We start from the raw sequence: 57671 nt of genomic DNA, 5'->3' as shown, positions 1-57671 counted from the left end.
CGGCGGCGTATGCTCCTGCCACTCGAGCCGGAACCAGCGCTCGATGGCGGGGGTGGCTTCGAGGATTTTCTTTTCCAGGTCGAGCAAAGGACCGGTCTGGGCGGTGGCGAGGTGCGGAACCATGTATGTGGCTTTCCCTGTTATGCGCGACTTCTTGCGCCGTTTGTTATTTGTTAAGTTGGATCTGTCATATGGGGTGTACCTGGCCTTTTTAAAGAGGTTGCCAAGAAAGCAAAAAAGGCGCCCGCAGGCGCCTTTCAGACTGACATCCTTGTCGGATATCAGTAACGGTACGCCGATTCGCCGTGGCTGGTGATGTCCAGGCCTTCGCGCTCTTCGTCTTCAGGTACGCGCAGGCCGATCACGATGTCGACCAGCTTGAAGGCGATGAAGGCGACGATGCCCGACCAGACGATGGTCACGACCACGCCGTGCGCCTGCACCAGCACCTGGCTGCCGATCGAGTAGCCGGTGGCCATGGCATTGGTGGTGTAGTCCCACACGCCCTGGCCGCCCAGCGACGGCGCCGCGAATACGCCAGTCAGCAGCGCGCCCAGGATGCCGCCCACGCCGTGCACGCCGAACACGTCGAGCGAATCGTCGGCGCGCAGCATGCGCTTCAGGCCGGTCACGCCCCACAGGCAGATGATACCAGCCAGCAGGCCCATGACCAAGGCGCCCATCGGACCGACGAAACCGGCGCCCGGGGTGATCGCCACCAGGCCCGAGATAGCGCCCGAGGCGGCGCCCAGCATCGATGGCTTGCGCTTGAAGAGCCATTCGCCGGCTGCCCACGCCACGGTAGCGGCGGCAGTCGCCAGCAGGGTGTTGATGAAGGCCAGCGCCGCGATGTCGCCCGCTTCGAGCGCCGAACCGGCGTTGAAGCCGAACCAGCCGACCCACAGCAGCGAGGCGCCGACCATGGTCATCGGCAGCGAGTGCGGGGCCATCGATTCCTTGCCGTAGCCGACACGCTTGCCGATCACGTAGGCGCCGACTAGGCCGGCAACCGCGGAGTTGATGTGCACCACGGTGCCGCCCGCGAAGTCGAGCGCGCCCTGCTGCCACAGGTAGCCGGCGCCGGCGCTGACGGTAGCCAGCGAAGCGGCGTCGGTGATCGCGTCAGGACCGGCCCAGAACCAGACCATGTGCGCCATCGGCAGGTAGGCGAAGGTGAACCAGATCACCACGAAGGCCAGCACCGCCGCGAAGCGCGCGCGCTCTGCGAACGAGCCGACGATCAGCGCGCAGGTGATGGCGGCGAAGGTGCCCTGGAAGGCAACGAAGATGAACTCGGGGATCATCACCTCTTTGGTGAAGGTGGCGCCCATCGAGAAGGTGCCGGCGACCGGGTCCCAGATGCCTTGCAGGAAGGCGCGGTCGAAGCCGCCGATGAAGGCGTTACCCGAGGTGAAAGCCAGCGAGTAGCCGTACAGGCACCACAGCACGATGATCAGCGAAAACACCATCATGACCTGCATCAGCACCGACAGCATGTTCTTGGCGCGCACCATGCCGCCGTAGAACAGCGCCAGGCCCGGGATCACCATCATGATGACCAGCAGGGTGGCAACGAACATCCAGGCGGTATCCCCTTTGTTGATGGACGGCGCCGCCATGGCCGGGAGGGCCAGGCCCAGGCCCAGCATGGCGGTCAGGATTTTTGTCGTTATATGCTTCATGAACACTTTCCTTCTTACAGTGCGTCGTTGCCGGTCTCGCCGGTACGGATACGGATGACCTGGGTCAGGTCGGCCACGAAGATCTTGCCGTCACCGATCTTGCCGGTGCGGGCGGCGCCCTGGATCGCATCGATCACCTGGTCGACGATGGCATCGTCAACGGCGGCTTCGATCTTGATCTTGGGCAGGAAATCGACAACGTACTCGGCGCCACGGTACAGCTCTGTGTGACCCTTCTGGCGACCGAAACCCTTCACTTCGGTCACCGTCATGCCTTGCACGTTGATTTCCGACAGCGCTTCACGCACTTCGTCGAGCTTGAAGGGCTTGATGATGGCGGTAATCATTTTCATGGTATTGCCTCTTTTGCTATCAAAAAGTTTTTGACACGGACAGCACGGCGGCTGACTTGCCCAGGTTCTTTCCTTCCGGACTCAGGTAGGCGTCGGTATTCGCCTTGTGCCAGGCCAGGGCCACGGTGGCGACCCCAAAGTCCTTCGTCACGCCGATCTTGTAGTGCGTGTAGGACGCCGGGCTGTTGTTCTTCACGCGCTGGCGGCCGACTTGCAGGTTCAGCAGGAAGCCGTTGGTGACGTCGATATCGGCGCCCAGGTCCAGGTAACCGCTGCGCTTGCTGTCGGCGGTGCCGAACAGATTGGTCGTCGAGTGCGAATACTTGATATACGCAGGACCGAAGCCGAGCTTGCCGTAGAGTTCAAAAGTATTTGCATTCGGATCCAGGCTGTTATCCGGATACCAGTAATACAGGCCGCCAACGTCGTAGCTGACTTCGTCGGTCAACTGGCCACGCTTGCCGGCATACACATCCCATTCAATATTGCCGTCGCCACCCAGATCCTTCGTCCACTTGATGGTGGAGAGCCAGGTGCCTACGTAAAAGCCGGTTGGGCTGTGTACGTAGTCGACGCCACCGGACAGGGCGGGGTCGGAATCGGTTTGCGACAGGCCGCGGTAACGGTAGTCGCTGGTGAGTGCCACGTTATAGCTCACCTGGTGTTCGGCGGGTTGTTCCTGTGCCATGGCCGGGATGCTGGTGAAAGCCAGAATCGCCAGGCTAATTGCGTTGATTTTTGCATTGCACTTCATGACAAACCCCCTTGGACAGTTACTGCGTTTGGAATCCTTTTTTCGTGCGTTATCTCCCCCTTCATTTAGCAGGATGTGTGCCAGCTCATAAAAGCGATGAAAATGGCCTTGTTTTTTTTGTAAACGTGCCCCAGATACGACTTGCTTCAATACAATCGATAGCGAACGGCGTCCGTCGTGTTGCGCGACGCACCAAATCAGGCTGTATTGCACCTCCTTGGTGCATGCAACCCCGGCAGAAAGGGATAGGGACCATGAACAACAGCAACTTCTTCAGCGATTTGCAAGGCAAGATCAACCAGGCACTGGAAAGTGGCCCGGCCAAGGACATCGAGCGCAACGTCAAGGCGGCGATGACTTCTGGTTTCGCCAAGCTCGACCTGGTCACGCGCGAGGAATTCGACATCCAGGCCCAGGTGCTGGCCAAGACCCGCGCCAAGCTGGAAGCGCTCGAGCTGCGCGTGATCGAACTCGAAGCCCGCCTGGCCTCCGGCGCCTCCGCCACTGTCACCGCATCGGCCACCCCGCCAACGGGCGCGGCGCCGTCGGCCACCGCGCCGTTCCCGGCCCAGCCCGAAGATCCGACCATCGTGCTGCCGCCGAGTCTCGACAAATCGGGCGACACGCCGATCAACAAACCGTAACAGCGGGTGCATTCATGGACAGGGCAACCGGCATGAATGCACAAGAAGCACCGACCGGCGCCCTGCCCGCGCAGGAAGTGTCGCTGGACGTGCTGCGCGAAAAATACGCGCGCGGCGACGAGCGCACGATCGGGGACGTGCAGCGGCGCGTCGCACGCGCCCTGGCCGCCCTCGAGCCCCCGCCGCCGCGCGCCGAATGGGAGCGCCGCTTCCTGGAGGCCCAGCAACAGGGCTTCGTTCCCGCCGGCCGCATCGCATCCGCCGCCGGCCTCGGCCTCTCGGCCACCCTCATCAACTGTTTCGTCCAGCCGGTCGGCGACTCGATCTCCGGCACCAGCGACGGCCTGCCCGGCATCTATACCGCGCTCAGCGAAGCCGCCGAGACCATGCGCCGCGGCGGCGGGGTCGGCTACGATTTTTCCGCGATCCGCCCGCTGGGCAGCAAGGTCGCCGGCACCGCCTCGCGCGCTTCCGGTCCGGTGTCGTACATGGAAGTGTTCGATGCCTCCTGCCGCACGGTGGAATCGGCCGGCGCCCGGCGCGGCGCCCAGATGGGCGTGCTGCGCATCGACCATCCCGACATCGAACGCTTCATCGCGGCCAAGGACACGGGCCGTCTCACCAATTTCAATATCTCGGTCGGCGTGACCGATGGCTTCATGCGCGCCGTCGAGGCCGACGACGCCTTCGCGCTGGTGCACGCGGCCGAGCCGGGCGACGAGGACCAGGCCGCCGGCGGCCACCGCAGGGAAGACGGCCTATGGGTCTACCGCAGCGTGCGCGCGCGCGACCTGTGGGAGCGCATCATGGTCTCGACCTACGACCATGCCGAGCCGGGCGTGCTGTTCATCGACCGCATGAATGCCGAGAACAACCTCTGGTATGCCGAAGAGCTGCGCGCCACCAATCCCTGCGGCGAGCAGCCGCTGCCGCCGTATGGCTGCTGCGACCTCGGCTCGCTCAACCTCACCGCCTTCGTCGATGCGCCGTTCACCCCCGATGCGCGGCTGGACTTGGAACGCCTGCGCGCGGTGGCCACGGTAGCGGTGCGCATGCTCGACCTGGTGCTGGACGCCACCCGATGGCCGCTGCCGCAGCAGGCCGAAGAGGCGCGCGCCAAGCGCCGCATCGGGCTGGGCTTTTTGGGCCTGGGCAGCGCGCTGGCGATGCTGGGCCTGCGCTACGACGCCGACGAAGGCCGGGCCATGGCGGCGCGCATCGCGACCGGGCTGCGCGACGCGGCCTACGCGGCCTCGATCGAACTGGCGCGCGAAAAAGGCGCCTTTCCGCTGTTCGACGCCGACAAATACCTGCGCGGGCAGTTCGTCGAACGCCTGCCGCAGGCGCTGCGCGACGGTATCCGCGCCCACGGCATCCGCAACTCGCACCTGCTGTCGATCGCGCCGACCGGCACCATCTCGCTGGCCTTCGCCGACAATGCCTCGAACGGCATCGAGCCGCCCTATTCCTGGACCTACCAGCGAAAAAAGCGCACGGCCGACGGCGGCACGCGCAGCTACGAGGTGTGCGACCACGCCTGGCGCCTGTACCGCCAGCTGCATGGCGACGCTCCCTTACCGCCAGCCTTCGTCAGCGCGCTCGAGATGCGCGCGCTGGACCACCTGCGCATGGTGGAAGCGGTCCAGCCCTTCATCGACACCGCGATCTCGAAGACCGTCAACGTGCCCGAGGATTATCCCTACGACGATTTCCGCGACTTGTACCTGGAAGCCTGGCGCGCCGGCCTGAAGGGGCTGGCGACCTATCGGCCGAACGCGGTGCTGGGGAGTGTGTTGTCGGCTGCGCCAGTGGCAGACTCCGCGCCGGCTGCAACGCAGCCCCCATCGGAAGACGACCCGCTGCGCAGGCGCTTCGAGCACCGTCCGCTGGGCGAGCTGGAATCGGTGACCTCGAAGATCGAGTATTCGACCCATGAAGGCCGCAAGACCGTCTACCTGACGGTGAGCTTCCTGCGCGCTGAAGGAGCATGGGATGGCCGCCGGGTCACGATCGAGCGCCCTTTCGAGTTCTTCATGCCGGCCAACCAGCGCACCGGCGGCCACCAGTGGATCACGGCCTCGATGCGGTTGCTGTCGATGGTGGCGCGGGCCGGCGGCCCGATCGCGCGGGCATTGGCCGACATGCGCGAAGTGGTGTGGGAAAAAGGCCCGGTGCGCTGCGGCCACATCGTGCGCGACGATGGCGTGCAGGTGCCGGTGTACCACGACTCCGAAGTGGCGGCGATCGCCTTCATGCTGCAGCGGATGCTGATCCGGCGCGGCTTCCTCGACGAGCAGGGCAACCAGGTGCCGGTGGACGCGCTCGCGCGCGGCTTCGAACGGCGCATGCACGACGCCGCGCCGGGGCCGCAGTTGCAGGCGGAGACGCCGGCCGAGCCCCTGTCCGTCCTGAACGGCGCCAAATGTCCGGAATGCGGCGCGCTGGCGCTGCGCAAGGTCGATGGCTGTTCGCGCTGCGCGTCGTGCCACTACGTCGGCGAGTGCGGCTGACCGGGCCTTTGAAAAGAGGCGCCCGCGGGGCCGGCTCAGGCATACTGCCGGAGTCGCAACCAATCCCGCCCCGACGATGAGTTACTACGCCCTCAAGCACATCCACATGACCTTTGCCGTGTTGAGCGGCGCCCTGTTCCTCGTCCGCGGCCTGTGGATGCTGGCCGATTCGCGGCGCCTGGAGCAGCGCTGGGTCAGGATCGCGCCGCACGCGATCGACACCCTGCTGCTGGCCAGCGCCGTCGGCCTGGCGGCATGGAGCAGCCAGTACCCGGGCCAGGCGCCGTGGCTGACGGCCAAGCTGGTGGCCCTGGTCGCCTACATCGGCCTGGGCACGGTGGCGCTCAAGCGCGGCCGCACGCGCCAGGTGCGCGCGCTGGCCTTCGTCGGCGCACTGGCCTGCTTCGCCTACATCCTGGCGGTGGCGGTCACCAAGAATCCGCTGATCGCCGTGTAAATCTCCTCGTGGGTTGCCATCCCCCGACCAGGCATCAACGCCGCTTCAGCTGCGCCAGCTGCGCCGTCACCTGCTTGCGCTCGCGCCTCGCGAGCGGCGGGACGCCCCCCAGCGCCGCCTGGTAGGCCGCGATCGCGCGCGGCCGGTCGTGGCGCGCTTCATGGACTTCGCCCAGCGTCTTGTAGACGTAAGGCTTGGGGGCGATCGCCGCCGCCCTCTCCAGCTGCAGCGCGGCTTCGGCCAGGCGTCCCTGGGCGCGCGCCACCTGCGCCAGTCCGTAGGGCCCATGCTCGCTGGACGGCAGCCGGCGGCTCAGTTCCTCGAACAGCCGGCCGCTCTGCGCATAGCGGCCGGCGTCGAGGTGGGCACTGGCCAGGGTCAGCAGCAACTCCCGCTGGCTGCCCTGCACCAGTTCGTACTGCGTGAGGTCGGCCGCCAGGATGTTCTGCTCGGCCTCGTCGAGTTTTCCCTCGGCGAAAGCGCACATGGCGCGCATCAGGCTGGTCAGGTCGGGATCGAGCCGCCGTGCTTCGGCGGCCAGTTCGCGCGCGCGCACCTCGCTGCCGCCCAGGAAGAACGGCGCGTCGAGATAAAAGCCCATCAGCGTCACGCGGGCGCGGTAATTCATCGGATCGAAGCGGATCGCGCGCTCCAGGGTATCGCGCGTGGCATGCGCATTGCGCACGAACGCAAGCAGGCCGCCTGCGCGCGACTGCGCCAGCAAAACGTTCCCCAGCGCCTCGGCGCAGGCACTGCTGTCCGGATTGGCCTGGACGCAGCGTTCGGCCATGGCGCGCGCCTGCGGCAAGTCGTCCGGCTCGCCCTGGGCGATGCGCACGTCGACCGATGCGGCCAGTGCCGTCGGATCGGTGGCATTGCGTGCCAACCTGGCCTCGATCGCACTGCTCGCCTCTCCATAGCGCGTCTGGTGCACCAGCTGTGCAATCGGGTCGGTATGGACAGCCTGTGCGGCGCCATTCCATACGCCCAATAGCAACACCGGCATCCACCATGCCAAGCTCTTAGCCAGCATTGCATTCCCTCTCGTCGGGACCCGGCCTTTTCCGTGACGGCCGGCCCCGCTTCCGCGGTCAGATATTGTTGTTATTTAATATAGAGCAAATCCTCACACGGAAGCCATGCACGAGTCAATGCAGAGGGAATACCTACGACGGAACGGGCAAGCTGATGCGCGAATTCAGCGGGATGGACGCGCGCGCCGGTAGTTCGCCAGCTCGGCCTTGAGCCAGGCGGCGCTGGCGACCGGCGCGTTGCCGCCGCAGCGGACCTGGTATGGCTTGCCGCTGAGGCTGCTTTCGGTGGCGGCGCGCGCGATGAAATCCTCGCCCGAGGCAACCAGGTCGCGCTTCTGCAGGTAGTCGTACTTGCGCTGGAGGTGTTTGGCCGCTTGCGCGGCGTCGTGCCAGCTGCCGTTGCGCTGGAAGCTGCAGCCGGATGCGGTCAGGTAGCCGATCAGGTGGGCGATTTCCTGGCGCGCGGCGGGGGCCGGCGCAGCCAGGGACAGCAGCGGCAGGATGGCGAGCACGGAGGCAGCGACAGCAAGTTTCATCATGAGCGGCGAAGGACGAAGAATCGCCAGTATGCCGCGTTTGGCGCCTGCGTGTCGCCCCACCCCGCCATGCCCGCCGCGGATCATTCGAAAGCGACCTCCTTGCGGTTGTCGCGCGACACGCGGTCGATCATCTTGTTGTAGGGATCGACGCCCACCTCGAACGGCTGCTCCTTCACCGTGACCGTCACCGCCGGATTGTCGCCGGACAGCACCCGCTTTTCCAGGAGCAGCACTTTTTCATCGGCTTCCCCGGCCCCCTTGGCGCGGGCGAACACCCCGATCTCCACCGGCTCGTCGTAGGCGCGCGCGGTTTCCTTGCCCTTGCCGTCGGCTTCCATCTTGGCCAGGTGCAGCGTCATCGTCACGTCCCACTGGCCGTCCGGACGCTTCTTCGCCGACGCCAGCGTCACGCGGTTATCGTAGAACACGATTTTCTCGAACATGTCCGAGATCAGGGCGTGCTTGTCGACCGGCGACTCCGCGCGGATATAGTCGAGCAGTTCCTTCGAGGTGGTGAACGGCGACTCCTGGTAGCCCTTGTCTTCGAGGAAGCGCTTGAGCGCGCGGTTCAGCGCCTGTTCGCCGATCTCGTCGCGCAAGCGATAGAAGATCAGGCTGCCCTTGCGGTAGTGGATGTAATCCTGGTTCTCCACGCGATTCAAAGGCAGCTCTTCGATCGCCTCGCCACCACGCGAACGCAGGTAGCGATCGAGCTCGTAGCGCAGGAAGCGGCGCATCTGGTGGCGACCGTACTCCTTCTCCATCACCATCAGCGCCGAGTACTGCGACAGCGATTCGATCAGCATGCTCGCGCCCTGCACATTGGCGGCGGTGACCTGGTGTCCCCACCACTGGTGCGCCATCTCATGGGCCGTCACGTAGAACACGTAGTCGATGTCTTCCTTGTCGCGCAGGTCGGCGATGAAGCCGATCGACTCCGAGAACGGGATGGTATTGGCGAACGACTGGGCGAAGGTCTCGTAGTTCGGAAACTCCAGGATGCGCACCTGCTTGTGCTGGTAAGGCGTGAACTCGGTGGTGAAGTAGTCCAGCGACTTGCGGGTGGCCTCGATCATCCGGTCCACGTTGTAGCCGTGCTTGGCGTCGTAATAGATCTCGATCGGGATGCCGTTCCAGTCGCCCTTCTTGACTTGCCAGCGGGCCGACAGGTAGGCGAAGAACGGCATCATCTTCTGGTCCATCTTGTAATGGTAGTAGTTGCGGCCGTTCTCCTTCCACGACCGTTGCAGGTAGCCCGGCGCCAGCGCGATCTGGTCGCCGCTGGTCGACACCGTGGTCTCGAAGCCGATCCAGTCCGCACCGCCCCCGAACATCGAATCGGCGCGCGCCGCCTCGTTCTCGAGCTTGGCCATGCGCTCCGGCTCGCCCAGCCCGCGCTTGCGGCGCTCGTTGCGGTCCTTCAGCTCGTAGTCGGCCTGGTAGCCGAGCAGCGGGAAGAACTCGTGGTTGTTGAAGAAGGTGCCGTTCAGGTTGAAGGTGTCGGCCTCGCCAGAATTCGAGAAGCCCTGGCGATGCGCATCGATCGTGAAGTCGAGCGGCAGGCGCGCGCCCGGCGCCAGGGGCGCGGCCAGTTTCAGGATCCTGAAACCGGTGTCCGTATCGTCCAGCACCACCTGGTGCGGCGGCAGCTTGCCCAGGGTGGTGACGACGTGGGTATTGAACTGCAGGCGCAGGGTGTCGAGCGGCTTGCCGGTCTTGTTCTCCAGGACATAGCTGCCCTTGACCGTCACTCGGCGCTGCTCCGGATAGATGTCGACCGCGGCGCGCACGTCGATGACCTTCGGATGCGGCAGATCCTTGTACTGGCGGTAGTCCTTCTCGTACCGGGCCTGCCTGTCCATGCTGACGTTCTTGGCTTCGTAGCGGCCCAGGGTCACGGTGTTATGGAAGATCCAGCCGCCGACCAGGGCGAAGGCGATCGTGCACAGCGCCAGCGCCACGCCCGCGCTGCCCCGCAGGCGGCGGCCCGCTTCGCGCACGCGCGCACGCCACTCGACCGACAGGCCGCGCACCCAGAAGGCCTGGGCCACGATCAGCGCCGCCAGGCAGAACAGGGTCCAGTACAGCGCGAACCAGGACCAGCCCGTGACGAAGTGGCCGAAGCCGTTCATGTCCGAATACGGCGTCTCGGGCAGCAGCGCGATGTTGTACAGGTTGTGATCGAAGTGCATCACCGATAGGACGATCTGCGCGATCATCAGGACGATCACCAGCAGGTAGCCGATGAACTTATTGTTGGTGACGACCTGCAGCACGATGGCGATCAGCGCCATGAGCACGAACGGCAGGCCGGCCATGAACACGCCCTCGACGTACACGCCGAATTCGACCGGCGCCCCGCCCCGGAACAACTGGATGGCGATCGCGGTCAGGATCCCGGCGAACAGGAAGACCAGCACCACGCCCACCAGCGCCAGGCTCTTGGCGACCAGCGGCGCCCAGTTCGGCATCGGCATGGCGTCGCTCACGTCGGCGATCCTGGACTGGCGTTCCTTGAAGATCAACTCGCCCGCGTAGAAGGTGACGATGATAATCAGGAGGAAGTTGAACGAGCCTTTCAGCAGGTCGATCATCAGGTGCGTGCGCGGGTAGACGTCGGTGCCGAACATTTCGTCCAGCACGCTCGCACTGCCGACCATGTTCAGCACGCCGAACAGCAGCATGACGAGAAATGGCACGCTCTTGAATACCGCGACGGCATCGAAGGCGAAGATGTGCCAGCACTGGGCCCAGCGCGTGGCGCCCGTGAAGCGTGGCGCGACGCGCGGCAGCGCGACCGCTACCGGCATGAAGGCCGGCGCGGCCTGCGCCTTGGCCTTGCCGAACAGGCGCTTGCCGGTGCCGGCGCGCTGCGGCTTGAACAGGGCCAGGGTCAGGCCGACCAGCACCAGGGCGATGGCGCTCCATAGCAGGCGGTTGGCCAGCATATAGCCCTTGAAGTCAGGCAGGCCGGCATTCGCTTCGGCGGTCGAGAAGTAGCGCGTGGCGCGGCCAAGGGCGCGCAGGCCGAAGGGATCGGCCAGCACGGCGATCCATTCATTGTCGATGTTCGAAGTAAAGCTGCCGGCGACGATCCACAGCACGAAGAAGGCCATCACGCCGACGTACACCATCATGATCGAGCGCGTGGTGGCGGCCAGCAGCATCAGCAAGGCGCCGATGAAGAACAGGTTGGGCACCACCAGCACGCCCAGCGCCCACAGGTAGGCCGTGCCGGGGAAAGGACCCACGCGCTGGGCATCGACCCAGGGCATCACGGGACCGAGCATCGTGCCGAGCACGATCATGGCGAAGATGAGGAGGCAAGCCACCAGGCCGGCGGCAAAGCGGCCGATCAGGTAGTCGTGCTTTTTCATCGGCGTGGCAAACAGCATGTCGGAAATGCCCACTTCGCCGTCGCGCAGCACGCCGCCGGCGATGAAGATGGTGACGACGAACATCGACATCAGGCTGAAGATGCCGAGCATCTGCGCGACCACGGTCGGCGCATTGCGGTTGACGTTGCCGATGCTGCCGCCGACCTGGATCGCATCGCTGGTGGTGGCGCCGAAGGCCAGCGCGCCGAAGATCAGCGCGCACACCCACAGCAGGGGCTGGCGCAGCTGGAAGTCCAGCTCGAACTTGAAGAATTCTCTCAGCATGCCGCCCTCCTTACGCCGTCACCGGCGCAGCCTGGGCGGACGCCGCCTGGCCGGCCGCGCGGCCGGCATTGCGGATCTGCAGGAAGTAGACGTCTTCCAGGTCCGGCTCGACGCTGACGAAACCATCGTCCGGCTGCGACTCGGCATACACGTTGATCTGCGGCCGGCCCGCCACCAGGCGGGTGGACAGCACGTTGAAGCGCTCCTGGTATCCCGGCAGGGCTTCCTGGCTGACGGTGCGGCGCCACACGCGGCTTTTCAGGGTGTCGATCGCAGCCTGCGGCTCGCCCTGCAGCAGCACCGTGCCCTTGGCGATCATGGCCATGCGCGGGCACAGGTCGGTCACATCCTCGACGATGTGGGTCGACAGGATGACCACCACCTGCTCGCCGATCTTGGCCAGCAGGTTCAGGAAGCGATTGCGCTCGTCGGGATCGAGGCCGGCGGTCGGCTCGTCGACGATCACCAGGCGCGGCGCGCCGAGCAGCGCCTGGGCGATGCCGAAGCGCTGGCGCATGCCGCCCGAATAAGTGCCCAGGCCGCGCTTGCGCGCCTCCCACAGATTGGTCTGGTGCAGCAGGGCTTCGACGATCTCCTTGCGCTCGCCCTTGGCGGTCAGGCCTTTGAGGACGGCGAAGTGGTTCAGCAGCTTTTCGGCGCTGACCTTCGGATAGACGCCGAAGTCCTGCGGCAGATAGCCGAGCTGGCGGCGCAGGCCCTCTTTATCGTCAAGGACGTCGAGGCCGTGGAAGTGGATGCTGCCGCTGTCGGGGTCCTGCAGGGTTGCGATGGTGCGCATCAAGGAGGACTTGCCGGCGCCGTTCGGCCCGAGCAGGCCGAACATGCCGTTCGGGATCTCGAGGCTGACATCGTTGATGGCTTTGACACCATTGGCATACGTCTTGTTGAGCTGCTTGATCGATAGCATCGGCTGTAACTCCTGGTCTGTGAATGGTGGCAGATATTTCCTTGCAGATAATGTAGCGTTAGTAGATTCCACTGTCAGGTTTTTGTGACAGGCGGTAGAAAACCCGGAATGGACGACGAATTCGGGGGCATGTGCGTACGCCATGCAGTTCGAATACGCAGGCCTGTCCGCACGCAACAGATGGCGCCGCACGCGCCGTACGATAGGGCCTTCCCAGCGTTCATGCAGAAGGAACACTATGAGTCTGGCCGTCCTGAGAAGCCGCGCCCTGGCCGGCATGGAAGCGCCCGCCGTCAACGTCGAAGTCCACCTGGCCAACGGTCTCCCTGGCATCGCGATCGTGGGCCTTCCCGATACCGAAGTGCGCGAAGCGAAAGACCGCGTGCGCGCGGCGCTGCAGAATTCCGGCTTCGACCTCCCGGCGCGCCGCATCACGATCAACCTGGCGCCGGCCGACCTGCCGAAAGAGTCCGGCCGCTTCGACCTGCCGATCGCGCTGGGGATCCTGGCCGCCTCGCGCCAGATCCGCGACGATGCGCTGCACCGTTATGAATTTGCAGGCGAGCTGTCGCTGTCGGGTGAGTTGCGGCCGGTGCGCGGCGCGCTGGCGATGGCGTTCGCGATGGCCCGCGACGGTGATGATGAAACGCGCGCCTTCATCCTGCCGCTAGCCAATGCCGACGAAGCGGCGCTGGTCGAGGCGGCCGCGATCCTTCCGGCGCGTACCCTGCTCGAGGTCTGCGCCCACTTCGCCAACACGCCCGATGCGCCGAAGCTGGCGCGCCACCATGGCCCCGGCATGGCGCATGCTCCGCGTTATCCTGACTTCGCCGAGGTCAAGGGCCAGCAGCACGCCAAGCGTGCGCTCGAGGTGGCGGCGGCCGGGGCGCACTCCGTCCTGCTGGTCGGCCCGCCGGGCGCGGGCAAGAGCATGCTGGCGGCGCGCCTGCCAGGCTTGCTGCCGCCGATGAGCGAAGCCGAGGCGCTCGAATCGGCCGCCGTGCAATCGCTGGCCGGGGGCTTTTCGCCCGAACGCTGGCGCCAGCGGCCGTTTCGCAGTCCGCATCACACGACGTCCGGTGTGGCCCTGGTCGGCGGCGGCAGCCTGCCGCGGCCGGGCGAAGTATCGCTGGCCCACCACGGGGTGCTGTTTCTCGACGAGCTTGTCGTTATGTGAGCTTTACTTGTCTGCCCAACTTTAGGAGCTATGTGTGTATCGCTACAGTCCGACTTGGCCCAGGAACTGAGCCGGTCGCAGAAACTCCCCTAATTCACACTAGTTGGACTCCACCAACGCCGGCGCAGCTCAGTGCTGCAGGGGAAACTCGGTGCACACTACAAAGGTTGCTTGTGCGGCAAAGTCCAGACCACTGAGACGTGACGGTTCGCCCATCATGACGTTTATGATCGTAAGCGGCGAGAACGATGAGCAAGCATCAGAGCGAGAGTGGATCTGGAAGATGAGAGACAGCATCGCAGATGGCCTGCAAGAGGCACGTATCTTGATATGACCCATCCTGCTGAGTGGGCAGCCGTCCAGAGCGAGAGCAATGCCGGCCGCACGTTTTAATATGAGAAGAAACCATAGGGATTTTTGTCTGGGACATCATCAATTCCTGGCCACGGCGCATGCGTCGATGGATCGAGCCAATCCGCCAGTTTTGTAAGAAGCTTAAGCTCCTCACAAAGGTCTGCCCGGAGGCTACCACACGCATCGAGCTTCGCTTTCAGCCTGCGCAAGGATTCTGCTCGATCCAGGTTTCTCGCCATCTCTTCAAGGCGAGCGAGGGTTTGCAGTAGCTTGTCCTTGGCTTCCTTTTGCGCCCGCCACTCATTCGACCGGCGCTCCCGCTCACGTGCCCGCTCGGCCTGGATGTCATCATCAACTTTACGTCGTAGCGCCGCCTCCTCCAAGCGGATTACGAGCGCTGCTAGTTTTGCTTCGATCCGTGATGACGGCGTATCCTCGGTTTTCTGGCATTCGTGATAGGACACGACACTGACCACGGACAGCATGATTCTACTGGTTGGGAGATAGCGATACTGAGGCCGCAACGCGTCAAAATCCGCCTCCCATGTAGATCGTCTTGCTCGACTCGCGCTACGCGGCGGTTGTGGAATTAACTCCTCCGTAATACGTTCCTTGATTCGTAAGACATACTGTTGGCCGCGCAGGACAAAGCAATTGCGTTTATCGAAGCGATCGCGCGAGGGTAGGCGTGACCTCGCCGGAAGCGCGGCGCATGTGTCTACGAATGTCGCCCCGACCGCTGTAACGGCATGAGCGAACTGGTTGATGAGCTGACATGCCCGATCGATTTCGCCTGGCGAGATGGAAACGTCTGCCCAAGTCGTGCCGTATAAGGTCACAGCGCCGTCGACCGCCTTGCCTTTACGTAGCTGGTTCACACTTGCTTTCGCCTGCGGATGAGGACTACCTGGGTCGTCCGGCGCCGCTGCGTCTGCTCCAGAACCTCGTCCCGTTTGCGCGCGCTCTTGGGCAACGCGTTGTTCAACCGTTGGGTCGCGTTTTATTACCGAGTGCGTCCTGATGTAGGTCGGCTTGACCTTGGAAGGCGGCAGCAAAGGCCGTGGCGGCGCTTTGCCATGCGCAAGCTTGGCCCAATATCCCCGAGGCGGAATAGGCACTTCAAGCGCAACACAGATTTTCCGCAAGCCGACGTCGGAAATCGAATACTGCTTAGCCAACTTGGTGATTGGTTCCTTCCAAACAGCTTCGTATAGCGCATCGCGTTCAAAACTCTGCTGTTTCCATGCCATAGTGCCTCCAGTCATCCAGCATTGTGAGCACGGCCCTTGCCTTCGCAATTGTTCAGCAAGGACATCCATCTTGTTATGATGTCGCTTTCACATTTTGAGTCAATATGAAAGCTGAAGAACTCTATACGCATCTGAAACAAGCCTTTGGCTCCGACCTCAAGCCGAGCGATATCGATAAAGGGCAGGCTTTTTAGAAAGAGAAGAGGACTAGCCCAACCTCAACGCGCGTCTTGCCAGTCCATCAAAATGCCGCTGGCAGTATTACGGAGATTAAACTACTTGTCACATCGTTTCGCACTCGAATAGAAACTACCCTTCTATTATCCGTCACATTCGACGAGGTAACCGCTGCCGTCCAGCGCGAGATTGACCTGTTAGAAAGCTGACTAGGAAGCGCTAAGCGGCATCGTGCATTCGTTTTCGATGCCTCAGCAGATTTTTGGATGACACTCCGCAGCACACCAAAGACACGATATTCACCAACGGGTTTGCTAGACACAACGGGATTTCATCTCCGCATCGGTGGAACGTTGAAAGATCGGTGGACGAAGTTTTGTCTACAAGATTAAGCAGAAGTCGTCTGACAGCAACAAACCTCGTACACTGAGCTGACGTCCGCTACCGGCCAAGGCTGTGTAAAAACGCAAGCCGAGGTACGAGGTCGTCACGTCCGACCTTCCAAAACGGGCTACACGGCGTATTCTCAGGGGGGAATGGTAAAAAGACCCTGAAAACATGCTAAACGCGCGTTTTTACACAGCCTGGGCCGAAAGCGGACGGTCGGAATGCTTCAGTGTACGAGTTCGTTGCTCTCAGAGCAAGTACGAGGTTTTGTTAGGCGTTCTTAACTAGCTTGAGCTTGCTTCTCGACTGGATATCCCTGGAACTTGTGCACTCCTTGCTTTTTCTGCTCCACCACGTAATAGCTCAGACCAAGCGCAAGCTCTAGCCCATCCGGAACTGAACCACTTTTCAAATAAGCGATTAGCTCTGAATTTTCTAGCGGCACCAAACCAGAAAATTCGCTAAATAACTCAGGAGACTTGGTGGTGGCAGGATTGATCACGGCGAAGTTGAAAGCTTTACTAAGATTCCAATGATCGGAGATTTTCGACTTTCGCTTTAAGTCGCAGTGTCTATGATAAAGGTTGGCCAAGACGACCATATCAACGTTACTGTATTTCTTCTGCTGCTCAAAAGAATCCGTTGTGAACAGGCCTTGGGGACCTTCAAGATACGCAATCCACTTTGTCATATCCATCTGATCATCGACACAAACGAAAAGAACGTTCAAGCTTTCTGGCTCCAGGGTAGTGCCAAACTTCCCTTGTGCACTCAGAAGGTAATCCTTCATTTTCAGGTCCATATGGTGAGCAGGACTGAGGAATAGCCTATCATCTGTGTCTCCGAGCAAACTCTGCAGCCGCGCGACGGTTGGGTTGTAATCGTCTAATCGCCCCAGGCCATGAATAACCAACTCGGAACCAGCAACGATACTTTTTTGCTTTTGATAATTAGCGCACTTTACCTCAATATTGAACTTATGCCCTCCATAAAGAATAGAGCAGTCAACATCCTTGGGTTGTGCGATCACGGGCTCGTATTCAAACTTTGCACCCGCTTGACTGGCGACATTGGCAAACCAAGCACATACGGTTAGCTCGCAGGCGGACTGAACGTATTTAGCTTCGTCCGCGGCCTGCTGCTCTAACATCAGCTTCTTGTATACTAAATCTTCCTTCTCTCTACTATTAAGATAAGGGAGAATTTTGCAGAGAGCAGTCTGCAGTCCAACTCGATAAGCTCCGGAAAGCACGAAAGGATTTGCAACCGTAATAGTTTTTTGTGAGTCTGTCATTTCCTGTGACGTTCGGTTTCAAGCACAACAGAGGTAGTATGGAATGAAACTTCATGAAAGTAAGAATACAGTCGCGACGTTTACTTTGAAGGATCGTTTATCACGCCGCTCCCCCGACGGCGAGAGCGACTCCTGGATCGTCGGCGCAACTGTGGACGGGCGGTAATTGTCGAATCCCGGAAACGATTGTCGATTTCATTGAGCATCTGACGCGCCTGATATGCATCAATTTCAACCAATTGCTCAAATAGACGGAGCCCCAACTCACGGGTTGCTGGCCCTAAGCGGTGTAGCGTAGTGGCTAGATCGATCAAATGCGGCGACGCAATCGCTGTCGAAGTTCTTATGTCTGCGAGTTGAGTTTGCCACATTTTGACCAAACCGCCAGCTATCTGCCCCACAAGTTCGGCCTCATGAGGTAGTAGGGTTCCAAGTCGCTCGACCACAAAGGTCCCACTGAGTAACGGAGCCGTATCGATTTGCTGCGCGATTGCTTTTAGCAAAACGATCGTATGGCCATCGGGCGATAGTTCGTCAACTAAACGGAATAAATCAAAAACCGCAGCCCATACTCCCTTCTCACCTGAAGCCAAAAGCCTGACGAGCAGGTCAGTTGCGGCAGCGCGATGCTTCATATCGACCCAAAGGTTGATAGCAGAAACGGCTGCGCCAGCCCTAGCATCGACAAGCGACTTGTCCACCACTATCTCATCCAACCATTGATGCGCCCAGTCCAATTGCGGTTGGAGAATGGCTACTAGCGCCGTCAGCTCGCCAAAACCTTGGCGGCCTGATCTTTCCGGCAAAGTTCGCCATTGTGCCAGATCTGCAGCTACAACTTCTGGAGCATACCATTGCACCTGCGACAGCAGATAAGCTGATGCTTTGGTACCCGCAAGTCGCGGTCTTTCGCTAAGAATCTTGTGAATAAACGGCCCACGACGATCAATAGCTTCTGGCTGCAGATAGACCAGGAAACGCAAAAGGTATTCCCAGATACTGGCGCCCTGAGTTCGTGTCAAATAGGTTGTAAGCATATCGATGATCTTGCCGGACTCATTGCGCGCCAGTCGTGCTCGAATAAGAGCCTCAAGTACCGGGTAATCACCACCAGGCAAAAATGAGATTTGCCCACTCCCCCAGAGGAGACTCACACCGACGACATCCTCGATTTCGGTTTTTTCTTGAGATACTTTATCGCCTAGGCTATCACTTTCATTTTCCGTGCCAAGTTCAATTTCTTCCACATCGCCAGACTCCAAAAGCAGCCAGCCTTCCAGCGTCGCAATAACGTCATCTGCGATTGAAACTTTACGATCAATCAGCCTCTCGATCGCTCGAGCTGCCGAGCCTCTGAACTCTTGACCTCGAAAGCCCCTCTTAGACAGGTCTATGAAAAGGTCTACAACTAAAATTGGATCGGCCGCTTCAGCGAGCGAGTCCAACGCATACCCGGCGGCCCGCTCACTGGTCTCCGGTGCAAACCGAGAGATTAACCGAGCAGCACGGAGCGGGTCCGTCTTTGCAAAGTTGGCAAATTCTCTTGCCAACTGAATGTTTCCACCCTTGTCCCAATATTTAGGATGATTCCAGTCAGTCGAATCTGGAAGTGAGTGGAAGGCATTTATCACATCATTGTCGGATGCGTCTTTCATAGCGGTCGCATCCATAATTGGGCCGATGCATATGCCTTCGCTTCGGTGCAGTCGCGCCTCCGGAAACACTCGCGCACCCTCTTCGACGTGACGCTGGATTAAAACACTCCTACTACGGGCTGGAAGCGCGCGTAGCAGCTCGACTTGAGCGCGTCTTATCATTCGCATCCAAGATCGTCGCTGCGCTGGTTCACGCAGATGAGGAGGCGCAGAGGGTTTGTGCGCCAACACAACGCTTTCAAAGCGTTGTACATCTTCGGGTGACCAAAAGGGCGCACAAGCAGTTACGAGCGTCTTTGTCGAACTCTGTAAGTCTTCATACGAGCCTAAATGCAATCGCCGTGCATCTGAAAGGATGAAGTCGAGCGCGGCTTGTGCAAGCCCAGCGGCATCATAAGCAAGGCCATGCGCAATCAAACGCTGGACCGGAGCCAATTCAATGGCCATCCCCGCTGTAGCCCATGACAGGAATCTTTTAGGATCAGTCTTGACAGACTGCTCGACCGCACTCACAAGCGCCGCCAGCAGCGCTGGAGGTGTGTGGTGGAAGCTAGTTTCTCCATCGAATTTGTAGTCAACCGCATAGAGTAACGGGAAACCGAGTGCTGGTTCTTTGTCATCTGAAAGCGCTCGTAGAGCTCCGAACATCGACACAAACCAAGGCCAAAGCGTATCAAGGAAAGCGAACGGCGTACTTTCCGCTAAGGTAGGGAGGCTATCCCAGTGTTGAGCATCTAATAGCAGATTCTTGAGTGGTCGCTTCGGTTCACTTTGGATTTCCCATGCGACCTCCGCATCGATGGAATCGAAACGCGGACGGGGTGCCGCCTTCAATTCCGCAGCCTTAACAGATGCTCGTTCAAGCATCCCATCAAGATACGTGCGAAGGAGCTCCAAAGCCATCTGTGGCTGAGAGACTCCTAGTGTAGCGATAACAGAATCAATGTAGATAGGTGAAATTTCTGACCGTAACACCACCTGTTTAGCAAGCCGCAACGTCGAGTCTAGCCATACTGGTGCATTTTGCAAAACAAGCCAGATTCGTCGGTCGTTCGCCTCAACCATAGCCCAACGATCATTCAATAAGCGCGTCACTAACTCTGGTGAAAATGGCCAAGCCAAGGTTAAGACGTTAATCATTAGGTCCGCCATCTCGACTTCGACCATGGCTTCAGCAATGAAGCTTTCTGCAAAGCGAGTGAACCATCCTGGGCTACCAGCAAGAGCCTTGAAGGCTAGAGCGCGTTCAGCGGGATTACGTAGAGCTTGCTCCAAAAGAAGAGCTTCGCGATCACTTGGTGCAATTTGCTGACCCAGGAAATCAATTAGGAGAAATCGCAAGTGTTTGCGTAACCCCTCTGTCGCCCAGATCGTCGCCAATTCCGAATCATAGGTTGCAGGTTGCGCAGTCCGAAGATAGTTGAGCGCAGCCCACAACTTTGGCCTGACAAACAACGATTGCTGACGCTCTATGACATAGCTAGATAGACGCCCCGATTCCAGCGCAAAGCTCCTAGCAAGTGCATATTCGAACAACGTCTGATGCGCAAATCCCAGACTGCTGTCTGTGCCGTATGATGTGAGAATCCCGGCCGCGAGTAATGCTTGGACGTCCTCTGCTTGTCCGTCGAAGCGCGCCCGCGCTAGCCAAAGGCACTCTTCCTCAGCCATCAGGTTAGCTACTTCGTACACAAGTCGCGCTCGCCCTGGTCCTGCCTCACCGTGGAGGACCCTCTCATTCCAAAGCCCGTCAAGCATCCCCTGATACGTGCTAAATGGTTCGGACTTTCCTCGCGCTTTGAGCTTCAGGTATATGCTTAACGCTTGAGGGGATCTCATCACTTCTTGCGCGTCAACGGGCCACCCGGCAGCGTTGACTCCATTTACTTCCAAAATCTTCTCAACGTCAGACCAAAGTGGCGCCTCTAACGCGAGGCTTTGTGCGTCGATGGCCCTCAAGCGCACATCGTGGTTGAACTCGAATGTCCGTGAAGACAAGACGATATGAATGTTATTAATTCGGCCTACTCTACGAACGAGATTTAGCAACGCGCTCAGTCGGCCGGTGTTCATGTCGAGGTAGCTAGCCAACGCATCAAGCTGGTCCACAAGAAGCATCACCGGACCATCTAAAGCGATCCGCTGCAGCATCACGCTCGGCTTTTCAGGGAGATCAAGTCGCGCTTGAAGGTCCGCTTCGGTTACGACCCCGCTGTCGAGAAGGTCGGCCTTGATTGCGAGAATCGACCAGCCGCACTCGTCTTGAAAGTGTTTACCCAGCACAGCCATTAGTGCCGACTTTCCGGAGCCAGGTTGCCCGAGAAGTGCCGTTGTGCTGAAATCGGAGTCGTCAATCCTGTGCACGATCTGATCGTACTCAGGGCGAGGAATCCACTCATTATTGGGAAGCGTAGTTGGCCAAGCAAGCAGGTCCTGCGAAGTCCGCTTCAACTCAGCTCGCCAGCCAGACTTGACGACGGCGTCAAAGCTGTCCTCTGGCACTTTTTTCGCTCCAAGCGGGGATATTGCTTCCACCTTTTCATTTAGAGCTACCAGTAAGTCCCGCGAATCTTTTCCTGTTACTTGAACTAAAGCTGCAACGCCGGGATCTCGAACGGCGCCAAGAATGCTTGCCTTAAGTACAGCGACCGCGAGCGAAATTACCGATTCGGCATGATTGCGATCTTCGTACGAGTGAGAAATGTAACTCTGGACAAGCTGCTCATAATCGTCTTGATAAACTGCCGCGCCAGTAAGCCTAGCCTTGGCTGTAACCTTGAGAAGCCGCTTAACAAAAGGCTGCGTAAGCCATTCCTGAACGTGTGGCTTCTTGAACCAGTCTGGTCGCACTGCAGCTGCGCCTAACTCCACGAGCGCAGATTTCCACCACGGATGATCAAGATCAACGGCGCCCAGCCTGGCTAATGCCTCATCAAGTATTTCCTCCGCGTGATCCACTGGTGCTGCGTCAGGAAATTTTCCAGCAGAGCGCTCTGCATAGATTTGTTTTCCTTTTGGAAACAAAGCTCCAGCGACTGAACCGATGAGCCGAAGAAAAATTGCGCTAATACCCATAAAAGGTTGATCTCACAGAGAGCTTGAGCTAGTGCCTCTAGCAGCGGATTATAAAAAAGAGTAGCTCGTTTAAATTTACCTTTAGACAATAAAAGCCGAAATCCTCAGTTCTTATAACATTTTATTGTCTCGCCGATATTACTAATGAAACAGCGGCACGTCGATTGTTAGCAGCGCTTCCATTTTCATCGCATCCAAAGCAGGATCGAGCATGCTGCGAGCAGTGAGGTCAGCTTGCAAAGCACAATGGCTGACCATTTCGGAAATAATTCGTTCCTCCCGTGCGTTCGGCCCATCAAGTATGCCTGGCTTACGTCCAATAACGCGTCCGTCGTTGTCTACGATCGTAACTTCGAACATGGCTGCGAGTCCTGATCCGTTCTTAGCAGCCTGAGTTCGGAAACGCTTTTTCTGCGGAAACGGAACCAAGCCGCAGAAGGAGAGAAGGGCTTCTAGTGGCGGGTATCTAAACAATGTTTCTGGAAGGGTTTTGCTTTATTTTCGGTCATAGAGGAGCCTATGAAGCGTTAAGCAACAAAGAGGTTTTCGCTCTGCCTCAGCCGTACCGTTACACTGGTGGGTCCGAAAAGCTAGTACTAAAAATCCGTTCTAGCTAGGTTTTCACTCCGTGTGTGCATAGTTCGGCGTACCTATACGGCTGAAGAAGGCCCCCAATCGCTCCACTAATGACGGAAGAAATTCTGCGGTGATCGATGCAAGACGGTTTTCTCGAATATGTTTGATAGCGCCCTCGTCCGCCCGAGACAACGAGACAATATCGTCGAATTGCACCAGAAATGGGCCGATTCGCGTGCCATCATTAAGCTTCACAGACGGCAAGAAATGCGTGCTGGCTTTCGGGTTTCGGGTGAATTTTGCAACTTCGTCTCGGGCACGTTTCAATTTTTTGCTTGCAGCATCGATCGCTTGCTCACCTTGGGCGTTATTTAGCGCTTCGGCGGCCTTGCGCACAGGCTCGCATAGTTCATTCCACTGGTCATTTGCATCCTCACACCTTGCCAACTGAATATGGCCTACTTTTCCGTCATTCGCCAAGTCGCATCGCGGAGTGATTACGACCGCGATGCTTCCATTTGCTGTTCTTACGAGATCGCCAGTACGAATGCCATCACGAATCGGGGGAATGAAATACCATTCCTCTGGATGGGCCGCTTGCCCGCCGCCTTCCAGCATGACTGCATGAATGTGCGAAGCGAGGTGACGGGTCAGCGCGAGTTCAAGATTTGGATCAGACTTATCTTTGTTTGCATCGGTCCATTCGCTCCACCTAGGCCATATTGATCGGGTAAATAGCTGGACCATTTCATGTCGAATACTCGCAGCCGCTCGCCTAATCGAGCGGACCATCGGCATTTGCTTGATCAACCAGTCCATCACTGCGGCACTGCCGGAGTGTTCGTCGTCGTCAGCACCTTTCTGGAAGGTCCGCACGAAAGGTTTCGCCCATTCCGGGGTATCGACCTGCGGCGCTTCCCCAGTGAATACGGCAACCACAGCCAATTCACTATCTAGCAGATTTTTCACAACACTGTTGCCATCTGCGTTCGGGGCGCTGCCTTCGCCACGTTGAAGGTTGATGTCAACAACTGCAGCATCATAGTCATGTATTGAAATCAAGCCGAAAGCCTTTTCCTGGGATTCGGCGTACTCAGCGATAATTTCAAAGCCGAACCACTCTGACTGAGCGTTGTGAACCTCAATGATGTTTTCCCAGGATTCACGTTCCGTCTGGGTATCTTCGACAATGAGCAACCGGACAGTGAAGTCCTTATCGGTTTGGACGTTATTGTTTTCCATTATTGTTCGGAAATTGAATTATGAAACAGGTCTCGGGAGCACCTTCGAGAAAAATCAGATCACCTTTACTAGCGCGACAGGCTTCACGTGCAATCGAAAGACCAAGACCGGTGCCTTCGGTCTTAAGGCTGAATCCAGGCTGAAAGAGCCGTGGAACGTAATCGTCATCGATAAGTGGGCCATTGTTGGTTATGGCAATCCGCAACTGCTCATCAAAATTCTGTGATAGCAAACGAATGGTCCTGGGTTCAGTTCGGGAAGTCGACAGCCAATGGACAGCATTTTCTATTACATTGAGCGCAGCTGCCTGCAGATCTTCGACGTAGCCATAGGCTTGGTGAGCATGCAGACCGTCTATTTCCACGTTTATGCGGTTCGACTGAATCGAATCACTGAAAAGGTCAAGCGCCGCCTTTATTGGCTCATCGATCATGAATGTCATGGGTTGGCCACGGCGTCGGCCTGAAACCGGATTGAGACGCTTGAATAACCGGCTCATGCTCCGCGCCCCTTCTTGAACGGTTAACGCATGTTTCGGAAAATGACTCCGGAATACTTCGCCGCGCTTGCTCGATTCGAGTATCCACTCGCGCTGGTCGTATAGCGCTTTAGCCGCAGATGCCATGGGGTTCAGGATCCGTCTGCCCTCATGTATGACTTGAGCCACTACTAAACCCAACGAAGCTCGTGATTGAAGAAGTTTTTGGTATTCATCCATTTCCTCCAGCGATGCCATCAGTGCACTGACATCCTTCTCGATGGCTTTTCGAAAAGGTTCCTGAAACTGCGTAGGGAGGCTAGTCAGGGCTTGGCTCGTCGCTGGCATGGTGGCGATTGCCTTCACACTTTCGACACTTGCCGTACGCCGACGACTGAGTCCTGCCTTTTCACGGAAATCCAAACGTCGTTGTTCGACATGTGTCAGCAGATTCCTGATCAATTTTTTCAAGCGATCGAATGCACCGTTGTGCTCCAGGCCTTCTCGGCTGCTACGCTCAATCAGGCATGAGGAATCTTCCGTACCAATTGATACCCTGCCTGATACTTGGGACAAGCCAAGCTTACGCGACGGATCCTGCACGCGCATTCGCTCAAGCTCGAGCCAGTCATTTTCCGGTTCACCATACGGCCGGATTCGGAATCCGTTACGGAAAATCGCGATGCCAGCATTATCAGTGAGTATCTGACGTGCGGCTCGAATGCCGATCTTATCGAACGGCAGATTCATTCTTTTGAAAAGTTCTGCCACCGACTCGGCTTCCCTATCAAAAACATTCAGCTCAAGGCTTAACGGACCACAATCCAATTCATCGTCACCATATTCTGGTGCAGCTATCGTAATCGGGTGTTCGACGCCATCGCCCTTCTTCACGACGAAAACGCCCGTGAACTTGCCGGCGGAGTCGAAGCTTCCCTTCAAGCGGTAATCGCCATGATCCTGCAGCCTGAAAGGAACGATAACCTGGCTCAGTCTGTCGTCCGTCGCATCGTTTTGCTCAGGCAAATCCGATGTTCCAACATCGATGTTCAACTGCTGAAGCAAAGTGCGACCGTCGAAGCCGGTGTTTTCCACCGTAAAATCAGACAGGTCGAGGCGTATCTCGAAAGCGTTTCCAGCCTCGTTTGGCGCAAGCACCCTCCGTAATTCACGAATGAGGTTACTTAGCTGCTTCTTTGACCACGTATCGCGTAAATCTGTTATCGCGAGACTCACGCCTGACAAAGACTGGGAATCTGCGGCCATCTGTTTGATTGGCACATCGATATCCTCCAGATATCTATCAGCCGCAAACTCGTTCCAATCGATCTGCACCAAGTTTGCCTCCCGGTCAAACTGCTCGGTCTCTTCAGTTACCGACTGAAGGACGGTTTTTGTTCCGAGTCGGGAGGCTGCGAATCGCCCGATACCCTTGGCGCCCAGCATCCGCCGCCCCTTCGGACTGTAAGGCTGCTTCAGTTTGTAATCGGTCGCAGGCTCAAACCATTTGTTGAGAATGTCATCACCTGACATGCCGTGACCTTGATCCTTGACGAACAAGGCACCGACAGGACAGCTTGGGCCCGGCGGTGTAATCTTGATATCGAAGGTGGGTGAGTCGGCATCATATGCATTCTTGACCAGCTCGATCAACGCGGCTTCTGGCCCACTGATGAGCTGATCGCCGATGGTTCGCACTATACGTGCGCGAGGTCTTAGCTTTGCCATATCGGTAATTTTTTAAGACATATTGAACATCTCAACCGCTCTGTGGAACACCACGGCGGTGTAGTCGCTGCGGCAGAGAAGATCAATTTAGAAATATTGATTCTTTGACGATCTTGACATCGAATCGGCACGCATCTTCGTACTCATATCTTTTCGATCCACTTCATTACACTCTCTAGACTTCCAAACCGTTCTTTAAGCTTCCTGGCAATATCGACAGCAGCAATTATCACCACCGGGTGGTCGTCCTGTATGACCTCCTCGTATGCTTGAGAGTCCAGATACGAAGTCGTGACCAAGATTCCGAACTGTCGATGTCGCAAACGGGAAATAATACGCGACAATGCTCGGACGCCCACACCGTTGTTCAGCCCATAGCATTTCGCTTCCAATGCAAATTCGACATCGATGGCGCCGGCCCCCTGTCCGATTCTGTATTTTCCGATCGCATCTCGCCCACCGTCACGCCAGGGCCTCGTGATTTCCCAGCTCTGGATCGCAGGCATGAATAGTCGTGCAAGCTCCATCGCACAGCGTTCAAATCCATAGGAATTGTTGGCATAATACTTGTGAAGGCAGGTTACGTATGCCTGCAGCTCTGCATCCTGAGGGATCTGTTGTTGCTTTGAACGGGTCCGGTTCGCAGGGACCGATTTAAGTGGCTGGTATTTTCTTGCCTTGACCCAATCGATCCATGGACGAGGAGCATGTTCTGACGTGAGGCCGGCGCCGATTCGAATGTCGCGTATCCATTCACGACTGATCACGGGTACGTCGAGGATCGTGAAAGTTGCCTTGTAATTCTGAAATCGGATGCCATTCGTGGTGGTACGCCAGATGGCAACCAGATCATCATCAGGTCCCATTCCTGGTGCGCCAGGAACAGCGAGACCGATGAAGCGCAGATCGCGAAATTGGCCGGTATTTCCGAATAAAAGAATGGGAGGGAAGGTTGCACTCTGCTGGTGTCTGTGTGCTTCGTCGAACAGATTGCGAAGCATAAGGTTACCTTGCCTCGGCGTGTCATGCAGGTCACCTGGACTTCGTTTATCACCGTAATAGATAAACGTACCGGACTCCCCATCCACCCGATCAGGCCAGTTCACATCTGCGAAATTTGTCTTGAGTACAAGCAGCTTGAGTGTGGCGACATCGGGACGTCGACCTAAATGGCGAAACCCCGCGCCGTTGTCCACCCCAAGGAGTCGTGGAAGCGGATCATCGGAGGAGTTTCCCTTCCGAGATCCGCCGTAAACCTCGTCAACAGCCAAGTCGGCCGCCTCAAGGTTCTGAATTATCATGGCCGAGAGGAACGTCGTTCTCCTGCACTGCTCGAATCCATCGAAAAATTGCAGTCATGACATCCGAACATACGCCATTTCCACAGAGCTTTACTTTCTCGCGCCGGCTTCCATGTGGCAGAGTATGTTCAGTCCCGCCTCCCATTGCCTTGAGCAGCTCGCTAGGCTGAAGCATCCGGAGGTACGGCTCACCATTTTTCCATGTAACCAGACCGAATCTGTCAACAGTTGTGACTGTTCGTAATGGAGCGGTTATCGGTTGCCATCCTCCAGCATAGTCTGAACTGTAATACACGATGATGAACGGCACGTCTTCGCCTAGCGCCGCAATGGCCCGCTCTGCACGCTCCAAGGTGGGTTTCGCTCGGCCGGCCCTGCGCAGCAAGGTCGTCGGGTGTCCTGCTTCCCACTCGATGATGTCTTTTGCCTGTTTGGACTGGTTGGGATGCAACGCCAGAAGCTGCTCTCGTGTTACCGAGGTCCCTTTCCGATCGCAGACCAGAAACATCCGCTTTCGCGCCTGCGCAGATCCGAAATCTGCCGAGTTGAGATGAAGATCGCTGACACGATACCCGAGATTTTCGATCGTCGTGACCAGTTCATCATGCCTGTCCCACTTCTTCATCCGGTTCACGTTTTCCACGATCACCCATCGGGGATTCATCGACTCGACCCAGGGCACAATGCCGATGGCTGTTTCACGGCTAGTTTCAAGGCCAGGTCGAGCTCCTCGCGCGATCGAATGCGAAGTGCACTCCGGTGAGGTAAGAAGCACATCCGGAGCATACCTGTCGGCGAGCTCGAAAGGTTTGGCGTCCTCGATGCGAGCCGTAATGACATCGGCGTCGGGAAAGTTCGCCTTGTAGGTCTTCGTCGCCAACTCCCAGGCGTCAAGACCCAGAAGGGGCACTCCGCCCCCCCGAACAGCACCACGTGCTCCGAAACCCCCACCACAGAAGAGGTCGACAAAAGTTGGCATCAGTCACTTCACTATGAATTCGAATTACATTCACGACTGCTGTGCTGTCGCAAAAGTTTGCCGACATTAACGGCACAAAAAGCAGAAACGGTTCGCGCTCTGGTTTGAGCGCTACCAAGATGATACCAAGTCCTGGCTAATTCCTGGCAGGAAATTGAGAACCGAGACAGCCGCGGCACTTTTGCAGACTACCTTGGGTGCACAGCTGATCCTTCTTCAGCTAGTCTCGCGTACCTAGTCGGCAATCTCGCCAAACGTTGCGCTCCCGGTTATCCACGACAGGATTTGGGGCCTCAGACGATCGAGCGACGCACGTCGCTTGGTCGAGCACTCCCATATCACCAGTACCCGCCAGCCCAGCGCAATCAGCTGATCGATGGCACGCTGGTCCCGTGCGACATTTGCCTGCAATTTCGCTGTCCAGAACTCCGTACGGGTCGCTGGCACCTTTGCATAGCGGCATCCTGCATGAGCATGCCAGAAGCAGCCCTGGACGAAGATTACGACCTTCCGTGCAGGCATCACGATGTCAGGAGAACCCGGCAGATCTCGCCTGTGCAAGCGATATCGAAACCCTGCTGTATGAAGTAACTGTCTTACCAGGATTTCGGGTTTTGAGTCCTTGCCTTTGATCCCTGCCATCATCCGGCTTCGGACGGCAGGGGTGACGATGTCGACCATATTTGATGATTTCGATTCCAGCAGCCGTGGAAAAATACGATCAAGCCGGCTTCAGTTCAGGAATATTCGCGGAGGACGCTGAATACTTAGCACCCATCACTGCGTCCTTGCATTCCGGCCGCTTCGCCCACTCAGACACCATCCTTCCACCTGCCGTCGTGTGAAGCACGTCATTGACCTCCCGAGCCCAGACAGCAATCTGCGAGAGCAGTTCCGGCGAGACCGACTGTTTGGCCCAGATGCGCTCAAGATCGATCCGATCACCCAGCTTGTCGGATAATACCGCGATCGTGTATGCAGTGACGTTTGCCTGGAATGCCTGGAACATCGGTCGTAAGAGCTTCTGTGAATCCCTGTAGAGCTTGGTCTTCGCGATCATTGCCTTGAAGTCCGCGACCGTGGGCACCTGCATCTCGCTGCCCTCATCGCTAGTCAATCCCGCCATGAAACGTTCGAAGTTCTTCTGCGATCCAAGGCTGACAATGTCGGGTTTCCGGTCCCATGCGGTCAGGCATTTCGCCAGATCGGTCTTGGTCAGACGCCGTGCTGTCGGAATCGCCTCCTTCAAAGCTTTCAACTTAGCTGGGGTGGTACCTTCCCGTGCCAGAAGTGTGTTGTAGCTTCCTGCTGCACGTTCATAGAACCACTGACTAACACCATCAGGGCAATAGATCGACCGCGACAGCTTTTCTATCTCGACATGGAAAGGCTTGTTGGCGGAGAGATCGGACTGCTTGACCGCATTCTGCGTGTTGGCAAACCGCGAGATGTCCGACACGAGTGCTTCCTCCTTCACTGCATCGTCAGTGCGCATGACGATGATCTTGGCGGGCACCCTCACCGCGCGAAGATCGGTGTCCGGGTACTTCTTCTTCGTGAAATAGAGGGATGCAGTCGTCTGGCCTCCATTGACAATCTGGAGCCCTTTCAGATACGTGATTCCAGCGGAACTGTCGTTCGTAATGCCCAGCCGCATCTCGTCCGCAACGATCACCAAGCCATTGTTGAAAGCCATGAAGCGCTCAGGTGTGGTCCGCAAGGTCGTCTGGATTCCTGAGTTCACATCCTTACGCTTCGCACTCAAGAAGGAGCGGACGTTCGCCTCCAGCAGGCGTGCGCCGAATCTCTCATAGAGCAGCCGTAGCGCCTCACCGGGGATGGCCGTCAATGCATAGTCGTAGTCATCGTTCGCGCCAGGGACATAGACGCAAGGTAGAGGAGCTCCAGATACCTCATTGAAGTCGACGACAAGTTCGTCTCTCGGTTTGCCCTCCGACCAATGCCGGTGAAGGCGCTCGATGTCCATGACCTCGAGGCGCACCGCCTTGCCACCGATGTCCCTGGTCTTGAAATTCTTGGACTTTGCGACCCGGTCGGTGAGAACGTACACCCTTACCTGCTCGAGCTCGTTGTAGATTGCTTGCAGGGTCTCCGCAAGCGATCGCACGTCGCTGGATGGATCAAGCTTCAGCGCCATCTTCCCTTCGGCGCACAGCGTCAAAAAGCGCAAGCATTGCTCGACGGCGGTCTTCGTCTCCGCATCAGGTACAGGAGTAGGCTCGTCGACACCTTCATACAGGCTGACGAAGAGATCGAGCTGGTCGTTGTCGTCCGAAACAGCATAGCCGCTGAGCCTTAGGTTCGCGTTGCCCATCTTGCCTTCGTAATGGCATTCCACTGGTTCAAACGTCATTCCGATTTCGGCCATGTGATCCATAACGATCCCGGCGAACACCAGTTCCTCATAAAGGGCTCCGTCTCGTAGTTGCGATCGGACGCCGGCCTGCGTTTCGCGCAGGAAGTCTTGCAAATTCATGCTCAGATAACTCCAAGTTTGTTCAATGCGGTCGTGATATCGATTCGCGCACCGGGTGCCTTGTCAAGGTCGATTTCGTAAACGGCACTGCGAACGCCAAGCGGAACGCCCCCGGCCGTGAGTCTCGGGAACCCTTCATCCACTTCAATGACGGTAATGCCTGACAGGCTGTATCGTCGAGCATGACGTTCACTTTGCGTATCAAGATAGCCGGCTGCAACCAGACGGTCCTCGAGCAGCCCCAAGGCGGCAGCGTCCTGCATGACGGTTGCGCGCGCTACGTTGATCAGGTCCGGCAGCGCAAGACCGCATTCGGTCGGAGACAGACGCATCCCGATCAGAAACAGCGGTTGCCGGACTGAGTCATCGAGCTGATCGAGCGATCCGATACGTGCAAGAAATCCTTTCGTTGCGAGTGTGGATTTGACCTCGAGTGCGCCGGCCCCGAGCAGGAAGTCCTGAATTCCGTCGAGGGGCCCCACCCACGATTCCAGCGCGATGCCGATTGGCACGCCTGCATGGATCATCTCCAATAGTGTGTACAGTTCGCCGACCAAGCCGACCTCGGATTCGGCACTTATGGTCCTCTGTCCGCGACGCATGAATTCCTGCCACGCGCCTACGCGCCCGATGAAGACGCTGAGAAGATTGCGTACTGAGGCACCCGTTGTCGCGGCTTCGTCGAGTGCTCCCGCCACATTGCAAGCCATGTCAAGGAAGAGATCAGGACTTCCGTCGATCCTGCGAGTAAGTGCAAGCCAGAGGATTGATCGATCGCCTGTATCGACGCGGTGCACGGCAAAGCCCTGCCCTTCCGGCAGTGTGATCGCAGCCCCCAGGGCGATGTCCGTGAACCCGACCAGAAATGCTTCACAGTCATCCTGAGCGTGCCGTCCCGCGCTCAACAGCAACGGGCCGGCAGGGGCAATCGAGATCGTCTGCCAGCCAGCCTCATGATCATTGCCAGCTAGCGATGACCATGCAAGCAGAAATTCGTCACTCTGCCGGGCCATATTCCTGCGTCCAGTACAGTGCGGTCACTTCATATTCAACTTCGATTGGATTGTCACTGGCGGGGAAGGCGATCGCAAATGCCATGATCGGATCCGTCCAATCCGGGATGATCTGACAGCCTGGTGTGGTGGAGCAAGGAGCCAGTGGATAAAGCATGAGCAGCGGACGATTCCTGTGGGGTCCAAGCTCCTTGCGGGCGACCCGCATACCTTTTCCGCTCGGGACCGTCGGCTCGTTCAACCGGTTACGTGGAGGGTCCTCCTTCCAGACTGCCCTGGTGATCTCGAGAGCCTTTTTCCACGCGTCATCATCAAGGTCGATTCCTTCGTCGGCCGGGTCGGTCAACACGCCAATAGCAAAGTTGTCGGCGTCCCTATCGGTGATCTCGTCGGGATCCTCCACTTTGCGCATAGGGAGGGACTCGACAGCAACTCCACAAGGAAAGGTGAAGTTTTCTTTCCACCTGCCCTCGGCCACCAGAGCGATGTCCCAATGAGTCAACTGGCCCGTTTCGATCATCTTTTCAATGAATTCGGCGAGCACTGCCGTCTTGGCAGTGGTCGCTCTCGGATGCGTTACATACGAGCCAAGGAATGCCAGAACCGCTGGTGCTTCAACATTCAACCAGAGTCTGGAATTCGGCCAGGATTCGACGGTACCCGCGCGATCGTATTCCGGCCCGACGACATGAGGGGCGCCCAACGCACCTAAAAGGGTATCGGCCGCGTCAAGGTTGATCTTTTGAATCGTCGCCTTGCGATGGAAGAGGATCGTCTGTGGTCGGGTGCCACTGTACGTCAGGGAAAGCGTCTCGGCACTTCGCATCTTTCCCGGCGAGGTGACAGTAAGGACGCCATGGGACATCACCTTGAGGCCGTACTGTTCGGGAGTTAGTTTTGCACTTGCCATGAAATCGAACTCCTCACGAAGCTGCTCTGATGCGTCGGCGATATGGCCGAACCATCGCACAAGGTCCGGCGACGTGTACAGCCGGCAAAGATCGAGGTATCCCGGACGATATCCGAACCAGCGCCCCATCTGCATCAGGGTGTCATACATCTTGGTGGTGCGGACGAAATAGCTGACGCACAGGCCTTCCAGCGTAAGCCCCCGCGCCAGCTTGTCACCGCCGATGGCAATAACCTTGAGAGCTGCACCTGGTGTCGCGTAGTCCAATGCATCCTTTGCGCTGCCGTTGATCGAGCGGACCTGGACGTCGTCCAGCACGTCAGGAAGCACTTGAAGCACCTGATCCCACGATGGAAGTGCGGTCGGGCGCTCCTCTGCAGGAGACAGTTCGCATACCGCAGTGTGCGTTTCTAAAAAATCTCCATCCCAGAGATGCTTCAGCTTTTCCAGCAGGGTATCGGCACCGATTTCCCTGCTGATCTTCTGACGCATGCTGCGGATGGATTCTTCAACCTGCCGCCGGACGTGATCCTGCACGTTTACGTACCTCGTCACGTGAATCAGCATCGAGCTATGAGCGTCGCCCTGTCCGCGTAACTCACGAACGGCGCAGGCCAGGACGAATGCGTGAAGCGCCTCCTGAAGCGATGGCGGAACCGTATCCATTCCGTCATGAAGCGGCACATGTGTCTTCTTGTGCTTGGGGGGAATCCACCCGGAAGTCTCATCCTTGCTGCAATAATCGAGAATCGGCCGATCGAGCGGGAGTGCTCCGATTCGTCCTTCCTTCGTCAGCTCGCCGAACAGACGGGAAGGTCCCACGTAGTTCGATGGCGCCGACAGGTTGATGATGAACGAACGCGGAAACAGATCAGGTCCCTCTTTCTTCGTAGTGCCTTTATGGTGAATGAAGATGTTCGCGAATGGGGTGGCCGTATATCCGACGTATGCCTTCCGAGTGAATGCGTGGAGCAGCTGGCGAATCAGGCTGTTGATGGTCTTGGGCTGATGTTCTTCATCCGGATTTCCGTCCTCATCCACCGCTACCTCGCCCGTATCGACCGATGCGTTGTCGGCTTCGTCATCAATGACCAGCAACGGCAGTTTCGTGACCACCTTTCTGCCATCGATCATGGTGTCCGCGACCCTGGACTGTATCCAATTCAGTAAGGCAGTCAGAACGGTTTTCTGCTTTTTCACCACAAACAGCCACGGTCGCTCCTCCGGCGATATGCCGTGAAAATGCTTGGCAATTGCCTTGTTGAAATCGCCGTTATCCGCGCGCGTGGTGGCCGAGTTCGTTTTAAGGTCATCGCCGAAATGCGCTACTCCGATCGGCATCCCGGGCGACCTGTCTACAGTGGTCTCATATCCCAAAAAGCCCTCCTCTAGACGCATCTGAGTCTGCGAGCGCAGATTGTTATGCGTGCCCGCGAGAACGATGATGATCTTGTAGCCCGCGTCAGCAGCCTTGCAGATGAGCCCGGAGTAATTACTGGTCTTACCTGACTGGACATGCCCAACCACCAAGCCGCGCCGGTCCCATGCATCGCTACGCGAAGGATCCTCCAGAAGACGAAGGATGTCGTCCGTTGCATTGTCGAGACCATCAACGACCTTCTCAGCCAGTTTCGCTTCAAGATAATCGCGGTAACGGCGCCAGTACCGCCAGTCCTTCTTTCGACCAGCCGTGAGCCAGTCCTTGTGACCAGTGTTGTCTTTCAGCGTTGTGGACGCGCCAATCCGATGGCTGAAACGCTGGATCAGGGTTGTCACCGCCAACTGCTGATCCACCAGCGTGAAGTCGTCGGTAGCGAACATCTCGGCAGCACGCGCAACCTTCTCTACGATGAAAGCCGCCGTGATCTTCGACTCGTCCTTCTCCGCTTTCACCAGTCGCTGCGCAGTGGCGATCACGTTTTCCAGCACTTCGGATTTTCCCACCGTATCCTCTGTCAATATCATTCTTTACTCCCGAGTTGCGCGACAAGCGCGGGAAACTTGTGGAATGGTTCGGTTCGCAGCAGTGTCTTGCGTGCTTCGTCGATACTCAGCTGCTTCGTTTCGATCAGGTCATTGAAGAGCACCGTAGCAATCTCGATTACCGCATCGTTTGGCTGACCATCGAAACCGGTCCGTGGAGTTTCCTTGTTTTCTGCAGTGTCCAGCCAAATCCTCTGTACGGGGACGGTCTCTTCGATCACGCGCAACATCGCCCGGATCATGGGACGCAAGGCGCCTGAGCTGTCGAGCACCGCGGCAATTGAGGGATGGTCCTCATCGACCCGATAGCGCATTCCGCCTTTCAGCCGGTCGATGGTCCAGGCCTGTCCGACTGGAGCGCTTCTCTGACCCGGGACGGGACTGCCTCGATATGCAAATACCCTGCGAGCACGGGCTCGCGTGTCCTCGGCGATTTGCGTCAGCCACGGGCGCAGGGATACTGGCGGCTTTGCGGTGGACTTCTTCACGTCGATCTTCCAGGCCGCGTCAGCGGTGTTGGCTATGTCGAGGCGGATCCGGGCCAATCGATGGGCCTCCTCACGGATCCATGCTTTCGCGTTGCCCAATCCCAGCCAGCCTCCGGCGACGAGTAGCCGTTCGTTCCGATATACGTAAAATCCCTGCTGTGCAGTCCAACCTTTCGGGCCAGCATTCGCGTCGAACTCTGCGACCGTGAGCCTGTCACGATGAGGCATGACATGTGCCTGCACTTCCACGACACCGTCAGGGCTGGAATGACGGGCAATCGGGGACGTCCAAGGCTTGGATGCGTGGCCTGTCATGAACGGGTCCCATGGCTTGACAGCACGATTATTCAGTACAATCCGAAAGCGTGCGTGCGGCCCCTGGATCAGCCGGTGAAAGACCATCGCCAAGTGGGCCTCAACATCATCGATCAATGTCAGGTAGTCGTCTGCGGAATAGCCGGAGGTGACGATTCGGTCCATGATCTCCCACAGGACCACGGTCCCTGAGCTTCTGCCTTCCAGAGAAGCGAACGGCTCCGAGCCGCGGGCCGGACCTTCGTGAAGCAGCCAACCACCGTCGGGATTGGCCGCAAGCTCGTCCAGATCCCAGCGCAGACAGCTGGGCACTCCATTCTTCGCGGTAGCTACGGTAAGGCGACGGCATTGCGAAAGCGATGCCGTCTTCAGACCCATTCCGAATCGGCCGAGATCACTGGAGGACCGCAGGGCAAGCGGATCCCGGTCGCCCAATCGCATTGCGCTTTCGAGCTCGGCGTCGCTCATTCCTCGGCCGTCGTCAAGAATACGAATTCGACTACCAGGCCCTGCCCAGGTGAAGTCGACGCGTACCTCTGCAGCCCCGGCGGAGACGCTGTTGTCGATGATGTCCGCAAGGGCCGTTGCAGTTGAGTAGCCGAGACCTCTCAGCGATTCCAGCATGGCACTGGCCCGTGGTGGCGCATTGCGTGTCTTCGACGTCATTTCCAATAACCCTTCCCAGGCCATGCCTCGAACCCGGCCGAAACAATGTTGCGAACGAGACTCCGGTACCGCCGATCGGATGAATCTGGAACCCGAAACCATATCCTTCCGGTAGATCCAACTCGGTCATCATCGACCGTCACGCCCAGTACCTCAGCCTGCGCAATGAGCTTGGCGAGACCGTTTTCACGGCGATGTCGGAATGACCCGTTCATTTCTGCGCCTTGCTCAGGAATGGGGACCTGAGGCGGCGATAGGTGTTGTTGCTGCGCCAAATCAGGCGTCGGGTGGCCTTCGGGGGAAGCCCTCTCCACGACGAACGTTTCGTCCAGATCGGATGTAAATGCTCGGTCAGCTGTTTCCTGGTCTTGCGATCGATCGCCATTGACGGAACGCTTTGCGGCAGACCTAATGGCGACAGATGGCAGCAGATCTTCAACGGCCGCCCGCGTTCCTCGAAATGCGAGCGACAGGTCATGAATGCGGCTGGCGTGTCGGAGCTTCTGCAGCGCTTTAGCCTCAACTTGCCTAATGCGTTCTCGCGTCACTCCAAACTGGCTGCCAGCCTGCTCAAGCGTGAGCGCTTCCTCGACACCGATGCCAAACCGGAGCCGGATTATTTGTTCTTCCTTAGGGTTCAGCGTTGAAAGCACACGGTCGATCACCTGACCGAGCTGAAACTCCGCAATGACGTCTTCTGGATCAGGTAGAACGAATCCCGGCGTGTCGCAGGAGCTCATCAATTCAGCAGAACGTACTTCGTCGATGGATTTCGGTATTTCCTCCAGGCGCTGAAGCAGGGCAACCTTTTCGGGGCGCATCTTGGTGCGGGCAGCAATTTGATCCAGCCCAGGGGGATGGCCGCATTCCAATTCCAAGGTCTGGACGTCCCAGAGCATGCGCTGAAGATCGGCATGAACGTGGACGGGGATACGGATCGTCCTGCATTTGTCAGCGACGTGTCGACCGACGCTTTGTTTGACCCACCAGGTTGCATACGTCGAGAATTTGTTTCCCATTCGCCAGTCGAAGCGCTCGATCGCCTTGAACAGGCCGAGATTGCCTTCCTGAGTGAGGTCGTCCAGAGGCTCGCCGCTGTAGAGGTACTTCTGTGAGAAATTGAAGGCGAGCTTTATGTTGGCCAGGACCATCTGTTCCCAAGCTAGGCAGTAGGTATCGAATGCCGACAGAAAGCGGCTTGCACCCTTGCTTTCGTCCACCGACGCCGCCTCAGCGAGTTCGCACAGAAACTGATGATTCAGCCTTAGCGAAGACAGTATTTCCGGTACCGATGCATCAGCCGAACGAGCAGGTAATTCGTTGGAGAGTTGATGTTCCAGCTGGTCCAACGATCGCCTCGATAGCGCGGATCGGTCGTCAAGAATGGCGGCCTGCGAGGCTGACGACACGGATGGCTGATCATCATTCTCGTTGTCGCAATCCTGGGATTCGGTCCCGTTCGCATCAGATTCGTCATCACCCGAGACATTTGCATGATCTGGAGAATTCTCGTTTACCCCGCGTGAATACGAGTTTGGAATTCGTGCGCCGGCATCAACCTGTCGGCCGGCAGTCAATACAAGGATCAGCCCGTGTGGCCATCCTGCTAGAGCATCAATCGCGCCCTGCATCGTGAATTCCAGCGTGCGTGCGAGCGCGACTTCCTGCTCGGCTGTAAGCAGCTTCTGACGCTGGAGGTCCCGCTGGTAGTATCGAAGCGGATCAGCTCGTCTGGCCACATTTCCGGCAATGAAAGAAAGCGCTTCGTCCAGCAGTGCGTCGTGAGCCGATGCCTCCATCCCGACGGTGCAATCGCATTGACCCGACGGTTCGAAGTCCACCTCGCTGTCAGTGATCTCTGCTCCAACGCCATTCACTGCCATCGAAAGGATGGCTTCCATATCCCGATCCGGAGCCCCGTCGGCACTGACCGACAGCGCCTCGATGTCGCGTTGCCAGACCCGGCCGTAATGCATCGCGCGCAGCAGCAATGTCTGGATCCTGAAATCTGAATTAGTAACGTCTGACCGGACTCTAGGCACGGCCGCGATCGGTAGGTCAACTTCGACCTCGGCCCAATCTGCCGAAGAGTCAACAACGTCGAAATCGGTAAGCGCATTCTGAACCGAACGAAGCGCGGCCAGTACTAACTGATCGGCTTCAGGAGGTATGGCTTCTTCTTCTGGCTCCCATCCTTCAAGGTCGAACTCGAATTGCTTCTCAACCGCCGGGGACGGCTCTGACACATCGGACCGCAGCGTTGACTCGGACGTTCTACCGGTCTCGTTCCCTGCTGTGGATTCACGTAACACCGCCGATACGGTACTGCCGACTCTTTCGATGGTGCGCACGTGCCCGGGTGCCAGCTCAGGCGAGGCTGCTTTCTGACTTTCGAGCAGGCGGATGACGTCGGCCGCTCGCTCTGCCCCTGCTGCGGTCGCAATGTGTAACGCTGTCTCACCTAACGGTGATAAGAGTGTAATGTCGGCGCCGGCCTCAAGGAGCAGTCGGCAGACGTTGAGGTGATTTCGGGCAGCCGAAAGCATCAATGGCGTCAGACCGTTGGCATCCCGAGCGTTGAGGTTGTCGCCCCGCTCGACATGGAGACGTACTGCGCTCTCAACCCCACCTACAACCGCCATTCTGAAAAGCCGACCGAGCGGCGGTGTCTCGATAATGACTGGAGCATTCATCGGACTGTCCTCAGCACCTGAGGTCGCGACGACGACGTTTGGTGTGGCCCGATCTCTAGCCGATCTGTGTTTGAAAACGCCGCCATTGCACTACCCGTGGGCCGCTTGCCCGAGAAAAATATAACCAATTGTCACGTTGCGGCAGTTGGAATGCTGGCGATTCGTGCAACTTCATTATAACCAGATGTCGATGCCTAAAGCCAACATCCGAAATGCAAAATAAATCGACTGAATCGCCACGAGTTCACGCACTCTATGTTCTATATGTCTCGGGAATGCTCACTCTAAAAGCGCTTTAGCAGCTTTATGAAGCGCACAACGTTTCAACTCAGGCACACCAGAGTAGATAAGGATGAGGTCAGCCAAGCGGTCATCAGGACAGAAAAAATATGCTGGCGACACGTTCAGCACCCGTGCCAGAGCCTCGACGAACTGAAAAGGTGGCTCGTGGATGCCACTCTCGTAACGACTCATTCTTGCGCTACTAGAAGATTCTTCTAAGCCAGCCATAACGCCAAGTTCGTCCTGTGCCAGCTTACGAAGTTGCCGCAGCTGCCTCAGGCGCCGGCCAAAGATGATGTTCGAAAATTTGTTGCGTGGAGGCATCCTACGATAATCGTAGGTTTCATTAGACCTTTCTCTACGAAAAACGTAGAATCACACTCTTCCCACTTTAATACGTGGCGCAACCGTAAGTTTGAAAGGAACTTCCTTGTGTTGAATGCAGCAACTTTGGACGCAATTAAGCAGGCGCTCGAAGGTCTGCTGAATGATGGGAGTGAAGAGGCCGCACAGCTTGCCGATGTATTAATCAAACGACTAGAAGCTGCGCTTTTTGAGCAGCAACAGATAGACTCCGAGTCGGCGCAAGCAAAAATGAAGGCACTACTTGACAGCCATTCATGGATGATGCCCGAGCAGATCGGGCAGATCCTCGGCCGAATCATAAGAGAGAACGCGAGCGCGAAGTCAAAGCGCAAGAAGATGATAGCGATCGCCAACCGTGTGACGGCGGCGCTTGAACCGTACATGGCTTGTAAGCCAGGTTGTAGCGCCTGCTGTCACATGAATACGATGATCTACGAGCACGAGGCGATCCGTCTAGCCGAAGTTACTGGGCGGAAGATGGTTCGCTTACCCTATCGGCCGCTCGATCAAATCGCGCTTGACGGCGACAAATTCAATGGAAAACCGTGCCCGTTCCTTGTGGAGAACAAGTGCTCGGTTTACGATGATCGGCCATTGGTATGCCGAACACATCATTCGCTGCATGATGATGCCTCCCAATGCAGCATGAACTTCGCTGATAATTATGTCCGCCCCCCAATGTATGACCCTGATATTCTGGAGGTTCCGTATATGGAACTAAACACCTCCTACAATGCGGCCGAGCCATGGGGGAATATTGCTGAGTTCTTTCCCGCCTCAGATTGCGGCGACAGCCATAGGGGGGATTGTTAGCGCTCTGATACATAGTTTATCTAAAGAACTTTAGATAAACTATGTAGCGGGCAACCTTGTACATGTGGTGCCGACATGGAAGACGTCAGGGTTCTAGCTGAACAATGAAATTTGGATCAAAATCCTCGTTCTCAGCACCGCCATTCCGCATCAGATATCCGAGAGGGTTGGCTACGACGCGGCATCCTTCCACTTCATAATCGAAACTACTATGCGTATGGCCATGTACCCAAACGTTAGCCTTCACTACCAAGTCGTCCAGGTTCGAAGCGAATGCAGCCGAAACTGGATCCGCTGCATATTCAGGAGCAACCGAGCGCATTGATGGCGCCATGTGGGTAACGACAACCGTACGCCCAGTGAACGGTTCATCAAGCTTTTCTTGAAGCCATGCTCGTTGTGCGGTGTGCAGGCGAGCAGTGTCTTGCGGGTGCAGTTTCCTGTACCCGGCAGTTGCGACCCTGATACGTTGGTAGTCATTCATTACAGTTCGAGCGTCGAGCATTGAACTCCACTTGCGATCAGGACTGAACAGGGCGAAGTCAGTCCAGAGAGTCGCGCCTAGAAAACGAACGCCTTTATAAATGTATTCTCCACAGTCAAGATAGTGTACGTTGGGGTGGCGGGCACATTCCTGGGCGATTGCCTCTCCTGCTTTTTCAATTGCTTCTCCATAAAATTCATGGTTGCCAGCAACGTAGACTACCGGCAAGCCGGGAAAGTTTTCTATAGCCCAGGAGGGTGCACGAAATTTCGTGTGAATATCACCGGCAAGAATCACGACGTCAGGCCTACTAATCGATACATCGATTCGAGGCACATGATCGCGCCAAACCTCTAAGTGAAGATCAGATAAGACTAACAACCTCATATATTCCACCGTCAAGCGCTAAAAACCGAAAAAACAATACTAAACCAAAAGCCACTTTGGAACCACGGTCTAAGCAAGAACCAAATTGAATAAAGTTATTGCAACAGCGGAGGCTGCAGAATTTTGTTTCACAGAAGAAATTATTCGGTTTTATTGGATGTCGAATAAAACCGAATAATTTCTTCTGCGCAACATCAGAACGCGAGCTTACGTGTTCAAACAATACTTCCTGCCCCGAACATTATGGCAATAGAACGGCTCGGCTTCAAAACAAGAAAATCCCATCTGGGGCGCGCAACCGCTGCCTAGTCAGAAGCCACATATTGACAGAAACCGATGCCTCCAACCTCATACGCCGATGGTTACGTCATCACATAGCGCTAGCCCAAGTCCTTGAACACCCTACTCCGCTCTACAACTATGGTGTTGAAAAGACCTCACATTAAAACTTGGGATTTTTTGTACTGTGACTGATCATAGCCTGGGGCGCAAGCAGGATAACGACAGAAATTAGCGCTCACGAACTCAGCCCCGAAAACTATGGCATTACGAGGTCTACCCAAACCTCGTGATGTGCCTCTAAAAAGAGAACGCGCAGGCAAGCTAAATGTCAAGACCCGGCTAGTTATAAACTCTTTTCCTGAACAATTCAGGTTGTTTTTCCTGCCATTCCTTGAATGCCTGAATGGGCGTTTTGTATTGGGGGCGCGTTGCGGAATACTCTAGTTGTAGATCTTGACGTAATCGCGAAGCGTTGATTTAGTTCGGCAGCTGAGCCAAATCGGATCTGGTTGACGATGTCGCTGATGCGCCCATCGAATCGACGAACAAGTAGCGCCTTGCCGTCTCGTCGGGCACCTGCGGCAGGTACTTGATGTCGATGTGCACAAAGCCCGGCTCGTCGTCCTCTAAGGTGTTTTCGTGGCGGGCGCAGTGTCTCCCTGTTTAACCAGGTCACGCAGGTCGGAGACGCCATGACGGCGCGGCAGCGTCCCAAGCCGGCACGCGAGATGGCAGGATTGTGATGAACTCGCACGTGACCGCCAGCAGGCCGCCAGTGGGCAGCGGCGTCTTGCGCGGTTTCACCACGATGAGCTCCTGCTCGGGCGTGAGCGTCGTGTACATCTTGTTCGGAGCGTGCGACCTATCTTTAGGAGACTCGCGATTTTGCCACTTCCGGATGGTCTGGCGGGTGATGTTGTACATCCTCGCAGTTAGGCTTGCGAAAGCGTTGAGTTCCTGATTTCCTCAAGGATCAGATGAGTAGTACGAGCTTAGCTGTGCAGCACCTGGGTCATTGAGTGGCCAGTGAAAAGTCGGATTGGAACAGTGTCCACAAAACGTGTCTGGCCTGAAGAACAACCAACTATGGATGGGTACATGATCCCACGAGTCTAAACATCTACCTACCGATCAAGCCAATATTTGCAAAACACATTGAGTCTGGTTGCCTTAGAAGGAATCCTCACACCCATTGCACGCCACAGCGTCGAGTCACGCGAAAGGCTCGGCTGAGGGTGACGATTGGTGAACCAACCTTGGGCGGCTTCACCAACGCGCAGACAGCGTATCCGTTAAGCGCCGAAGGACACGCGCCAGACGATTACTTTCGCTCGCATACTCCTCCACCTGTTGGAAGTACGTCAAAGACTTCATGAGGCGCCCTTAGTTGCCTGATATATTGAACTTGCGCGTCAATAAACATTTATTTTTTCTTTGCAGATTTCTCCAGGACTGCTAAACGAGACAGTAATTCATCGTTCTTGAGCTGTAACTCTACACATAGAAAAGCTAACGTCTTAACTCTTTTTTGCAGGGTTTTCACGTCTTCTGCCGAAATTTCTTCTCGCGCTCGTTCAACAGTAGTGGGCTGCTGAGCCTTAAGCTCTTTGTTCACCGAATGAATTTGATCAACAAGAGAGCGATGTGAGCTATATAAATTCGCTCTGCTAACCTCCGCAATTCTGCACACTTTGGAAATCGAAATATATTGACCAGGTTGCTCATTGAGCAGATATGTCAGGGCGTTGGCAACCCTTAGTTGAATTGTTTCTGCTACCGAATCGAAAGGATCTCTCATTCTTGGTCTTCCATAATTGAACCTTCTACAGGCAACTTGTTGAGCATTACTAATACCCTGGATGTCTCTTCAATTCTTCCAGTTGCGAGCATCCTTGTCTGCTCAGGCAAATCAGACCGGTCTAAGAATCGTTCTTCCCTTTTGAACCTCTCCTCCCACCATGGTCGGTACTTCTCTGTAATTACAAAGTTCGTACAGCTTGAACATGTACTAGGGCATCGGTTAACCGGGTTAGGGCCTGTTGCGCCACCCTTGCATGCTGACATTTCCTGATCGTAAAGACAATATCCCCAGTCGCATGGCGCCAGTCGCATCCCTTGGGATATCATTCCGTTCACAACCTTCTCGATTGCCGTCTTTCCCATAAACTGAGGATTAGCTTGTACCTTTGTTCGTACATCGGTAAGGGCGCGTCCAGCTTTGCCCCCTAGTCTTTTGCTCGTAAGCAGGTCCATCAGCCCTTCTGCAAGATCCGCGCGGCTTTCTTCATCCAATATCTCTTGAATCTCTATATCACTACCGACGTAGGCCCTATCCAGAACAGCTGCATAAAGGTGGCCGTAGTGTTGAACCAGGGCACCAAGTGCGCGTTTATCCCGACACATCACAAACCGGGCAAACGTTTTTCGAGCTTGGTGCGGATGTAATCGGCGGCCCACGGGATACGGCTCGGCTCGATGAGAGGAGCACGCGAATTTGCAGAATAGCTTGTATAACGTCGTTGTCGATGTGACAGTCACCTTTGTCGTTGGCCGAACGCTAGCGCCGTTGCCTGCAAAACTAATGAACAGCGCAGAACGCTCTGTTGAGCCGGGATGCCATCCTTGCCGTGCTTCCAGCAACGCAATCGAATCCATAACAACTTGCGGGATTACCCACCTTCGTTCTATCCCTCTTTTTTTTGCGGCGGTTCCACCCATGTATAAATATTTAGTGCCGGTGTCGTGCATTGTCTCAGTTACACAGCCGCATTGGAGTGATGCTAGCTCACTAATCCGTACACCCGTTAAAAGAAGAATAAGCACGATAACGGCACCATCCGTTAATTTCGATGCCGATCGCAAAACGGTAACCACGTTGTCATTCATGCCGACTAAGTCAGCTAATTCACGATATTCCTCGCTCTTCGAAATAGTTTCATACGCACGCGCAGTCATACGATATGCCTCTTTTCGCGTCTTCCCTACAGTGGAACCAACCTGAAGTTTTACTTGCTCCATTAATCGGACGCTAGCTGGTCCACCAGTCCTTATCCATACCAGTGCATCTTTGATAAGAGGTATCGCCAGCTCGATCGGAATCGGCGTCCATCGCACAAGATCACTACCCTCTTTGGCGAGATTTGACAGCTCACGGATGCTGTCTGGATCTGTGCACATAGGAGAAGTGTAGGTATGACGCACCAGCCATATTTCTCTGAAAAATCCAATAATAGTTTCTATTGTCTTAGTACGGATCTTCCGTTCAGATTCATTTGCGCGATCTATCGCCTCTTGGATATATTCTGTTATGGCGCACGAAGTCAAATCACTGAATAGCCAAATATCTTTTTTAGCCATCCAAGTGGCTAATGCCCAAAGTTTTGTTTGCTTGGCGCGGGCGGTAAGCGGACTCAAAGCCCCAATCTTCGCCTCCGAGCTTACTACCAAAGCCTCCAACAGCTCCCGCACACTTTTCTTAAAGTATTCTCGTTGATGCTTTGTCCCAAGGTTATCAAAGTCTAATTTATCCCAAAATATTTTTCTTGGAGGCTTTGCACTGCCCGCATACGGAACAATTTCCCACTGTTTTACGCTTATTTTATTTATACTAATCACGGGTCACTCCAGGGCAGGAAGACTAATATAGCCAATCAACGATGTAGCCTTCTCTATCATTATTGGGTTTGTTCTCGCTAGAAGTTCTTCATCTATGATCTTTTGAACTCCGTCGTATAGAGCATTGAAACGCTCAAGCCAGCCCTCTTCCATAGCGCGCCGGCGCGCACTCTTCAATTCCGTAGAACTTTTGATGAGCCGTGCTACTACTCGAATATCGTCTAACACAACGATTGCCCCTGGACAGGTAGCACAACTAGTGAATTTCATACATATTTTTCCAGGTACTGATCCTTGCCCCACCCCAGCATATGGGTCTTTACATCCGAATCCGAAAACTGTAACGGCATTTTTCGTATCGCCGGACTCGATCTGACTTAATTCGACCTTTTCCGAAAACCGACCACTGATGGTTGTAGACTGTACTACCAGCTCACCCTGGAACCGATTTATCAGACGGTCGTTCTCCTGCCTTACCTCATCACTCGCGGTATAGGAGAATGTAGTTTTTGATGAGCGATGGTTGAGTCGGCTACGCGGCACCTGAATATCGTTTGATACACGGAAATGCAGCACAGCTCCAGCCTTACGCAGTTGCTTGAAATCGAACGATGGTAGATTGTGACGACTGATAAATGCGTCAAGAAGTACGTGAAGCAGCTGCATGCATGGTACGCTAGGACGGCAATTCCCATTCGAAAGGAACAACATGTTTCTCTCGAATGGCGACATATGCTTCACTAACCTTTCGTTGATCTCGAGTAGCTCGCCTACAAGAATAGGAGCGCTTCGCGGACGTTTAACTGAAAAGTCGGCAATTTGCTCGCGGTTTGATCGCTCTTTCAGCCAGACCAGCGAGCGTCGATCTTCTCGTAACGGGTGCGCTCTAATACAGTCCCGGCTCATGTTTCGGATTGACATTGGGTTCCCACTACACTGAGCAAGAATCGCAAGATAAAATGGGAACACATCTTCAGCAGACGGGGATATCAATTTCCAAAGGTTACGGAGCCCACCGTAATAATTTATCTTCTTCATCGATATGCCCCTAATCCCTCTCAAGGCTGTCTGAGATGGGATCACGCCTTTTCCGATGTTTAGCAACTTAATAAGAAGAACGTGGAGACCGTGTTCGTCCATCGTCAGGTCCTCGCCCGCAAGAATTCGCCTTCCTCGATTCATGCGAGCATGCACCTGGTCGATCTCAGCGTAACAGGCCGCAAGAACTTGTTTAATTGCCTCTTTATCAAGAAGACGACCATCTTCGGGCTTATCTCGTACAAATGCGGGAACGCTAAAAATAGTATTGCTGTGTAGGATCGAGTTGGAGTTTCGATTGATCCAAAGAAGGGCGCGTCGCACCTCATTTAAGTGTGACTGACAAGTCGATCCGCCTAAATTTTGCCCGACAAGCCAATTGCGAAATCGAAACAGTACATCAGGAGGCAGCGGAAGAGCTATTTCCGACTCTGTTTCTGCAAGAAATTTTGAAAACTTTCGGATGCACCGCCAAACCTGACGCCGTGTCTCGACGGAATTTTGACCAGTTAGCGCTTCGAAGCAATCGCGAATTGCTTCCGCGAGCTTGTGCGGAAGTTGCAACGAACTGAAATTGATGGTTGTGCGGATTACACCTTGGCGATCGCGGATTTCGACGGCTAGTTCTACAGTATCTACCTGAGACGTCATGTCGCGGCCCCGTAAAGAAAATTCAGCGCCTCTGCTACATCATCAGAATAGACATCCAGCGCTGCCAAATAAATTTCGGTCGACGTAATGTTCGCATGTCCCATCAAAACCTGAAGCGTTTTTAACGGGTTGATGCTTGATCCTGCATTCGCCTGACGTTGCAAAATTTCTAGAGTAGTCACAGCGTAGGTATGCCTGAGGTGGTGAAAAACTGCGGATGTTCCAGCTTGATCTGCAAAGAATCGAAAGACACGCGATACTTCTTCCCGATGCAGTTTATAGCCGGATGAAGTGAGGAATACGAATGGTTCGCCGCCAGCTTGAGCCTTTGGCCTATTCACATTTAAGTACCAACGTGTATCGTGCAAAATTTTTGATGGCAGATAAACAGCTACTCTGCGGCCTCCTTTCCGAATTGTATCGAAGCTCATTACATGCTCGCTTTCTCCATGATAAGAAACAGTGTCAAGGCGAGATTTTGTTAGCTCGCATAATTCCATACGTCTGAGCCCGGTTGTAACTGCCCACTTGAATATAAGGGAATATGGCTGAGGCGCGGAGTTGATAATTTTTTTTAATTCAGCTGAATTAACTATTCTCGGGATGCGCTGAGCAGGTGGTAAAGCAATTGCAAATCTTTTCGAAAAATACGGACCTTGACGCGCTGCTTTCGCTTGATCTCCCTTTACATGCGCCCACTCCCCTAAAGGGCTTGAAAACCGTTTGGTTTTTTCGCCCCATTCATGGAACCGCCTTGCGGTTTCAACGCGCGCGGTTACAGTGCTCTTTGAAATCGGGAACTGCGAAATGGAATTCGGCTTGGCGTTCCACACAAAGTTACGGAACATTTGCAGATCGCGTTCTGTGGCGTCAGTGAATACGACTTCCCGTTCACTCAAGTAGTCAAGCCATGCAATAAGTGACCGCGCATAGCTCACAACCGTGTCGCCCACCACACTTCTGCTTGATTGCGCGACTTCGCTTAGATATAGCGTGCTTGGCCAGTGAATCAAGTCTTCAGAGTCTAGGATTGCCGCGACAACTGCGGTGCCCGCAAGTGGAGAGTAGCGATCATCGCTTCTCTGTATCCCATACTCCCGCCAAATTGTCTGCGCGTCAGCAATGTCTTCAGTAGGACGAATAGTAATGAGACGGTACACAGTTGCTCCTATTAGGCAACATCGTCTGATGTCCAGCAAGCAAGAATAGACGGTTGCGAGAAGGATGATATGTGAGGAACCGTTACTGTTGGGCATACAGACAACAATCTTCATGTAATGCCGGAGTTCGAGCGCCGCGTATTGGAAGTGCTGCGAGAGCCGCTGGAGTCGGGATCGATCACAATTTCGCGCGCGGCCCACCAGGCCGACTTCCCGGCGCGCTTCCAGCTGATCGCAGCGATGAATCCCTGTCCCTGCGGCTGGCTGGGCCACGCCAGCGGCAAATGCCGCTGCACGCCGGACGCCGTGCTGCGCTATCAGGGACGCATATCGGGGCCGCTACTCGACCGCATCGACATCCAGTTGCCGGTGGCGGCCATGGCGCCCGACGGCATGGGCGCGCAGGCCGATGGCGAACCGAGCGCGGCGATCGCGCAGCGGGTGGCAAAGGCCCATGCGCGCCAACTCGCGCGCCAGGGACGGTCCAACAGCCAGTTGAGGCCGGGCGAGATCGACCGCCATTGCGCGCCCGACGAGGCCGGGCGCCGGCTGCTGCATGACGCAGCGCGCCACCTGCACTGGTCGGCGCGGGCCTATCACCGCGTGCTCAAGGTGGCGCGCACGATCGCCGACCTGGCGGACGTGGACGAGGTGAGGTCGAAGCACGTGGCAGAGGCGATCGGGTACCGGCGCGCGCTGCGCGATGATTAAAATTTAAACCATCATAGATAAATTTTTATAAATCGTAAAACAACATCTATAAAGGCATCTGCTTTTAACATAAGTTATAGATATAGTTTTATGTATTACAATACACTATCTATGGAGGTAGCATGCCCCGAAAACTATCGGACTCGAGCCTATTACCTACTCTCGTTCAAGAGCGTCTGACCATCTGGGGACGCAGCATCCGTACTCAACGTTTGACCCAACGCATTACGATTGCGGACTTGTGCGCGCGGATGGGTATTTCAGAAGCAACGCTACGGAGGCTTGAACAGGGTGATCCTGGAGCAGCGGTCGGCACTTATCTGACAGCTCTTCACATCCTGGGAATCATGGATAACGTGGCGCCACCACTGGACTCGAGACTATGGGAAGGCGACGCAAACCGAAGGGTCCGCCACAGCAGGCAGGAGCGAGGGACCACAGATGCAGAGTACTTCTAAGCCACTATACGTCTATCTTCAACGCCCCGACAACGGGGAGTGGGTCACCGTTGGCCGGTATCAGGCCGGCCCTGTCGTCGGGAAGGGATATTTCAGGTACGCGCCGAGTTACGTCGATGCCGGCCATGGCTGGTCGATCGACCCGGTCAACTTGCCATTCGCTCCCGAAACGGACAAGGAGGCGACGCGTTATGGCGGCTTGCACGATGTACTACGCGATGCCTGTCCAGACGCATGGGGACAGGCGCTACTGCAACGCGAACACAACCTCCCATCCAGTACGCCCATGTCACGCTACCTGCTATTGGCAAGCAACGCCGATCGATGGGGCGCATTGGCTATTGGCACTGCCCGCAAGCCGTCGATCGCAGAATTACAGCGTCCCCGCCTGCCTCAACTGTCCTTGCTCGTCGAAGAGCTGAGGGCGATCCATCAACATCTTCCCCCTGTCGATATACGACTGCGCCGCCGCCTGGTGCAGACGACAAGTGTCGGCGGCGCTCGTCCCAAAGCGACGCTACAAGGTGACGATGGACAGTTCTGGCTGGTCAAGCCACAAATTGCCACCGACATTACCGACATTCCTGTTCTGGAACACGTCGGGCAGCGATGGGGAGCTGCAAGTGGTCTGAATTTCGCACAAACCATACTTCATCGCCTCGAAACAGGTCGCAGTGCGATACGGGTCCTGCGTTATGACCGGCATGGCAGTCAGCGGTCCATGTGCGTGAGCGCGGCATCACTACTGCAAGCGGAGTATCCAGACAATCTGATCCAGATTGACAGATGGAGCTACCCAAGGCTGGCAGAGGAATTACGCCGCATTGGCGCACCGATCGAAGACCGCAATGAACTGTTCGGCCGCATGGTGTTCAATGCGATATGCGGCAATGACGATGACCACGTGCGCAATCACGCAGTCGTCTATTCGGGCAGCGAAGGCCGATGGCGCCTGTCCCCGGCCTTCGACGTCGTTCCCAATCCTGTCGAGACTCCGGCAACCCTGAGCATGCAGCTTTCCACCGGCCGTTTCGACATATCGCGCGAGGCGCTATTGGCGGACGCGCATCGCTTCGGCTTTGGAAGCACGGAAGAAGCCAGCAGCTATCTCGACGCTTTTCTGACCCGCGTCGAGCATGGCTATGCACAGGTCACTCACTGGCTGGACCCGCAATCGGAAGAGATGTTACGCCAGCGACTACAGCACAATCTTGCTCGGTTGCGAGCTGCCCAATGAAGCCAGCCGCGACGATCAAGCCAGCGCCTGCTCGCGCGCCGCGCGCTTGATCGCCTGCGGCGGCTGGCCGAAGGCGCGCAAGAAGGCGCGCCGCATGCGCTCGGGGTCGGCGAAGCCGGTCTCGCGCGCGACCACGTCGATCGAGTGGTTGCTGGTCTCGATCATGGCGCGCGCCGCCTCGACCCGCAGCACCTCGATCGCGCGCGCCGGCGATTGCCCGGTCTCGAGGCGGAAGCTGCGGCTGAACTGGCGCGTGCTGAGGTTGGCCGCCTCGGCCAGCTCGTCGACCGACAGCGGCCGCCGCAGGTGGCTCTTGGCGTAGGTGAGCGCCTGCTGGATGCGGTCCGATTTCGGCTCCAGCTCGAGCAGGGCCGAGAACTGCGACTGGCCGCCGCTGCGGCGATGGTAGACCACCATCTGGCGCGCGATGTGCTTCGACGCGTCCTTGCCAAGATCTTCTTCCACCATCGCCAGGCACAGGTCGATGCAGGCGGTCATGCCGGCCGAGGTCCACACGCGGCCGTCGTTGATGTAGATGCGGTCTTCCTCGATGCGCGACTTCGGATAGGCGCGTTGCAGGTCGCGCGCCAGGGCCCAGTGGGTGGTCGCGCGGCGGCCGTCGATCAGGCCGGCCTCGGCCAGGATGAAGGCGCCGGTGCAGATGCTGGCGGTGCGGCGCGAGGCATCGCTGGCTTCGCGCAGGAAGCCCAGGAAGGGCGCGCTCGACTTGAAGCCCACCGGGGTCATGATGCCGGCCACGATCAGGGTGTCGTAGTCGCGCCGGTCGAAGGCTTCGGTGAACACGCCGACGCCGGACGAGCTGGCGAGCACGCCGCCGTGCTCCGACAGCATGGTCATATCATAGAACGGACCGCCGTCGAGACCGTTGGCGATCTCGAATACGGTGGTGGCCATGAGGTCGAGCGCCTGGAAGCCGGGCGGGAACAGGAATCCGATTCTGCGTTTCATGATGGTCCTAGAATGCGCAACAGAGAAAATAATACGCCAAGAAGCGCCGGGCGGGCCGAAGTCCTCCATCTTTCGAAGGAGACCGGCCCGCCCGGCGCGACCATCTCGTTGCGGCTGGGCTCAGGCGGTGCTCATGCACCCTGCAGCTGTTCGGGCCCGATCGGCAGGGTGCGCACGCGCTTGCCGGTGGCCGCGAACACGGCATTGGCGAGCGACGGGAACAGCGCGGCGGTACCCGGCTCGCCGATGCCGCCCGGGGCTTCGCGGCTGGCCACGATATGGGTCTCGATCGCGGGCGCCTCGTTGATGCGCATGAGCCGCACGTCGTGGAAGTTCGACTGCTGGATGCGGCCTCCCGCCACGGTCGCCTTGCCCCACAGCGCGGCCGAGATGCCGAAGTTGATGCCGCTCTCGAGCTGGGCGCGGATGGTGTCCGGATTGATCGCGACGCCGGTATCGACCGCCGCAACCACGCGCTTGACCGCCACCTCGCCGTCCTTGCTCACCGCGACGTCGGTCACCAGCGCCAGATAGGTGCCGAATACGTGCTGCAGCGAGACGCCGCGGCCCTGGCCTGATCCCTCCTGCAGCGGCTTGCCCCAGCCGGCCTTGTCGGCGGCCAGGCGCAGCACCGCCAGCGCACGTGGATTGTCCTTCAGGAGCGCAGTGCGATAGGCGACCGGATCCTTGCCGGCGGCCGCCGCCAGCTCGTCGATGAAGCTCTCGACCACGAACAGGTTGTGCGCCGGGCCGACGCCGCGCCAGAAGCCGGTCGGCACCGGCGGCTCGTGGTTCACGTACTCCACCAGCATGCTGGGGAAGGCATACGGCGGATGCATGGCGCCCTCGACCACTTCTTCGTCGAAGCCGTTGACGTAGCCGGCCGGGAAGAAGCGCTTGACGGTCGACGGGCCGGTGATGCGGTGGCTCCAGGCCAGCGGCATGCCCTCGCCGTCCACGCGCGCCTCGATCCGGTCGTAAAAGCCCCCGCGGTAGATGTCGTGCTGGGTGTCTTCCTCGCGGCTCCAGGTGACCTTCACCGGGCCTTTCACGTGGCGCGCGATCTGCACCGCGCGCGTGACCATGTCGACCTCCAGGCGGCGGCCGAAACCCCCGCCCAGGTAGTGGTTGTGCACCGTCACCTGGTCCGGTTCGAGACCCGCCGCCCTGGCCGCCGCCGCGCGGCTCAGGGTCATCACCTGAGTGCCGAGCCACAGCTCGCAACTACCGTCCTTCACGTGCACGGTGCAGTTGAGCGGCTCCATGGCGGCGTGGATCAGATAGGGCTGCTCATACATGGCCGCGATGCGCTTGCCGCCGGCCTTGGCCGGTTCGCCCTCCTGCCGCACCTTCGCCGCCGGGCCTTCGGACGCCCTGGCCAGCGCGGTCGACAAGGCCGCGCTGTCGACCTTGGCGTTGGGGCCGTCGTCCCAGACGATCTCGAGCGCCGCCAGCCCCTTGCGCGCGGCGCCGGTGTGGTCGGCGATCACGGCCACGCAGTCGTCGAGCTTGACCACCTGGCGCACGCCTTTCACCGCCAGCGCGCGGCGCTCGTCGACGCTTTTGAGGCTGCCGCCAAAGGCGGGCGACTGCGCCAGCGCCGCGAATTTCATGTTCGGCACCATCGCGTCGATGCCGTATTTGGCGCTGCCGTTGACCTTCAGGGGAGTATCGAGACGCTTGCCCGGCTTGCCGATCAGGACGAAGTCGGCCTCCTTCAGCTTGACGTCAGCCGGCGCCGGGACCGGCAAGGCGGCCGCCTGCGCCGCCAGCGCGCCATACTTCAGGCGCCGGCCGCTGGGGCGATGCACGACTTCACCGTTGCGGGCCTGGCACTCGGACGGGCTGGCCTTCCACTGGCTGGCCGCGGCCTGCACCAGCATCACGCGCGCGGCGGCGCCGGCCTGGCGCATCGGCAGCCAGGCAGCGCGCATGGATGTCGAACCACCCGTGATCTGCAGGCCGAGCAGCGGGTTGCCATACAGCTTGTCGTCGGCGCCGGCGTGCCTGACCCGCACCTGGCTAAGCCCCACCTCGAGCTCTTCGGCCACCAGCATCGAGATCGAGGTGTAGGTGCCCTGGCCCATCTCGATATAGGGCATGGTGATGGTGACCAGCCCATCGGCGCCGATCAGCACGAAGGCGTTCGGCTCGAACGTGCGGGCGGTCGCGGCCATCGCCGGCCGGCTGGCGCCATCGAGCACGACGCCCAGCAGCAGCCCGCCACCGGCGGCGGCGCCGGCCACCAGGAAAGCGCGGCGCGGAAGGTTGGGCAGATCGTTACGCATGGCGTCCTCCTGCCAGCGTGAGCGCGGCGGCCTTGATGCCGGCGCGGATGCGCGGATAGGTGCCGCAGCGGCAGATATTGCCGCTCATGGCGGCGTCGATGTCTTCGTCGGTGGGCTTGGCGTTGGACTTGAGCAGGGCCGCGGCCGACATCAGCTGGCCCGATTGACAGTAGCCGCACTGGACCACCTCCTGGTCGAGCCAGGCCTTCTGCAGCGCGGCGCCGATACGCGAGGCGCCGAGCGTCTCGATGGTCGCGACGTCGGCCTTGCCCACCGCCTCGACGCTGGTGAGGCAGGAACGGGTCGGCACGCCATCCACGTGCACGGTGCAGGCGCCGCACAAGCCCATGCCGCAGCCGAACTTCGTCCCGGTCATGCCCAGCACGTCGCGCAGCACCCACAGCACCGGCGTGTCGCCGTCGACGTCCACCTCATGGTTCTTTCCGTTGACCTTCATGCCATCCCCCTGGACTTGGTTTGTTTGGCGAATGGTCGCAGAAGTATCCCGTCGGGAGCGGACGTAAATCCCACGATTCAGGACATCTGGCCATGCCGCCATGTCCAAAGAATACCGTTGCCGCCCTCCCCCAAAAAACGGCAAAGGAGGTAGGCGCTGCTGCTACTATCGCGCTATGCACCCGACAATGCGACCAACCAATCCGCTCCGAATGCGCTTGCGCATCCTCGTCCCGGCCCTGCTGGCGGCAAGCCTGCTGGCCGCCTGCAATCCCACCTATAACTGGCGCGAACACACGAGCCAGGAGGGCCGCTACAAGATCCTGTTCCCGGCCAAGCCGGCCACCTTCACGCGCGCGGTGGATCTCGATGGCCTGCGGGTGCAGATGACCATGACGGCGGCCGAAGTCGACGGCGCCACCTTCGCCGTCGGCGCCGCCACGGCGCCCGATGCAGCGCGCGCCCGCGCCGCGCTGCCGGCGATGCGTCAGGCCCTGCTGCGCAATATTGGCGCCGGCGAGGACCGGGCGCCGGCGGCCCAGGACGGCCTGCGGGTGGAGGCGACGGGCGCCGCCAACGGCAAGCCGATGCGCCTCCATGGTCGCTTCGAGGCGCGCGGCGAGCGCTTCTACCAGGTCATCGTGCTGGGACCGGTGAACGCGGCGCCGCCCGAACAGGTCGATCAGTTCCTGTCCTCGTTCGCACCCCAGTGAGACCGTCATGATTGAGCATCCACCCGCCCTGCGCCTTGCCGGCCTGCGCAAGGATTTCGGCCGCCCCGCCGTCGATGGCCTCGACCTGGTCGTGCGGCGCGGCGAGTTCTATGCCCTGCTCGGCCCCAACGGCGCCGGCAAGACCACCACGCTGCGGCTGGTCAGCGGCCTGCTGGCGCCGGACGCCGGCAGCATCGAGGTGCTGGGAATCGACCTGGCCGACGCGCCTGCCGCGGCCAAGGCCAGGATGGCCTACCTGCCGGACGAGCCCATGTTGTACGGGAAGCTCAAGCCCTACGAGTACCTGGAGTTCGTGGCCGGCCTGTGGGGCGTGCACGCACAAGAAGCCGAGCCGCGCGCGCGTGAACTGCTCGACTGGCTCGACCTGAGCCGGCATGCGCACGAGCTGACCGAAGGATTCTCGCGCGGGATGAAGCAGAAGCTGGCCCTGGCCGGGGCCCTGATCCACGAGCCGGAATTGTTGATCCTCGACGAACCGCTCACCGGCCTGGATGCGGTCGCGGCGCGCCAGGTGAAAGACCTGCTGCTGGCCCACGTCGCCAAGGGCGGCACGGTGATCCTGACCACGCACATCCTCGAAGTGGCGGAGCGCCTGGCGCAGCGCATCGGTATCATCCGCCAGGGCCGCCTGATCGCCGAAGGCACGCTGGACGAGCTGCGCGCCCGCACCCGGGGCGGCAGCCTGGAAGACGTGTTCCTGCAGCTGACGGCCGCGCCATGAGGGCGGCGCCGGGCAGCGCCGGCTGGCTGCTGCGGCACGAGCTGCGGCTGGCCTGGTTCAATGCCTCGGGCGGCAAGGCAGGCGCCGGCAAGCGGCGGCCCGGCAATGCGGCGATCGGCCTGGCGCTGGTCGGCTGGGCGGCCCTGCACCTGCTGGCATGGGTGGCGGTGAGCACCCTGGCCGGCTTGGCGGGCGACGATCCGCGCATCCTGCTCGCCATCTCGGCCGTGCTGGCGGGCGGCGCGACCTTCATGCTGTCGTCGGCGATCAAGTCGAGCGTGCTGGTGCTGTTCGAGCGCAGCGACCTCGACTTGCTGCTGTCTTCGCCGCTGTCCTCGCACAGCATTTTCACCGTGCGCCTGGCCGGCGTGGCGGCCAGCACCGCCGCCGTGTACCTGTTCTTCCTGGCGCCGTTCGCCCATGCCGGCCTGCTGCAGGGGCAGTGGCGCTGGCTCGGCATCTATCCGGGCGTGATCTCGGTCGCGGTGCTGTGCAGCTGCCTTGCGATGCTGCTCACGCTCGGCCTGGTGCGCGTACTCGGTGCGCGCCGCACCCGCGTGGTGGCGCAGGTGATCGGAGCGCTGGCTGGCGCCCTGCTGGTCATCGCATCGCAACTACATGCGCTGTCGTCCAGGGATACGCAAGGCCGCGTGCGCGAGATGCTGGACGGGCTGCTGCGCCAGGATGGCGTGGGCGATCTGCCTTTGCTGCTGCCGGCGCGCGCCATGCTGGGTGAACCGCTGCCGATGCTGCTGCTGGCGGCGCTGGCTGCCGGGGTATTCGTGCTGACGGCGCGGCGTACCCATCGCTTCTTCGCGCACGGCCTGCAGTTGGCGGCGTCGGCGGCGCGTGCGGGAACGGCGCGCACCGCGCCGCTGACTTTGCGCTTCGGCCGCAGCCTGTTCCATACCGTCGTGGTCAAGGAGTGGCGCCTGATCGTGCGCGATCCACATCTGCTGTCGCAGATTCTGTTGCAGCTGCTGTTCCTGCTGCCGCTGTTCTTCCTCATCTTTCAGCGCGCCGACGTAGAGGTGCAGGCGCTGGGCGCCGGGCTGGCGCTACTGTGCGGTTCGCTGACCGGCGCGCTGGCCTGGGTCGCCTTGTCGGCCGAGGACGCGCCGGACCTGCTGCTGGTGTCGCCCGCGTCGCAGCGCACGGTGCGGCGCGCCAAGCTTGCGGCGGCCATTATGCCGGTGCTGGCGCTGGTAGCTGTCCCGCTGCTATGGCTGACCGTTCGTATGCCGGCTGCAGGGCTGATCGTCTGTGTCGCGGTGAGCGGCGCCGTGCTGGGCGCGGGGCTGATCGTGTTCTGGTGCGGGCGGCCCGGGCTGCGCAGCAATTTCAAGGGCCGCGGCAAGGGCGGGTTCGTGATGAATATGCTCGAGCTGTTCAATAGCCTGGCCTGGGGAGCGCTGGGCTGGTTCCTGGCCGGGGCGACGCGCGCGCCTTTGTCGGAGGCGGGCGCCCTGGCGGTGATGGGGAGCGGTGCGCTGGCCGTCATCGTGCTCGCGGCCGCCTGGCTACTGAGGGTAAGGCGGGGCTGAGTTGTGCGAGCGCGCGCACTGTGAGCTTGCGTCAGTCGTGCTATCGTTTAGACACTAACAAAACCAAGAGATAGCCATGTTGATTACCTTTAAATGCAGATCCTACCCAGAGGTCTTGATGTACCAGGAGCATGCCAAGCGCATTCTCGACCTGTTGCACAAGGAACCGGAACGCGGTGTCATCACCGCAGCAGAAGCGGAACAAGTGATCCCGCGGCTCGAGGCCGAGATCGAAGAGAGCCGCAAGCACCAGGCGACCGAACAGGTGGCGCAAGATGTCCACGCGCACCATCGCGATGAAGATGACCACGAACATCAGCCGATCGAGGTGGTCACCTTCTCGGCACGGATGTATCCGCTGCTGGAAATGATGCGCTCGGCGCGGGATAACAAGACCGATATCCTGTGGGGTGTTTGACATTCTCACGATCTGACGCTGGCCAAGGCCGATCCGATACATGATCGCGCCGTAGGGTGGATGGCTCTGCCATCCACGCGTCCAACTGTTCGATGAGTGACCCATCTGCGTGGATCCACGACGATCTTCCGAGCCAGAAAGCAAAAAACCCCACCAGGATCACCTGGTGGGGTTTTTCATATAACTAGCCTGACGATAACCTACTTTCACACTGGTTGCAGCACTATCATCGGCGCAAAGTCGTTTCACGGTCCTG

General features: G+C 58.0%; 39 protein-coding genes and 4 pseudogenes (1 of these 43 running past the window's edge). 11 read left to right on the top strand and 32 right to left on the bottom strand.

Annotated features, from left to right (window positions below; genetic code table 11):
* The 4 genes from gshA to AC3A6F_RS00200 form a co-directional block, all read right to left on the bottom strand.
* A protein-coding gene (gene gshA, locus AC3A6F_RS00215) for a glutamate--cysteine ligase (protein WP_487677882.1) crosses the window boundary here: on the bottom strand, positions 1-123 show its beginning. It extends 1179 nt beyond the left edge of the window; the window shows 123 of its 1302 coding nt (coding positions 1-123); it begins with the start codon at positions 121-123; the stop codon falls past the left edge of the window.
* A gap of 158 nt (positions 124-281) precedes the next feature.
* Positions 282-1682 carry an ammonium transporter gene (amt, locus tag AC3A6F_RS00210; protein WP_123071210.1) on the bottom strand — a complete coding sequence of 467 codons (1401 nt, stop codon included), beginning with the start codon at positions 1680-1682 and terminating at the stop codon, positions 282-284.
* Positions 1683-1696: 14 nt separating this feature from the next.
* Positions 1697-2035, bottom strand: a complete 339-nt coding sequence (gene glnK / locus AC3A6F_RS00205; RefSeq protein WP_109345130.1) for a P-II family nitrogen regulator — start codon at positions 2033-2035, stop codon at positions 1697-1699.
* A gap of 19 nt (positions 2036-2054) precedes the next feature.
* Positions 2055-2789, bottom strand: a complete 735-nt coding sequence (locus AC3A6F_RS00200; protein WP_487678469.1) for a TorF family putative porin — start codon at positions 2787-2789, stop codon at positions 2055-2057.
* Between the two features lie 254 nt (positions 2790-3043).
* On the opposite strand from AC3A6F_RS00200, the pseudogene AC3A6F_RS00195 reads away from it, so the two are divergent.
* The 3 genes and pseudogenes from AC3A6F_RS00195 to AC3A6F_RS00185 form a co-directional block, all read left to right on the top strand.
* Positions 3044-3271: pseudogene (locus AC3A6F_RS00195) on the top strand (accessory factor UbiK family protein); the annotation flags it as partial.
* 194 nt (positions 3272-3465) lie between these two features.
* Positions 3466-5943, top strand: a complete 2478-nt coding sequence (locus AC3A6F_RS00190) for an adenosylcobalamin-dependent ribonucleoside-diphosphate reductase (protein ID WP_487677880.1) — start codon at positions 3466-3468, stop codon at positions 5941-5943.
* 76 nt (positions 5944-6019) lie between these two features.
* Complete coding sequence (locus tag AC3A6F_RS00185; protein ID WP_487677878.1) at positions 6020-6400, top strand: SirB2 family protein; 381 nt, start codon at positions 6020-6022, stop codon at positions 6398-6400.
* Between the two features lie 34 nt (positions 6401-6434).
* Here AC3A6F_RS00185 and AC3A6F_RS00180 read toward each other — a convergent pair whose 3' ends face one another.
* The 4 genes from AC3A6F_RS00180 to AC3A6F_RS00165 all read right to left on the bottom strand — a co-directional run bounded on the left by AC3A6F_RS00180 (position 6435) and on the right by AC3A6F_RS00165 (position 12563).
* On the bottom strand, positions 6435-7433 hold the full coding sequence (locus AC3A6F_RS00180) for a tetratricopeptide repeat protein (protein ID WP_487677877.1): 999 nt from the start codon (positions 7431-7433) through the stop codon (positions 6435-6437).
* Positions 7434-7598: 165 nt separating this feature from the next.
* The gene (locus tag AC3A6F_RS00175) at positions 7599-7973 is read right to left on the bottom strand and encodes a YfeK family protein (protein ID WP_487677875.1); all 375 of its coding nucleotides are present in this window, start codon (positions 7971-7973) and stop codon (positions 7599-7601) included.
* A gap of 80 nt (positions 7974-8053) precedes the next feature.
* Positions 8054-11635, bottom strand: coding sequence for an ABC transporter permease/M1 family aminopeptidase (locus AC3A6F_RS00170; RefSeq protein ID WP_487677873.1), 3582 nt, complete (start codon positions 11633-11635; stop codon positions 8054-8056).
* Positions 11636-11645: 10 nt separating this feature from the next.
* Positions 11646-12563: an ABC transporter ATP-binding protein gene (locus AC3A6F_RS00165; protein ID WP_487677871.1), complete on the bottom strand. Its 918-nt coding sequence runs from the start codon at positions 12561-12563 to the stop codon at positions 11646-11648.
* Between the two features lie 238 nt (positions 12564-12801).
* On the opposite strand from AC3A6F_RS00165, the pseudogene AC3A6F_RS00160 reads away from it, so the two are divergent.
* A pseudogene (locus tag AC3A6F_RS00160) lies at positions 12802-13728 on the top strand (YifB family Mg chelatase-like AAA ATPase); the annotation flags it as partial.
* A 401-nt stretch (positions 13729-14129) separates the two neighbouring features.
* On the opposite strand, the gene AC3A6F_RS00155 reads toward AC3A6F_RS00160, so the two are convergent.
* The 15 genes from AC3A6F_RS00155 to AC3A6F_RS00085 all read right to left on the bottom strand — a co-directional run bounded on the left by AC3A6F_RS00155 (position 14130) and on the right by AC3A6F_RS00085 (position 39407).
* A complete protein-coding gene (locus AC3A6F_RS00155; protein WP_487677869.1) occupies positions 14130-15344 on the bottom strand; it encodes a hypothetical protein in 1215 nt (404 codons plus the stop codon).
* Positions 15345-16188: 844 nt separating this feature from the next.
* Positions 16189-17202 (bottom strand): hypothetical protein, encoded by a 1014-nt coding sequence (locus AC3A6F_RS00150; RefSeq protein WP_487677867.1) that lies wholly within the window; start codon positions 17200-17202, stop codon positions 16189-16191.
* 80 nt (positions 17203-17282) lie between these two features.
* Positions 17283-21932: a hypothetical protein gene (locus AC3A6F_RS00145; protein WP_487677865.1), complete on the bottom strand. Its 4650-nt coding sequence runs from the start codon at positions 21930-21932 to the stop codon at positions 17283-17285.
* A 141-nt stretch (positions 21933-22073) separates the two neighbouring features.
* The gene (locus AC3A6F_RS00140; RefSeq protein ID WP_487677863.1) at positions 22074-22292 is read right to left on the bottom strand and encodes a hypothetical protein; all 219 of its coding nucleotides are present in this window, start codon (positions 22290-22292) and stop codon (positions 22074-22076) included.
* A 261-nt stretch (positions 22293-22553) separates the two neighbouring features.
* On the bottom strand, positions 22554-23750 hold the full coding sequence (locus AC3A6F_RS00135; RefSeq protein ID WP_487677861.1) for a response regulator: 1197 nt from the start codon (positions 23748-23750) through the stop codon (positions 22554-22556).
* A complete protein-coding gene (locus AC3A6F_RS00130) occupies positions 23737-25881 on the bottom strand; it encodes a sensor histidine kinase (RefSeq protein ID WP_487677859.1) in 2145 nt (714 codons plus the stop codon). Before AC3A6F_RS00130 ends, AC3A6F_RS00135 begins: the two co-directional genes overlap by 14 nt.
* A 218-nt stretch (positions 25882-26099) precedes the next feature.
* A complete protein-coding gene (locus AC3A6F_RS00125; protein WP_487677857.1) occupies positions 26100-27227 on the bottom strand; it encodes a restriction endonuclease in 1128 nt (375 codons plus the stop codon).
* A gap of 10 nt (positions 27228-27237) precedes the next feature.
* The gene (locus tag AC3A6F_RS00120) at positions 27238-28236 is read right to left on the bottom strand and encodes a DNA cytosine methyltransferase (RefSeq protein ID WP_487677855.1); all 999 of its coding nucleotides are present in this window, start codon (positions 28234-28236) and stop codon (positions 27238-27240) included.
* A 234-nt stretch (positions 28237-28470) separates the two neighbouring features.
* A complete protein-coding gene (locus AC3A6F_RS00115; protein ID WP_487677853.1) occupies positions 28471-28917 on the bottom strand; it encodes a very short patch repair endonuclease in 447 nt (148 codons plus the stop codon).
* 40 nt (positions 28918-28957) lie between these two features.
* On the bottom strand, positions 28958-30733 hold the full coding sequence (locus tag AC3A6F_RS00110) for an AIPR family protein (protein WP_487677851.1): 1776 nt from the start codon (positions 30731-30733) through the stop codon (positions 28958-28960).
* 2 nt (positions 30734-30735) lie between these two features.
* Complete coding sequence (locus AC3A6F_RS00105; RefSeq protein WP_487677849.1) at positions 30736-31746, bottom strand: PD-(D/E)XK motif protein; 1011 nt, start codon at positions 31744-31746, stop codon at positions 30736-30738.
* Positions 31730-34621, bottom strand: a complete 2892-nt coding sequence (locus AC3A6F_RS00100) for a Z1 domain-containing protein (RefSeq protein WP_487677847.1) — start codon at positions 34619-34621, stop codon at positions 31730-31732. Before AC3A6F_RS00100 ends, AC3A6F_RS00105 begins: the two co-directional genes overlap by 17 nt.
* On the bottom strand, positions 34618-36066 hold the full coding sequence (locus AC3A6F_RS00095; RefSeq protein WP_487677845.1) for an ATP-binding protein: 1449 nt from the start codon (positions 36064-36066) through the stop codon (positions 34618-34620). Before AC3A6F_RS00095 ends, AC3A6F_RS00100 begins: the two co-directional genes overlap by 4 nt.
* A 38-nt stretch (positions 36067-36104) precedes the next feature.
* Entirely contained in the window at positions 36105-38801 is a 2697-nt protein-coding gene (locus AC3A6F_RS00090) for a sigma-70 family RNA polymerase sigma factor (RefSeq protein WP_487677844.1), read from the bottom strand.
* Between the two features lie 279 nt (positions 38802-39080).
* The gene (locus AC3A6F_RS00085) at positions 39081-39407 is read right to left on the bottom strand and encodes a helix-turn-helix domain-containing protein (RefSeq protein ID WP_487677842.1); all 327 of its coding nucleotides are present in this window, start codon (positions 39405-39407) and stop codon (positions 39081-39083) included.
* Between the two features lie 108 nt (positions 39408-39515).
* Here AC3A6F_RS00085 and AC3A6F_RS00080 point away from each other — a divergent pair, with 108 nt between their 5' ends.
* Positions 39516-40262 (top strand): YkgJ family cysteine cluster protein, encoded by a 747-nt coding sequence (locus AC3A6F_RS00080; protein ID WP_487677840.1) that lies wholly within the window; start codon positions 39516-39518, stop codon positions 40260-40262.
* An 85-nt stretch (positions 40263-40347) separates the two neighbouring features.
* Here the strand turns inward: AC3A6F_RS00080 and AC3A6F_RS00075 are convergent, their stop codons facing one another.
* The 6 genes and pseudogenes from AC3A6F_RS00075 to AC3A6F_RS00050 form a co-directional block, all read right to left on the bottom strand.
* Positions 40348-41133, bottom strand: coding sequence for a metallophosphoesterase (locus tag AC3A6F_RS00075; protein WP_487677838.1), 786 nt, complete (start codon positions 41131-41133; stop codon positions 40348-40350).
* A 621-nt stretch (positions 41134-41754) separates the two neighbouring features.
* Positions 41755-42392, bottom strand: a pseudogene (locus tag AC3A6F_RS00070) (transposase family protein).
* A gap of 446 nt (positions 42393-42838) precedes the next feature.
* On the bottom strand, positions 42839-43213 hold the full coding sequence (locus AC3A6F_RS00065; RefSeq protein ID WP_487677836.1) for a hypothetical protein: 375 nt from the start codon (positions 43211-43213) through the stop codon (positions 42839-42841).
* Positions 43210-45030, bottom strand: coding sequence for a site-specific integrase (locus AC3A6F_RS00060; RefSeq protein WP_487677834.1), 1821 nt, complete (start codon positions 45028-45030; stop codon positions 43210-43212). The genes AC3A6F_RS00065 and AC3A6F_RS00060 overlap by 4 nt, the downstream gene beginning before the upstream one ends.
* A gap of 3 nt (positions 45031-45033) precedes the next feature.
* Complete coding sequence (locus AC3A6F_RS00055) at positions 45034-46719, bottom strand: hypothetical protein (protein WP_487677832.1); 1686 nt, start codon at positions 46717-46719, stop codon at positions 45034-45036.
* Positions 46716-47879, bottom strand: coding sequence for a tyrosine-type recombinase/integrase (locus tag AC3A6F_RS00050; protein ID WP_487677830.1), 1164 nt, complete (start codon positions 47877-47879; stop codon positions 46716-46718). The genes AC3A6F_RS00055 and AC3A6F_RS00050 overlap by 4 nt, the downstream gene beginning before the upstream one ends.
* A gap of 108 nt (positions 47880-47987) precedes the next feature.
* Between AC3A6F_RS00050 and AC3A6F_RS00045 the strand changes: the two are divergent.
* Both AC3A6F_RS00045 and AC3A6F_RS00040 read left to right on the top strand, forming a co-directional pair.
* Positions 47988-48590: pseudogene (locus AC3A6F_RS00045) on the top strand (ATP-binding protein); the annotation flags it as partial.
* Between the two features lie 441 nt (positions 48591-49031).
* Positions 49032-50285 (top strand): type II toxin-antitoxin system HipA family toxin, encoded by a 1254-nt coding sequence (locus AC3A6F_RS00040; RefSeq protein WP_487677828.1) that lies wholly within the window; start codon positions 49032-49034, stop codon positions 50283-50285.
* Between the two features lie 15 nt (positions 50286-50300).
* Here AC3A6F_RS00040 and AC3A6F_RS00035 read toward each other — a convergent pair whose 3' ends face one another.
* The 3 genes from AC3A6F_RS00035 to AC3A6F_RS00025 form a co-directional block, all read right to left on the bottom strand.
* Positions 50301-51254 carry a GlxA family transcriptional regulator gene (locus AC3A6F_RS00035; RefSeq protein WP_123070498.1) on the bottom strand — a complete coding sequence of 318 codons (954 nt, stop codon included), beginning with the start codon at positions 51252-51254 and terminating at the stop codon, positions 50301-50303.
* Positions 51255-51385: 131 nt separating this feature from the next.
* A complete protein-coding gene (locus AC3A6F_RS00030) occupies positions 51386-53542 on the bottom strand; it encodes a xanthine dehydrogenase family protein molybdopterin-binding subunit (RefSeq protein WP_487677826.1) in 2157 nt (718 codons plus the stop codon).
* A complete protein-coding gene (locus AC3A6F_RS00025) occupies positions 53535-53999 on the bottom strand; it encodes a (2Fe-2S)-binding protein (RefSeq protein WP_123070496.1) in 465 nt (154 codons plus the stop codon). Before AC3A6F_RS00025 ends, AC3A6F_RS00030 begins: the two co-directional genes overlap by 8 nt.
* Before the next feature lie 211 nt (positions 54000-54210).
* Between AC3A6F_RS00025 and AC3A6F_RS00020 the strand changes: the two genes are divergently transcribed.
* The 4 genes from AC3A6F_RS00020 (at position 54211) to AC3A6F_RS00005 (ending at position 57415) form a co-directional block, all read left to right on the top strand.
* Positions 54211-54711 (top strand): hypothetical protein, encoded by a 501-nt coding sequence (locus AC3A6F_RS00020; RefSeq protein ID WP_487677823.1) that lies wholly within the window; start codon positions 54211-54213, stop codon positions 54709-54711.
* Between the two features lie 7 nt (positions 54712-54718).
* Positions 54719-55453 carry an ABC transporter ATP-binding protein gene (locus tag AC3A6F_RS00015; protein WP_487677821.1) on the top strand — a complete coding sequence of 245 codons (735 nt, stop codon included), beginning with the start codon at positions 54719-54721 and terminating at the stop codon, positions 55451-55453.
* The gene (locus tag AC3A6F_RS00010) at positions 55450-56997 is read left to right on the top strand and encodes a putative ABC transporter permease subunit (protein ID WP_487677819.1); all 1548 of its coding nucleotides are present in this window, start codon (positions 55450-55452) and stop codon (positions 56995-56997) included. Before AC3A6F_RS00015 ends, AC3A6F_RS00010 begins: the two co-directional genes overlap by 4 nt.
* A gap of 76 nt (positions 56998-57073) precedes the next feature.
* Positions 57074-57415 (top strand): DUF1840 domain-containing protein, encoded by a 342-nt coding sequence (locus AC3A6F_RS00005; RefSeq protein ID WP_208277048.1) that lies wholly within the window; start codon positions 57074-57076, stop codon positions 57413-57415.
* Positions 57416-57671: the final 256 nt, after the last annotated feature.

This window comes from Massilia sp. Soil_C_3 (genome assembly GCF_057657035.1).
The sequence above is the reverse complement of the archived record's forward strand: the minus strand, read 5'-3'. Positions and strand labels throughout refer to the sequence as shown.

Bases quoted from the DNA above. Each gene is read 5' to 3' on its own strand.
- amt (WP_123071210.1), bottom strand. From the start codon at position 1,682: ATGAAGCATATAACGACAAAAATCCTGACCGCCATGCTGGGCCTGGGC.
- glnK (WP_109345130.1), bottom strand. From the start codon at position 2,035: ATGAAAATGATTACCGCCATCATCAAGCCCTTCAAGCTCGACGAAGTG.
- AC3A6F_RS00200 (WP_487678469.1), bottom strand. From the start codon at position 2,789: ATGAAGTGCAATGCAAAAATCAACGCAATTAGCCTGGCGATTCTGGCT.
- AC3A6F_RS00190 (WP_487677880.1), top strand. From the start codon at position 3,466: ATGAATGCACAAGAAGCACCGACCGGCGCCCTGCCCGCGCAGGAAGTG.
- AC3A6F_RS00185 (WP_487677878.1), top strand. From the start codon at position 6,020: ATGAGTTACTACGCCCTCAAGCACATCCACATGACCTTTGCCGTGTTG.
- AC3A6F_RS00180 (WP_487677877.1), bottom strand. From the start codon at position 7,433: ATGCTGGCTAAGAGCTTGGCATGGTGGATGCCGGTGTTGCTATTGGGC.
- AC3A6F_RS00175 (WP_487677875.1), bottom strand. From the start codon at position 7,973: ATGATGAAACTTGCTGTCGCTGCCTCCGTGCTCGCCATCCTGCCGCTG.
- AC3A6F_RS00170 (WP_487677873.1), bottom strand. From the start codon at position 11,635: ATGCTGAGAGAATTCTTCAAGTTCGAGCTGGACTTCCAGCTGCGCCAG.
- AC3A6F_RS00165 (WP_487677871.1), bottom strand. From the start codon at position 12,563: ATGCTATCGATCAAGCAGCTCAACAAGACGTATGCCAATGGTGTCAAA.
- AC3A6F_RS00155 (WP_487677869.1), bottom strand. From the start codon at position 15,344: ATGGCATGGAAACAGCAGAGTTTTGAACGCGATGCGCTATACGAAGCT.
- AC3A6F_RS00150 (WP_487677867.1), bottom strand. From the start codon at position 17,202: ATGACAGACTCACAAAAAACTATTACGGTTGCAAATCCTTTCGTGCTT.
- AC3A6F_RS00145 (WP_487677865.1), bottom strand. From the start codon at position 21,932: ATGGGTATTAGCGCAATTTTTCTTCGGCTCATCGGTTCAGTCGCTGGA.
- AC3A6F_RS00140 (WP_487677863.1), bottom strand. From the start codon at position 22,292: ATGTTCGAAGTTACGATCGTAGACAACGACGGACGCGTTATTGGACGT.
- AC3A6F_RS00135 (WP_487677861.1), bottom strand. From the start codon at position 23,750: ATGGAAAACAATAACGTCCAAACCGATAAGGACTTCACTGTCCGGTTG.
- AC3A6F_RS00120 (WP_487677855.1), bottom strand. From the start codon at position 28,236: ATGCCAACTTTTGTCGACCTCTTCTGTGGTGGGGGTTTCGGAGCACGT.
- AC3A6F_RS00115 (WP_487677853.1), bottom strand. From the start codon at position 28,917: ATGGTCGACATCGTCACCCCTGCCGTCCGAAGCCGGATGATGGCAGGG.
- AC3A6F_RS00110 (WP_487677851.1), bottom strand. From the start codon at position 30,733: ATGAATTTGCAAGACTTCCTGCGCGAAACGCAGGCCGGCGTCCGATCG.
- AC3A6F_RS00105 (WP_487677849.1), bottom strand. From the start codon at position 31,746: ATGGCCCGGCAGAGTGACGAATTTCTGCTTGCATGGTCATCGCTAGCT.
- AC3A6F_RS00100 (WP_487677847.1), bottom strand. From the start codon at position 34,621: ATGATATTGACAGAGGATACGGTGGGAAAATCCGAAGTGCTGGAAAAC.
- AC3A6F_RS00095 (WP_487677845.1), bottom strand. From the start codon at position 36,066: ATGCTGGAATCGCTGAGAGGTCTCGGCTACTCAACTGCAACGGCCCTT.
- AC3A6F_RS00090 (WP_487677844.1), bottom strand. From the start codon at position 38,801: ATGAATGCTCCAGTCATTATCGAGACACCGCCGCTCGGTCGGCTTTTC.
- AC3A6F_RS00085 (WP_487677842.1), bottom strand. From the start codon at position 39,407: ATGCCTCCACGCAACAAATTTTCGAACATCATCTTTGGCCGGCGCCTG.
- AC3A6F_RS00075 (WP_487677838.1), bottom strand. From the start codon at position 41,133: ATGAGGTTGTTAGTCTTATCTGATCTTCACTTAGAGGTTTGGCGCGAT.
- AC3A6F_RS00065 (WP_487677836.1), bottom strand. From the start codon at position 43,213: ATGAGAGATCCTTTCGATTCGGTAGCAGAAACAATTCAACTAAGGGTT.
- AC3A6F_RS00055 (WP_487677832.1), bottom strand. From the start codon at position 46,719: ATGACGTCTCAGGTAGATACTGTAGAACTAGCCGTCGAAATCCGCGAT.
- AC3A6F_RS00040 (WP_487677828.1), top strand. From the start codon at position 49,032: ATGCAGAGTACTTCTAAGCCACTATACGTCTATCTTCAACGCCCCGAC.
- AC3A6F_RS00035 (WP_123070498.1), bottom strand. From the start codon at position 51,254: ATGAAACGCAGAATCGGATTCCTGTTCCCGCCCGGCTTCCAGGCGCTC.
- AC3A6F_RS00030 (WP_487677826.1), bottom strand. From the start codon at position 53,542: ATGCGTAACGATCTGCCCAACCTTCCGCGCCGCGCTTTCCTGGTGGCC.
- AC3A6F_RS00025 (WP_123070496.1), bottom strand. From the start codon at position 53,999: ATGAAGGTCAACGGAAAGAACCATGAGGTGGACGTCGACGGCGACACG.
- AC3A6F_RS00020 (WP_487677823.1), top strand. From the start codon at position 54,211: ATGCGCTTGCGCATCCTCGTCCCGGCCCTGCTGGCGGCAAGCCTGCTG.
- AC3A6F_RS00015 (WP_487677821.1), top strand. From the start codon at position 54,719: ATGATTGAGCATCCACCCGCCCTGCGCCTTGCCGGCCTGCGCAAGGAT.
- AC3A6F_RS00010 (WP_487677819.1), top strand. From the start codon at position 55,450: ATGAGGGCGGCGCCGGGCAGCGCCGGCTGGCTGCTGCGGCACGAGCTG.
- AC3A6F_RS00005 (WP_208277048.1), top strand. From the start codon at position 57,074: ATGTTGATTACCTTTAAATGCAGATCCTACCCAGAGGTCTTGATGTAC.